This window comes from Alkalihalobacillus sp. R86527 (genome assembly GCF_042466185.1).
Classification (GTDB): Bacteria; Bacillota; Bacilli; order Bacillales; family Guptibacillaceae; genus Guptibacillus.
The window spans coordinates 1-56,094 of sequence record NZ_JAXHBW010000001.1; the positions used below are offsets into that span (position 1 = coordinate 1).

Sequence of the window (56,094 nt, forward strand, 5' to 3'; positions counted from 1 at the left end):
ATGGTGGAGGATGACGGGCTCGAACCGCCGACCCTCTGCTTGTAAGGCAGATGCTCTCCCAGCTGAGCTAATCCTCCACAGAGTAAAAATAAATTAAATTGATGTTGGTGACCCGTACGGAATTCCGACGCGATAGCTAGTCCCGCTGCTAATCTTCTTGAGATTGCATCTTGCGGGGGAACCCTTGGGTGAGAAGCCCGTAAGCTTCTTTGAAAAATGGTGACCCGTACGGGATTCGAACCCGTGTTACCGCCGTGAAAGGGCGGTGTCTTAACCGCTTGACCAACGGGCCTTATTGTCTGGAGCTTCCAACCGGATTCGAACCGATGACCCCTTCCTTACCATGGAAGTGCTCTACCTGCTGAGCTATGGAAGCAAATGGCTCCACAGGTAGGATTCGAACCTACGACCGATCGGTTAACAGCCGATTGCTCTACCACTGAGCTACTGTGGAATAATGACTAGCCTGGCGACGTCCTACTCTTGCAGGGGGAGATCCCCCAACTACCATCGGCGCTGAAGAGCTTAACTTCCGTGTTCGGCATGGGAACGGGTGTGACCTCTTCGCCTTCATCACCAGACTAATCAATGGTTGTTCCACCACAAAGTGTTTAACCAAGGACAAGATATATATTACTATATGCTTGAAATAAAATCAAGGACTTTTTTTCATTCCCTGAAAACTAGATAGCAATCAACAACGTATTCCAATGTTTTTAGGTTAAGCCCTCGATCGATTAGTATTCGTCAGCTCCACGTGTCGCCACGCTTCCACCCCGAACCTATCAACCTCATCATCTCTGAGGGATCTTACCAGCTTGACGCTGTGGGAAATCTCATCTCGAGGGGGGCTTCATGCTTAGATGCTTTCAGCACTTATCCCTTCCACACGTAGCTACCCAGCTATGCTCCTGGCGGAACAACTGGTACACCAGCGGTGTGTCCATCCCGGTCCTCTCGTACTAAGGACAGCTCCTCTCAAATTTCCTGCGCCCGCGACGGATAGGGACCGAACTGTCTCACGACGTTCTGAACCCAGCTCGCGTACCGCTTTAATGGGCGAACAGCCCAACCCTTGGGACCTACTTCAGCCCCAGGATGCGATGAGCCGACATCGAGGTGCCAAACCTCCCCGTCGATGTGGACTCTTGGGGGAGATAAGCCTGTTATCCCCAGGGTAGCTTTTATCCGTTGAGCGATGGCCCTTCCATGCGGAACCACCGGATCACTAAGCCCGACTTTCGTCCCTGCTCGACTTGTAGGTCTCGCAGTCAAGCTCCCTTGTGCCTTTACACTCTGCGAATGATTTCCAACCATTCTGAGGGAACCTTTGGGCGCCTCCGTTACTCTTTAGGAGGCGACCGCCCCAGTCAAACTGCCCACCTGACACTGTCTCCGCACCGGATCACGGTGCTGGGTTAGAATGTCAGTACAGCCAGGGTAGTATCCCACCGACGCCTCCACCGAACCTAGCGGTCCGGCTTCTATGGCTCCTACCTATCCTGTACAAGCTGTACCAAAATCCAATATCAGGCTACAGTAAAGCTCCATGGGGTCTTTCCGTCCTGTCGCGGGTAACCTGCATCTTCACAGGTACTATAATTTCACCGGGTCTCTCGTTGAGACAGTATCCAAGTCGTTGCACCTTTCGTGCGGGTCGGAACTTACCCGACAAGGAATTTCGCTACCTTAGGACCGTTATAGTTACGGCCGCCGTTTACTGGGGCTTCGATTCAGAGCTTCTCCCGTAAGGGATAACCCCTCCTCTTAACCTTCCAGCACCGGGCAGGTGTCAGCCCCTATACATCGCCTTGCGGCTTGGCAGAGACCTGTGTTTTTGCTAAACAGTCGCTTGGATCTTTTCACTGCGGCTCCCCTGGGCTATTCACCCGAGGAAGCACCCCTTCTCCCGAAGTTACGGGGTCATTTTGCCGAGTTCCTTAACGAGAGTTCTCCCGATCGTCTTAGGATTCTCTCCTCGCCTACCTGTGTCGGTTTGCGGTACGGGCACCTCTTTCCTCACTAGAGGCTTTTCTTGGCAGTGTAGAATCAGGGACTTCGGTACTTAATTCCCTCGCCATCACGACTCAGCCTTCGCGGTGAACGGATTTGCCTATTCACCAGCCTAATCGCTTGGACGCGCATTTCCAGCAGCGCGCTCTCCCTATCTTTCTGCGTCCCCCCGTCGTTCAAACGGAAAGGAGGTGGTACAGGAATATCAACCTGTTATCCATCGCCTACGCCTTTCGGCCTCGGCTTAGGTCCCGACTAACCCTGAGCGGACGAGCCTTCCTCAGGAAACCTTGGGCTTTCGACGGACAAGATTCTCACTTGTCTTTCGCTACTCATACCGGCATTCTCACTTCTAAGCGCTCCACCAGTCCTTTCGGTCTGACTTCGCAGCCCTTAGAACGCTCTCCTACCATTGTCGTAAGACAATCCACAGCTTCGGTGATACGTTTAGCCCCGGTACATTTTCGGCGCAGCGTCACTCGACCAGTGAGCTATTACGCACTCTTTAAATGATGGCTGCTTCTAAGCCAACATCCTGGTTGTCTAAGCAACGCCACATCCTTTTCCACTTAACGTATACTTTGGGACCTTAGCTGGTGGTCTGGGCTGTTTCCCTCTCGACTACGGATCTTATCACTCGCAGTCTGACTCCCGCGGATAAATCGTTGGCATTCGGAGTTTGACTGGATTCGGTAATCCGGTAGGGACCCCTAGTCCAATCAGTGCTCTACCTCCAAGATTCTTGCCGCGAGGCTAGCCCTAAAGCTATTTCGGAGAGAACCAGCTATCTCCGGGTTCGATTGGCATTTCACCGCTACCCACACCTCATCCCCGCATTTTTCAACATGCGTGGGTTCGGGCCTCCATTCAGTGTTACCTGAACTTCACCCTGGACATGGGTAGATCACCCGGTTTCGGGTCTACGACCACGTACTATTTCGCCCTATTCAGACTCGCTTTCGCTGCGGCTCCGCCTTCTCGGCTTAACCTTGCACGGGATCGTAACTCGCCGGTTCATTCTACAAAAGGCACGCTGTCACCCATTAACGGGCTCCAACTAGTTGTAGGCACACGGTTTCAGGTTCTCTTTCACTCCCCTTCCGGGGTGCTTTTCACCTTTCCCTCACGGTACTGGTTCACTATCGGTCACTAGAGAGTATTTAGCCTTGGGAGATGGTCCTCCCGGATTCCGACGGGGTTTCACGTGTCCCGCCGTACTCAGGATCCGTCTCGGAGGGCAGCGGATTTTGACTACAGGATTGTTACCTTCTCTGATGGACCTTTCCAGGTCGCTTCGTCTATCCGTGCCTTTGTAACTCCAATGAGACGTCCTACAACCCCAGAGGGCAAGCCCTCTGGTTTGGGCTGATTCCGTTTCGCTCGCCGCTACTCAGGAAATCGCGATTGCTTTCTCTTCCTCCGGGTACTGAGATGTTTCAGTTCCCCGGGTATGCCTTCTATCTCCTATGTATTCAGAAATAGATACCATCCCATTACGGATGGTGGGTTCCCCCATTCGGAAATCTCCGGATCAAAGCGTACTTACTGCTCCCCGAAGCATATCGGTGTTCGTCCCGTCCTTCATCGGCTTCTAGTGCCAAGGCATCCACCGTGCGCCCTTAGTAGCTTAACCTTATGACTTCGTTATTAGCGTCGAACTTCTTCGTTGGCTTCATTCCTCCGGTGCTCACGTATATAAATACGCTCCGCTCCTCCGGAATTTCGCCGCCTCGAATTTCTCGCTTCTAACTCGTCATTGATGTTGCACATCGTAAGATGTGACTAACTAAGAAATAACGCAAAAAATAATTCTTTATTGGATGTCGTTGTTTATGCTATCTAGTTTTCAAGGAACGTGGCTACTTCTTGAATCCGCTAATGCTTCATCAAATTAGCCTGTTTTGAAAGAATATAATCATTCTTTCAAAACTAAACGAAACGCTCATGCAAGTTTGGCAACCAATGTTGCCTCGTAATTCTCCATAGAAAGGAGGTGATCCAGCCGCACCTTCCGATACGGCTACCTTGTTACGACTTCACCCCAATCATTTGTCCCACCTTCGGCGGCTGGCTCCAAAAGGTTACCTCACCGACTTCGGGTGTTACAAACTCTCGTGGTGTGACGGGCGGTGTGTACAAGGCCCGGGAACGTATTCACCGCGGCATGCTGATCCGCGATTACTAGCAATTCCGGCTTCATGTAGGCGAGTTGCAGCCTACAATCCGAACTGAGAACGGCTTTATGGGATTCGCTTCACCTCGCGGTGTCGCAGCCCTTTGTACCGTCCATTGTAGCACGTGTGTAGCCCAGGTCATAAGGGGCATGATGATTTGACGTCGTCCCCACCTTCCTCCGGTTTGTCACCGGCAGTCACCTTAGAGTGCCCAACTGAATGCTGGCAACTAAGATCAAGGGTTGCGCTCGTTGCGGGACTTAACCCAACATCTCACGACACGAGCTGACGACAACCATGCACCACCTGTCACTCTGTCCCCCGAAGGGGAACGTCCTATCTCTAGGAGTGGCAGAGGATGTCAAGACCTGGTAAGGTTCTTCGCGTTGCTTCGAATTAAACCACATGCTCCACTGCTTGTGCGGGCCCCCGTCAATTCCTTTGAGTTTCAACCTTGCGGTCGTACTCCCCAGGCGGAGTGCTTAATGTGTTAACTTCAGCACTGAGGGTGGAACCCCCCAACACCTAGCACTCATCGTTTACGGCGTGGACTACCAGGGTATCTAATCCTGTTCGCTCCCCACGCTTTCGCGCCTCAGCGTCAGTTACAGACCAGAGAGCCGCCTTCGCCACTGGTGTTCCTCCACATATCTACGCATTTCACCGCTACACGTGGAATTCCACTCTCCTCTTCTGCACTCAAGTCCCCCAGTTTCCAATGGCCCTCCACGGTTGAGCCGTGGGCTTTCACATCAGACTTAAGAGACCGCCTGCGCGCGCTTTACGCCCAATAATTCCGGACAACGCTTGCCACCTACGTATTACCGCGGCTGCTGGCACGTAGTTAGCCGTGGCTTTCTGGTTAGGTACCGTCAAGGTACCGCCCTATTCGAACGGTACTTGTTCTTCCCTAACAACAGAGCTTTACGACCCGAAAGCCTTCGTCACTCACGCGGCGTTGCTCCGTCAGACTTTCGTCCATTGCGGAAGATTCCCTACTGCTGCCTCCCGTAGGAGTCTGGGCCGTGTCTCAGTCCCAGTGTGGCCGATCACCCTCTCAGGTCGGCTACGCATCGTTGCCTTGGTAAGCCATTACCTTACCAACTAGCTAATGCGCCGCGGGCCCATCCTACAGTGTTAGCCAAAGGCCAACTTTCAACGTTGCATCATGCGATGCTATGTATTACCCGGTATTAGCTCCGGTTTCCCGGAGTTATCCCAGTCTGTAGGGCAGGTTGCCCACGTGTTACTCACCCGTCCGCCGCTGAGAAATAGGAGCAAGCTCCCATTTCTCCGCTCGACTTGCATGTATTAGGCACGCCGCCAGCGTTCGTCCTGAGCCAGGATCAAACTCTCCGATAGAAAGTCTAATCTAGCTTTAAAACTTGTTGTTTCCGTAGAAACAATTTCTTGCATGGCGTTTCGTTCAGTTTTCAAAGATCGATTTGTTTCTTTCAATGTCGTTTTCAGCGACTTTATTAATGTAACACATTAACTCAATCGAAGTCAACAACTTTTTTGTTTTTTATTTCGTGTCGGCCGTTTGTTATCGGCGACTTTTATAACTATACAGGTTGAACTATTATTTTGCAATAGGTTTTTTAAATTTAATTTGTATCTTTTTTTAAGATCCTGATGTACTTCGCAACCTCACTAGTTGACGCTGTTCTTTTATACATTCCAAGTAGAAGCCGGTACCGCTCCTCCATCGCTCGTTTAACGATCCTCTCTATCCGATCATCATCAAGATTCAATAGCATCTCCTCCATCTCCCGCTTAAGAAGATATTCCATTTCCTTTACTTCTTTATCGCTAAGTAGAAAGCCCATCATGATATAACCTCCTTCCTCAAACCATTATGACCATACCATCGAACCTTTATGTGTTGAAGAAAGAGACTTTGTACATAGTTGCCTAGGACAGCGCATATGAATGGGACAAAGGAGGTGCGAGATGAAGTTTTTTTGGGTATGGCGAGGAAAAAGAATTAAACAAAGCATGGTTATTATAGCCGCTGCATTCTTTGCGGCACTCATTCTATTTGTGGAAGGAAGAGACCTTGCAGTCTTTACTTCGAACGGTACCCCTTTAGCGATTGATCAGGTGAAAAGTCAAGGTAAACAGTTGGCTTTAACATTTGATATAAGCTGGGGGGAGACAAAAGCAGTTCCCATACTAGAAGAATTAAACAAGAATAACATTTCGGCTTCATTCTTCCTTTCGGGGGCTTGGGCAGAACGCCACCCGGAGATCGTAGAACAAATTGTAAAAGCCGGACACGAAATAGGAAGTCTTGGATATCGTTACGAAAACTACACTTCGATGGAAGATTTAGAAATGCGAAAAGACATTATACGTGCTCAAGAAGCAATCAAAAAAGTATCAGGTGTACAAACAGAACTTATTAGACCTCCAAATGGTAACTTTAATAAAAGGGTTTTAGAAGTATCGAATAAACTGAATTATACTGTAGTCCATTGGAGTTTAGATTCTAACGACTGGAAAAACCCAGGTGCATCTGACATCGTGACGAATGTCGTAAAAGATGCGAATGCCGGAGACATCATTCTTCTCCATGCATCAGATTCGGCGAAACAAACAGATGCCGCTCTTCCAGAACTAATTTCACAACTGAAAAAGAAAGGTTATGACTTTGTCACTGTGAGTGAACTAATATCCAATGCTACTATTAATAGTAAAGAAGTAAAATAAAGCAGCTCTGCTATTCACGCAGAGCTGCTTTAACTATAGTTCATGTATTTACGAGTTCTTGGTTTCAGTAATTCGATGTAATGTGAGGACTTGCCACACGTTACTAACCAACAATGGGATTAAGATTAACCAGACCCATTTTTGATCATCACTTTGGAGTCCTGGTATCCACTCTAAAATGGTTACAACTACAATAAAGAATAAAGCTGGAATAAAGGCATGCTTGTTTGTTTCTCTCCTTTTGATATAAGCCGTTACAAGTCCGACCACTAATAGAAGTAGCGCAACACCAATATAGCCAATCAAACTATCTCCAGGTTCAGCAAATACTACATACCTGAAATAAACAAGATCGAATAGCGCTACCGCTATAAGAACGACCTGTATCGTGTTCCAAAGTTTAACTGATTTGAAAATCCCTAGACCAAAACGATGAATTGTTAAGTATGCAAAAAAACCCATCTGACTAATCAAACTAAAGATACTGGATACTCCAAGAAGCCAGAGCATAACGATCAAGAACGAAACAATTTCTCCATTCTTTAAATCATTCCAATACTGCGTCCACTCCATAGCTAGGCCTGTTACCATTCCTGCCGTTGATCCAATCAGAAGGGTTGAAAAGAATAAGTAAACAAGATTTCTTGTCTTCACAATCAAGCCCCCGATGTTAATAATGATACTTCTCTGTAGAATTGTACCAATGCCTTTTACAAAATGCCAGCCTTCCATCAATCTATGGGTATAATTTCGAAAAATCGCCTAATATTAAGGATAATAATATCTGAAAGGAGCATAAGCGATATGAGTCCACGATTCAATCTGCTTACTCTCGGATTAGCAATCCTTCTAATTACAGCCGGGTGCGCTTCTGGAGCTGCAGAGGGTTCTGAAGCCAATTACGAAGAAACAAAAAAAATGCTTGTTGACCTATTGAAAACAGATGATGGAAAAAAGGCAATCCAGGAAGTTATGTCGGATGAAAAAATGAAACAGCAGCTGATAATGGAACAACCTTTTGTAAAAGAAACCATTCAGAAAGTACTAACATCAGAAGAAGGTAAGAAATACTGGCAAGAGTTACTTAAGGATCCTAAGTTTGTTGAGAACTTCGCCAAAAATATTCAAAGTGAAAACGAGAAGCTTTTCAAATCACTTATGGATGATCCTGATTTTCAAGAAAAGATGATGGACCTGCTACAAGACCCTGAAATGGAGAAACAGTACCTTCAACTTCTAGAGAGTAAACAATCAAGAAAACAAATTAAAGAGCTCATCACCGAGACATTCGATAGTCCTCTGTTCCAAGCGAAACTTCAGCAGATGCTAACGAAAGCAAGCCCTGAACAAAACAAAGAATCTGAATCTAAAGACAGTGGCAAAGAGAACGAAGACCAGAAATCGAGTGAAGATAAAGCCGGTAGCGAAGATACAGGTGGTCAAGAATAAGTAAGAAGAAAGGACATGCTAGGGACAGCATGTCCTTTCTCATCTTATTCCGTTTTTGAAATGATTTCATTTGCGATTTCTAAATACTGCTTACCGATCGGGTGATCCGTTTGGTAAATAGAAGGCGCAAAGTCCTCTTCGTCATAATCAGGTTGCCCAAGAGGAAGTTTGCCCAATAGATCTGTGGAAAGTTCGGAAGCTAGCTTCTCTCCACCTCCCTGACCAAATACATATTCCTTCTCTCCTGTTACATTACTTTCAAAGTAAGCCATGTTTTCCACTACACCAAGAACTTCATGCTTTGTTTTCAAAGCCATAGCACCCGCCCTAGCAGCTACAAATGCTGCTGTTGCATGCGGAGTAGTAACAATAATCTCCTTTGAAGCGGGTAGCATCGTGTGAACATCGAGCGCCACATCCCCAGTACCTGGAGGAAGATCGAGAAGTAGATAGTCGAGTTCTCCCCACTCAACTTCACTAAAGAAGTTATTCAGCATTTTGCCGAGCATTGGTCCGCGCCAAATGACTGGTGCATTATCTTCAACGAAGAACGCCATCGACATGACCTTCACACCAAAACGCTCAACTGGGTAGATTTTCTCCTGCACAACCTTTGGACGAGTTTCAATGCCCATCATATCCGGAACACTAAATCCATAAATATCCGCGTCAATTATGCCAACTTTTTTACCTAATCTTGCAAGTGAAGTTGCAAGGTTTACGGTTACAGTGGATTTCCCAACACCGCCTTTACCACTTGCTACTGCAATAAACTGTGTTTTGCTTTCAGGCGATAACAAAGGTGGCAAATCAGGGTTAGCGGAAGCTCCTTCTGGAAGCTCATCGTCTGCTAACTGCTCAAACCGCAATCCTACTGACTCCGCACCAGCTTCTTTTAGTATATTCACTATTTCTTGCTGCACTTTCATTTGTTCAGCAGATTCTGTTTGAGCAAGTGCTACTTTGACACTTACATAGCCTTCCTTCGTTTTCACATCACGAATTGTAATACTTTTATGTAAGATAGGATCTTGCACCTTATTTAATAATTCAACGACCTGATCTTTCGTTAACATTGGGGCACCACCTTCTCTGAATTCGATTACATTGCTAGTATAACATATCATTCCAGCCATTTTGAGAGTCGCGCTTTCAAGTATATAATATAAAAAACCAGCGCCTATTCTTCAGGCACTGGTTCATTTGTTGCATATCTAACGATTCCTTGATAAATAGAAGCAGCGACTTTGTTTTGATACGTTTCAGTCTTCAGTAATTCACGCTCCGTTGGATTCGATAAAAACCCTACTTCTACAAGTGATCCCGTAATATCTGCTTCTCTCAGTACATAGACATTGTCTAAGTTTTTCGCAAGGCGGTTTGTATTCTCTAGGTTACGCTTGATTTCGGACTGAATAAATCGAGAAAGTGCTTTACTATCATCGTTTGCTGGATTATAAAAAGTTTGAGCGCCGCTCCACTTAGCTGATGGAATAGCGTTTAAATGTATGCTTATGAACATATCATTGCTAGAATCATTGATCATCTCAACACGCTTTCTAAGATCTTCTGCTTTACGGTTGCTAAGACCCTTAGTACCTTCGGATGCTAAGTCAGTATCTGTCTCCCGCGTCATGATTACGAGTGCGCCAGCTTCCTGGAGGTAATCACGCAACTTAAGAGAGATGTCTAAGGTAACATCCTTTTCCACAACGTTGTTTCCTACCGCGCCACCGTCAGGACCGCCATGTCCCGGATCGATCACGATAACTTGACCGGATAATGGCAAGTGCCAGGCATCCCATGAATGATCAATCGCAAATTTGTAGTTAATAATAAAAAGCAAAACAAGAACACCAGCTGCGACCCCTAGCCGTTTCCACCACTTCTTCATACTGTTCCAACACCGCCCTTCACTTTGTCCTACTTTATTTATATGGGACGAGTGAAGGAAATAGTATTGAATCGTATTAATGTTTAAGAAGTTAGTGAAGACGAAGACGCCGTCTCATTACACCCTTTTCATAGCCTTTTTTCCACCACCTAGAAACAAATACATCGCACGCGATTTGAAGGGAATCTTCATACCCATGACTTGACCGCCAAAAAGTCCAATACTCAAACAGCGCTTCAATCAATGCCTTCTCTAGTATAAAGCACCGCTCCTGCACCTTTCTCATCGGTTCACCCTGACATGAAAACTTACTATACTCCGCTCCAAGCAAGTACGCTTCAATAGCAATGTCGATGCACACGTTCTCTACATCTCCCTTATATAAAATAGCATTAGAAAAAAACGGCGAAAACATCTCTTTAATGTCTTCAGTTAGTTCAGACAGGGAAACCTCAGTCAAAATACGGCGCTCAAATTCAATGCGTTTATGGCGCTGTCGTTCTTTAAATACTGTAATAACGTTATCCAAGTCATCCACCCTCTCATAACTCTTTACCATTTAGTGTTCAACGAGAGAGAGAGAGTATTCGAAAATGATGTTGGTAATTCATTCAGTCTTTTTGGAATTATTTCCTTCGAAATGAAAAATCGTATAAATGAGCATAAAAAAACCTCCGGCTATTGTAAGCCAGAGGTTTTTGAATAAAGCTATTAACGCTTTGAGAATTGTGGTGCACGACGTGCTGCTTTAAGACCGTATTTCTTACGTTCTTTCATACGAGCATCACGAGTTAGGAATCCAGCGCGCTTAAGAGTGCCGCGGAATTCTGGGTCAGCTTCAAGTAGCGCACGAGCAATTCCGTGACGGATTGCGCCAGCTTGTCCAGTGAAGCCGCCACCTTTAACGTTTACGAAGATATCGTAAGTGCCTTCAGTGCCAGTTTCAACTAGTGGCTGCTTAGAAATTAGTTTAAGTGTTTCAAGGTCAAAATAATTGTCTAGTTCGCGACCGTTTACTACCATGCGTCCGTTACCAGGTAGTAGACGTACGCGAGCTACAGAGTTTTTACGTCGGCCAGTGCCGTTGTATTGTACTTGTGCCAAAATGGGTCCCTCCTTCTATTATCCTCTTAGTTCGTATTTTTCAGGCTGTTGTGCTTGATGGTTGTGCTCGCTTCCAGCGTATACGTGAAGCTTTTTAGCCATCTGGCGTCCAAGGCTATTCTTTGGAAGCATACCTTTGATCGCAAGTTCAAGCATTTGCTCAGAACGCTTAGTACGCATTTCAAGAGCAGTTCTTGATTTCAAACCACCTGGGTGTCCGCTGTGACGGTAGTACATCTTGTCAGTAAGCTTCTTACCTGTAAGTTCAATTTTCTCAGCGTTAAGGATGATCACGTGATCACCTGTGTCAACGTGAGGTGTAAATGTTGGTTTATTCTTTCCGCGTAGGATCGCTGCTACTTCACTTGAAAGACGGCCAAGTGTTTGACCTTCAGCATCAACGACATACCATTTGCGTTCTACTTCGTGGCCTTTTGCCATAAATGTCGTACGCATGAGTTTCCCTCCTAAAGTCATTCCATGTATTTTAAAAACTGCCTAAAATTGATTGTCGGTTGTCAGTTAGATTTCTAAATCCGGGGCTAGTGGATGTAGAAATACCAAAGAATATCTTATAACATACAGAGCCAAATGTCAAGGCTCTTTGAAGCTTTAACTTCTTACTTACTATAACACACTTTCCATAAATAGAGTCCTTGTGGAGGAGCCGTTTTTCCAGCAGCGTCGCGATCTCTCGCTTCTAAGACATTCACCACATCATGAATCCCCCGCTCGCCTCTTCCTATTTCTAATAGCGTACCAGTTAGAATCCGTACCATATTGTATAAAAAGCCATTGCCTTCAAACAGAAAAGTGATTTCATTGTTTTCGACCTCGATATCAATCTTGTACAACTCCCGAACTTTGTCTTTCACTTCGGATCTCGCAGAACAGAAGGATGTGAAATCATGCTCTCCTATCAACAGCGCTGCCGCTTCTTTCATATTTGAAATAGCAAGAGATCGCGGCTCATGTATAACGAAGTTCCTTCGAAAGACATCAGGAGTAGCATTGTTATCAACACGGTAGACATACGTTTTGCGTTTAACGCCATATCTAGCGTGAAACGTTGAAGGCACCTCATCAGCACGAAGGGTTCTTATGTCATTCGGAAGTAACGCGTTCAATGCTTTCGGCCATCGATCAAGAGGGATACATAAATCCGTATCGAAATGTACGACTTGCCCTGCTGCATGGACCCCAGCATCTGTCCTGCCTGAACCCGTTACATGTACTGCCTTTCCTTTATGAATCTTCTGTAGGGCATGCTGCAACTCTTCTTGCACTGTACGCCCATTAGGCTGGATCTGATAGCCGTTAAAAGCTGTACCATCATATGAAATCGTCAATTTAATCCTCATCGCACTCTCCCTTAGCTCCTAAGCAATATCAAGGCAAGACAGAGGATTAGGAGGAATACGAACAAAAGACTATCCTTTGCTTCCCATTTCAACAAACGGATGCTTGTTCTTCCTTCTCCACCTCGATACCCTCTTGCTTCCATAGCCATTGCAAGGTCCTCTGCACGCTTGAACGCACTAACAAACAAAGGAACGAGTAAAGGTACAATACTCTTTAGCCGCTCTTTAATCGGCCCACTAGAGAACTGCGCGCCTCGTGCAGCCTGTGCCTTCATAATCTTTTCAGTTTCTTCAAGAAGCGTTGGAATAAACCTCAGCGCAATCGACATCATTAGAGCAAACTCATGTACAGGAAGACCAAACCGCTTAAACGGCCCAAGAAGCGTTTCGAGTCCTACTGTAATATCGATAGGGGTAGTTGTCAGTGTCAAGAGTGAGGTGATCATAATGAGAAATAAAAGTCTCATGGAGATGAATACCCCTTGTTCAACTCCGCCCTGGTATACCTCAATAAATCCTAGGTTAAAGAGTAATGGTCCTTCTTTTGTTAAAAACACATGCAGAAAGAATGTGAGAATGATGATAAGAAGAATTGGTTTTAATCCATTATAAATAAAACGAATTGGAATACGAGACACCACAATTGCGCTCAACGTGAATGCACCAAGTAATGCATAGGTGATCCAGTTATTTGCAAGAAAAACAATAATGACAAATAAAAACGTTGTTAATAGTTTCGCTCTCGGATCCAAGTTATGCACATATGACTTACCAGGAACATATTGTCCGATAATAATGTTTTGCATCATGAGTGCTCCTCCTTTCTAAGAAGGGAGACAGCAGCTTCAACTGTACCATCTAACGTGAAAACGCTGTGTGGTAGTTTCGTGTTAAACCGTTCTTCAAGACGTTTAATAAACTGCACTGTTTCAGGGATGTCGAGGCTCAGTGCTTTAAGGGCATGTGCATCACTGAAAACTTCCATCGGTGTTCCTTGTAGTGCAACAGTGCCTTTTTCCATAATAACGATGCGATCAGAATACCGCGCTGCATCTTCCATACTGTGAGTAACGAGAATCGTTGTTAGACCCTCTTCTTGATGCAATCGATAAAACAACTCCATTATCTCTTTCCTACCACGAGGATCGAGTCCTGCAGTTGGCTCATCAAGTATAAGAATAGAGGGTTTCATCGCAAGAACGCCAGCTATCGCAACACGCCTCATTTGTCCTCCACTCAAGTCGAAGGGGGACCGTTCTAGAAATGAGTGGTCTAACCCAACAAGGTCAATCAATTGTGCAGCGCGTTTCTTAGCCTCATCTTCAGATACACCAAAATTCATTGGACCAAAAATAATATCCTTTTCGATTGTTTCTTCAAACAATTGGTGTTCGGGGTACTGGAAAACAACCCCTACATGTTTTCTCAACTCTTTTAGACGCTTTTCTTTCTCTCCAGATTTGATGTGAAAGTCACCAATTCGAATACTTCCCGCAGTGGGCTTCAATAGCCCATTCAAATGCTGAATGAGAGTGGACTTACCAGACCCTGTATGACCGATAATAGAAAGAAACGTCCCTTTTTTAATAGAAAGATCCACATCTTTCAGTGCAGTTCTCTCGAACGGAGTGCCTTTACTATATAAATGTTCTAATTCTTTGATTGTAATGTCCATATCGCGTCTACCAGATCCTCCTGTGATAGTGTTAGCGAATCAAGAGGATATCCTCTTTCTTTCAACGCTCGGTGCATCTGCAAAGGGAAAGGCAAATCAAGACCAATCTCCTCTAGCATTTCTCCCTTTTGAAAGATAGCTGATGGAAGTCCTTCATCGATTATCTGACCCTTATTCATCACGATCATTCGATCAGCTTTTGCTGCTTCCTCGAGATCATGAGTAATCGATATAACAGTCATTCCTTCTTCTTCTTTCAGCTCTCTCATCGTCTCTAATACTTCTTTTCTTCCAGCGGGGTCAAGCATTGAAGTTGCTTCATCCAAAATAACGATAGATGGTCTTAAAGCAACGATACCCGCTATTGCCACTCTCTGCTTTTGTCCACCTGATAGTCGATGAGGTTCTTGGTCAACATACTCCTCCATCTTAACCCTTTTGATACTTTCTCCTATGCGCTCTAGCATCTCTTCACGTGGAACACCATTATTCTCAAGGCCAAATGCTACATCATCTCTCACGGACGTACCAACAAACTGATTGTCAGGGTTTTGAAAAACAATACCGACTCTTCTTCTAATTTCCCAAATGCTTTCCTCGTCTCTACTATTGTATCCTTCGACAAGAATGTCACCCTTCTCTGGCTGTAACAATCCATTTAGGTGTCTAGCTAATGTAGATTTCCCTGAGCCATTATGACCCACAATCGCAAGCCACTCACCCTTCTCAACTGTTAACGATACATCATTAAGCACATAGGGGTGTTCTTTTTGATATCGAAATGACACATTTTGAACGGATATTAAATCGCTCATATTCGTTCCTCCTGACTCTCTGTCTCTACTAGTATACCCATCGTCCTATTCAAGTCATTGCTATATGCTGGTGCGAAAAAATGGCGGATGCTTTTATGTCCCCGCCACTTTTTCCTATCAGCATGGAATAAGGACACATAGACACCAGTCGTGAATATTCTCTCTCATAAAATAGCATATTTGGCTTTTTAGAAAGAATAAATCGTAGTAAAAAAAGCCCGGCATCTGCCAGGCTTTCGGTAATGGCAACCAGCATGCTACCACTCTTTTAAATCTTACTTATGCTAATAAAAAAAACGCACTAAAAAAGGGCATAGAATCAGTATCCATAGTCGAGATCCTGTCCCGCCCTTTTTATCGAGTGCGATTTAAACTAGCTCAATGATGACCATTTCAGCACCGTCACCGCGGCGTGGTCCAAGTTTACGGATACGAGTGTAACCGCCTTGGCGCTCCGCATAGCGAGTAGCGATATCGCTGAATAGTTTTTGAAGTGCATCTTGGCCAGATTCTTTATCCGCGATTTCGTTGCGAACGAAAGAAGCTGCTTGACGGCGAGCGTGAAGATCACCGCGCTTACCAAGTGTAATCATTTTGTCGATGAAAGAACGAAGCTCTTTTGCTTTCGATTCTGTCGTTTCAATACGTTCATTAATGATCAAATCTGTAACAAGGTCACGGAATAACGCTTTACGCGTATCACTTGTACGACCTAACTTTTGGTATGCCATGAAGTATTCCCTCCTTTGTTGTTTCTTAGATCAACAACTTTGTATATCTATCTATTCTTCGTTGCGTAGTCCAAGTCCAAGTTCTTCAAGCTTTTCTTGTACTTCTTCTAGTGATTTACGTCCTAGATTACGAACTTTCATCATGTCTTCTTCAGACTTATGAGTAAGTTCCTGGACAGTATTAATGCCAGCACGTTTCAGGCAGTTATATGAGCGAACTGAGAGATCAAGCTCTTCGATAGTCATCTCAAGCACTTTCTCTTTTTGGTCCTCTTCTTTTTCGACCATGATTTCAGCATTTTGAGCCTGATCTGTTAAGCCGACAAAAATATTTAAATGTTCATTTAAAATCTTTGCCCCTAACGATACCGCTTCTTCAGGTCGTATGCTTCCATCTGTCCAAACGTCGAGGGTTAGTTTGTCATAGTTAGTTACCTGGCCAACACGAGTGTTCTCAACTTGGTAGTTTACACGAGAAACAGGAGTAAAGATAGAGTCAACTGGAATTACACCAATTGGCTGCTCATCATTCTTGTTTCCTTCTGCTTGTACATAACCTCTTCCACGAATTGCAGTAATTCTCATATGGAAGCGAGCACTAGCAGAAAGGGTAGCAATATGAAGGTCAGGGTTTAAGATCTCCACGTCGCTGTCATGAGTAATATCTCCAGCTGTTACCGTTCCAGGGCCTTGCACATCAACTACTAATGTTTTCTCTTCTTCAGAGTAGACTTTCATTGCTAGCTTCTTAAGATTAAGAATAATAGTAGTTACATCTTCGTGTACACCTTCAATTGTAGAGAACTCATGGAGTACTCCTTCAATTTGTACGGATGTCACAGCGGCACCAGGAAGAGATGATAACAGGATACGACGTAGGGAATTCCCTAGTGTAGTTCCATAACCACGTTCTAATGGTTCTACAACAAACTTTCCGTATTTAGCATCCTCGTTGATAGCTACCGCTTCAATTTTTGGCTTTTCGATTTCGATCATCCAACAAACCCTCCTTCAAAACGTCGAACTTCGGTTAGACATTGTGTCTAACCGAATAATCCCTTTAGGCGGTTCCATTACCAACAACCTAATTATGATTCGTCAACCGTCAACAATTTATACAATATCATTATTGACATGTTCATCAATTGTATACCGATAGATTGAATCTTTCTATAAGAGATTTTTCAAAACCAGGTATTCACCCGAAGGGAACATCTACGTTTGAACTCTCTATTAATTATACTCTACGACGTTTTGGCGGACGGCAACCGTTGTGAGGTACTGGAGTTACGTCACGGATCGCAGTAACCTCTAGACCTACAGCTTGAAGCGCACGAATAGCAGCTTCACGACCAGCACCAGGGCCTTTAACGGAAACTTCGATTGACTTCATGCCATGCTCTTGAGCTGTTTTACCAGCTGTCTCAGCAGCCATTTGAGCTGCGAATGGAGTAGACTTACGAGAACCTCTGAAGCCCATGTTCCCAGAAGTTGCCCATGATACAGCATTTCCGTGAGTGTCAGTAATAGTTACAATTGTATTATTGAAAGTAGAACGAATGTGAGCTATTCCACTCTCAATATTCTTTTTGACACGCTTTTTACGTGTATTAGCTTTACGTTGTTTAGCCATTTGTTAGTTTACCTCCCTTACTTCTTCTTGTTTGCTACTGTACGGCGAGGGCCTTTACGAGTACGAGAGTTGTTCTTCGTATGTTGGCCTCGGACAGGAAGACCGCGACGGTGGCGAATACCACGATATGAACCGATCTCGATTAGACGCTTAATGTTAAGAGAAATCTCACGACGAAGATCACCTTCAACTTTAATTTTGTCTACCTTTTCACGGATTTTTCCGAGTTCTTCTTCAGTCAAGTCGCGAACGCGTGTATCTTCAGATACACCAGCATCAACTAGGACTTGTTTAGCAGTAGTTTTACCGATTCCATATACGTAAGTTAACGCGATTACTATGCGTTTTTCGCGTGGAACATCAATACCAGCAATACGTGCCATTTCGTTGCACCTCCTTATATATTAACCTTGTTTTTGCTTATGCTTAGGGTTATCGCAGATAACCATTACTTTACCTTTACGGCGAATAACTTTACATTTTTCACAAATTGGTTTTACTGATGGTCTTACCTTCATTGTTTTTACCCTCCTTGTATTCGGAGATTAACTTTTTTATTTATATCGATACGTGATTCGACCACGTGATAAGTCATATGGAGAAAGCTCAACAGTTACTTTGTCGCCTGGCAAAATACGAATGTAATGCATGCGTATCTTCCCGGATACGTGAGCAAGGATCTTATGACCGTTTTCGAGTTCTACTCTGAACATTGCATTCGGTAGAGGTTCGATAACTTTGCCTTCCATTTCAATAACGTCTTCCTTAGCCATCTACTTGCTCTCCCTCCTTTAAATCAATGACATATTCATTCATATACTTTGAGATCGCGAAACGCAGCTTGCCATTAGTGACTCGGCTCGTTTCCTCAAGACTTCGCTTTACCTCAGGGGATACATAATTCATTAGCTCCAGGTGTGCGAGGTTCTTTCGCTTTGGACGATCAAATTTTCGTTTGTCGCCATCTGCGATGAAAACATAACGATCATCTATTACTTCAACAATCACGCTATATTGTTCAGCGTCTCTTCCCCGTTTGTTCCGCACGATCCGACCGATCTCGGGCACGGTATCCGACTCTTTCAAGAACCATCACCTTCACTTAGGCCTTTGTTAAAATTTCATATCCTTCTTCTGTAACAGTAAAAGTATGCTCAAAATGAGCGCAATTTTTACCGTCAGTTGTTACTACAGTCCAGTTATCTGAAAGTGTTCGAACATAACGAGAGCCCATATTCACCATCGGCTCTACCGCAAGAACCATGCCTTGCTTGAGCCTCGGTCCTTTTCCTGGAGGACCATAATGAGGAATTTGAGGATCTTCATGAAGGTCCTGACCTACACCATGACCAACATATTCCCGTACGATCGAGAAACCTTCAGCTTCCGCATACGTTTGAATTGCATGAGAGATATCGGAAAGTCTTTTCCCGACCTTCGCCTCAGCCAATCCTTTATATAACGATTCCTCGGTAACTTTTAACAACCGTTCGTCTTTTTCTGAGATAGTGCCAACAGGATAGGTCCAGGCTGAATCGCCATGATAACCTTTATATTTAGCACCGATATCGATGCTGATAATATCTCCCTCCGCCAACACGCGATCTCCTGGAATACCATGTACCAGCTCTTCATTTACAGAAGCGCAGATACTTCCAGTAAATCCATTGTAACCCTTAAAGGAAGGAATTGCACCAAGCTGACGAATAAACCGATCGGCAATCGTATCCAGCTCTTTTGTCGTAACTCCAGGCTTAATGTGCTTCTGCAGTTCTTGATGCGTTAATGCGACAATTTTGCCTGCCTCTCGCATGATATCAAGTTCGCGAGGAGTCTTGCAAATAATCATTACGACAACCCTCCGAGGAGTTGGTCGATATCTTCAAACACCACATTGATGTCTCTGTTGCCGTCAATGGTTTTTAAATAGCCTTTGCCTTCATAAAAGGTCAACAACGGTTGCTGTTGCTGCTTGTTGACTTCGAGGCGTGTGCGAACAGTTTCTTCTTTATCGTCATCTCTTTGATAAAGTTCTCCCCCGCACTTATCACAGACCCCTTCTTCCTTTGGAGGATTGAAGATCGCATGATAGGTTGCTCCACAGTCCTTACAAACACGACGCCCAGTCAATCTCTTCATGAGTTGATCTTCTTCAACAGCGATATTAACAACGTAATCCAACTGTCTATCCAAATCGGAGAGAATCTTCTCAAGAGCTTCTGCTTGAGCTACTGTTCTTGGAAAACCATCAAGGAGAAAACCTTTTTCGCAATCATCTTTTCCTAAACGGTCTCGTACTATACCAATCGTAACTTCATCGGGTACGAGATTTCCGGAATCCATGTACTCTTTTGCTTTTATACCAAGAGGTGTTCCTTCTTTAATCGCTGCTCGGAACATATCTCCTGTTGAGATATGAGGGATGCCATACTTTTCGACAATCTTTTCTGCCTGGGTTCCTTTTCCGACACCCGGGAGCCCCATTAATACTAGATTCATCTAATCCCTCCATACGTCACCCAATCGAGGATGAAGGAGGGGAAGAAAGTTCTTCCCAGTTTATCCTCAAGATTTAATAAAGCCTTTATAATGACGTTTAATTAATTGACTTTCAATTTGCTTCATCGTATCAAGCGCTACCCCAACAACGATCAGCAAGCTTGTTCCGCCGATTTGCAGCGTTTGCGGCAGTCCTGCTACGGTTGTGAAAAACACCGGAATAATCGAAATAACAGCAAGGAATAGAGCTCCTACAAATGTTAAACGATAGAGAATTTTAGTAATGTACGTTTCAGTAGCATTACCTGGACGAATACCAGGAATATATCCACCCTGTTTCTTAAGATTCTCTGCCATCTTCTCCGGATTCACCTGGACAAACGTATAGAAATACGTAAAGCCAATGATGAGTAACGCATACACGACCATGCCAATAGGCTGTGTGTAATCAAAGATTCTGACGATCCAATCTGTTACCGAATTACTTCCAAACAATCTTGCGACTGTCGGAGGAGTAATGATAAGTGATATTGCAAAGATAACTGGAATAACACCTGCTGCATTTACCTTAATCGGTAAGTGAGTTGATTGTCCGCCAACTTGTCTGCGATTAACAGTACGTTTAGCGTATTGGATTGGAATTTTGCGAAGGCCTTGTTGAACGAAAATAACAGCTACAACGATCGCTAATGCTGCAAGAGCAATGATCGCCAGTGTAACGATGTTAATGAACAACTCATCCTGCGCTCCTTCAAACATCTGTGCATACAACTGGTTAAGACCAGGAGGAATTGCAGCTACAATTCCGGCAAAGATAATGATGGAGATTCCATTACCAACACCTTTAGCAGTAATCTGTTCACCTAACCACATCAAAAAAGCCGTTCCGGCTGTAAGAACAAGAGCAATATTAAGATACGTCAAGAAACCTGCATCTGTAATCAACTGTCCTCCAACCATATTGTTGAAACCGATAGATAACGCGACACCCTGGATCAGTCCAAGGCCGATCGTCCCATATCTAGTAACCTGCGTAAGCTTTTTACGTCCAGCTTCTCCCTGTTTTGACCATTCGGTAAACTTAGGAACAACATCCATCTGTAAAAGCTGCACTATGATTGAAGCAGTGATGTACGGCATGATTCCCATGGCAAAGATGGAGAAGTTTTGCAACGCTCCACCGCCAAAGGTGTTGAGTACTCCGAAGAGACTCATCTGATCTTGAAATTGTAATACTTCTCTGTTCACACCAGGAACCGGTATGAATGTTCCGATACGGAACACGACAAGCATGAGTAGGGTGAAAATGACTTTGTTTCTAATATCACCTACGCGCATAATGTTGGAGATTGCTTGGAACATTAGATCACCTCAGTATTTCCGCCTGCCGCTTCAATCGCTTCTTTTGCTGAAGCTGAAAACTTGTGGGCTTTCACGGTAAGCTTTTTATCTAGCTTACCATTACCTAGAATCTTAATTCCAGCTTTTTCTTTGCTGACAACGCCAGTTTCTAGAAGTAGTTCTGGGGAAACTTCAGTTCCATCTTCAAAACGGTTTAACGATTCAAGATTAACAATCGCGAACTCTTTGCGGTTCATGTTTGTAAATCCACGCTTCGGTAGACGTTTGAAAATTGGAAGCTGTCCTCCCTCGAAACCTGGGCGTACTCCGCCGCCAGAACGAGACTTTTGACCTTTTTGACCGCGACCAGATGTCTTACCGTTACCTGTTGCAATACCGCGACCAAGTCTGTTGCGTTCTTTACGAGAACCTTCAGATGGTTTTAGTTCGTGTAGTTTCAATGTGAGCACCTCCTCAATGTATAGATTTTTTATGCATCGATTTCGTTAACAGTTACAAGGTGAGATACCTTGTTAACCATACCGCGAATTGCAGGGTTGTCGCTATGAACAACCGTTTGATGCATCTTGTTCAGTCCAAGAGTTTTTACCGTCACGCGTTGGTCTTGAGGGCGACCAATCACACTACGTGAGAGGGTGATTTCTAATTTCTTAGCCATCTGTTATCCCTCCCTTAACCTAATAGCTCTTCTACAGATTTTCCACGAAGCTTTGCAACGTCTTCCGCACGCTTGAGGTTTTCAAGGCCGTTTAATGTTGCACGCACCATGTTAATCGGATTGTTAGATCCAAGAGACTTCGATAGAATGTCGCCTACACCAGCAAGTTCTAATACCGCACGGACAGGTCCACCAGCGATTACTCCAGTACCTTCAGAAGCTGGCTTCAATAGTACGTTACCTGCTCCAAAGTGACCTGTGATTTGGTGAGGAATTGTAGTTCCAACAACAGGAACTGTGATCAAGTTCTTCTTCGCGTCTTCGATAGCTTTGCGAATTGCTTCAGGAACTTCCTGCGCTTTACCAGTTCCGAAGCCTACGTGACCGTTTTTATCTCCGACTACTACGATTGCTGCAAAGCGGAAACGACGTCCACCTTTTACAACTTTCGCTACACGGTTAACGGTAACTACGCGTTCTTCAAGTTCTAGTTTGTTAGCATCAATGCTACGCATGGGTTAACCTCCTTTTTATTAAAATTTCAGTCCAGCTTCACGAGCTGCGTCTGCAAGAGCTTTAACACGTCCGTGGTATAAATACCCACCGCGGTCAAATACCACTTCTGTATGACCTGCTTCAACAGCACGCTTTGCAATTGCTTCTCCGACTTTGTTAGCAGCTTCTGTGTTACTTCCGTTGTTAACGTCCATTCCTTGTTCCATGCTAGATGCTGATACCAAAGTTACGCCTTTGACATCATCGATAAGCTGAGCATAGATGTTCTTGTTTGAACGGAAAACGTTAAGACGAGGACGTTCAGCTGTGCCGGTTACGTTACGACGAACGCGAGCGTGTCTCTTTTGACGCGCTTTGTTTTTATCGGCTTTAGTGATCATGAAATGTCACTCCTTTCCGCTAGGTTTTTACCTATTTACCAGTTTTACCTTCTTTACGACGAACATATTCGCCTTCATAACGGATACCTTTGCCTTTATAAGGCTCTGGAAGACGTACTGAACGGATGTTTGCTGCAACAGCTCCAACACGCTCTTTATCGATACCTTTTACAAGAACCTTCGTGTTAGAAGGAACTTCAACTTCAATGCCTTCTTCTGGTACGATCTCAACTGGGTGAGAGTAACCAACGTTAAGCACTAGTTTTTGACCAGACTTGCTAGCACGCCAACCAACTCCGATGATTTCAAGGCTCTTTTCGAAACCTTTAGTCACACCTTCAACCATGTTAGCGATCAGGCTGCGAGTTGTTCCGTGTAGAGCACGGTGCTCTTTATTTTCTGAAGGACGAGCAACAGTAAGCACGTTATCATCGATATTTACTTTAATATCGGAGTTGAACGTACGAGAAAGTTCACCTTTAGGTCCCTTTACTGTTACAACGTCTTCTTTAATATCAATCGTTACATCTCTTGGGATTTCGATCGGTTTAAGTCCGACACGTGACATAATTACACCTCCATTCCGCTTTTAAGAATTACCAAACGTAAGCTAGTACTTCGCCGCCTACTTGCTGTTGACGAGCTTCTTTGTCCGTCATAATTCCTTTAGAAGTAGAAACAAGAGCGATTCCTAGGCCGCCAAGTACGCGAGGTACTTCGTCAGCTTTAGCGTATACGCGAAGACCAGGTTTACTGATTCGCTTTAAGCCAGTGATAACGCGCTCGTTGTTAGAACCGTACTTAAGAAAGATACGGATGATGCCCTGCTTGTTGTCTTCAACGATTTCAACATCGCGTACGAAACCTTCACGCTTGAGGATTTCAGCAATGTTTCTCTTTGAATTAGATGCAGGTAATTCTAGTTTTTCGTGACGCACTGTGTTTGCGTTACGAATTCGTGTAAGCATATCTGCAATTGGATCAGTCATGACCATTAGTAATTACCTCCTTCCCTATCTCGGGTTTACCAGCTAGCCTTTTTAACGCCTGGGATTTGACCTTTGTATGCAAGTTCACGGAAACAAATACGGCAAAGTTTAAATTTGCGAATAACAGAGTGAGGACGTCCACAACGTTCACAACGTGTGTATTCCTGCACATTAAACTTTGCTTGGCGTTTTTGCTTCGCGATCATTGATTTTTTCGCCACAATTTTCCCTCCTTACTTACTTTTGAAATGGCATACCTAGTTGTGTCAACATTTCACGGCTCTCTTCGTCCGTTTTAGCTGTTGTTACGATAACGATGTCCATTCCGCGCACTTTGTTTACATTATCGTAATCAATTTCAGGGAAAATCAATTGTTCTTTGATGCCAAGTGTGTAGTTACCACGGCCATCGAATGCTTTCTTAGAAACACCTCTGAAGTCACGTACACGTGGTAGTGATACAGAAACTAGTTTATCTAAGAAATCATACATACGATTGCCACGAAGTGTAACCTTCGCACCGATCGGCATACCTTCACGAAGTTTGAAACCAGCGATTGATTTCTTCGCTTTCGTGATAACAGGCTTTTGACCTGCTAGTAATTGAAGCTCTTCTACAGCTGTATCAAGAGCTTTAGGGTTTTGTACTGCGTCACCCACACCCATGTTGATTACAATTTTCTCAACTTTTGGCACTTCCATAACGGAAGAGTAATTAAATTTCTCCATAAGAGAAGGTTTCGTTTCATTTTGATACTTTTCTTGAAGACGGTTCATCGGATAGACCTCCTTTCGCTACAAACTACTTATCGAGTACTTCACCGGATTTTTTTGCGATACGAACTTTTTTGCCGTTTTCCTCTTTATATCCAACTCGAGTTGGTTCACCAGATTTAGGATCTAGTGCCATTACGTTAGAAACATGGACAGCTGCTTCTTGTTCAACAATTCCACCCTGTGGGTTAGCCTGTGATGGTTTGGAATGTTTCTTAACAAGATTAACACCTTCCACGATAACTCTATCTTTTTTCGGGTAAGCTTCAAGGATCACACCTTGCTTTCCTTTGTCCTTACCTGAAATCACTTTAACTTTATCACCTTTTTTAACGTGCATAACGTCCTGCGCACCTCCTTACAAGGCATCTATTTTCAAACGATTAAAGAACTTCTGGAGCAAGAGATACGATTTTCATGTACTGGTTGTCACGAAGTTCACGAGCAACCGGTCCGAAAATACGAGTTCCGCGTGGTCCTTTGTCATCACGGATTAATACCGCAGCGTTTTCGTCGAATTTGATGTATGAACCATCTGGACGACGTACTCCGCTTTTACTGCGTACGATAACAGCTCTAACAACTTCACCCTTCTTAACAACGCCACCAGGTGTTGCCTGTTTCACCGAACACACAATTACGTCACCGATGTTAGCAGTCTTACGACCAGTACCACCGAGAACCTTAATGCATTGCAACACACGAGCACCAGAGTTGTCTGCAGATTTCAAACGAGATTCCTGTTGAATCATTTAGATAGACCTCCCTTCGGACATGAGTAAATGATCCGAGTTCATTTAGATAATTACTGCTTCTTCAACAACCTCAACAAGACGGAAACGCTTGTCTTTTGATAGTGGACGAGTTTCCATAATACGAACTACGTCGTTGATCTTTGCAGAGTTGTTTTCATCATGCGCTTTAAACTTCTTAGAGTATTTCACGCGTTTACCGTATAGTGGGTGCATTTTATAAGTCTCAACCATAACAGTGATTGTTTTGTCCATTTTGTCTGAGACAACACGACCAACATATACTTTGCGATTATTGCGTTCGCTCATTTCGCAAACCTCCCCTCATATTAACCGTTTGTGATTCCTAACTCTCTTTCACGCAACACTGTGTTAGCGCGAGCGATTGATTTACGGACTTCACGAATGCGGGCTGGGTTTTCCAGTTGACCTGTAGCGAGTTGAAAGCGAAGATTGAAAAGCTCTTCTTTGAAAGACTTCGCTTTCTGTTCGATTTCAGCAGTGGTCAAGTTACGAATTTCCTCAGCTTTCATTTGTGTCACCACCCACTTCTTCGCGTTTTACGAACTTAGTTTTAACAGGAAGTTTATGAGAAGCAAGACGAAGAGCTTCACGCGCTACTTCTTCAGAAACACCTGCGATTTCAAACATGATTTTCCCTGGCTTTACTACAGCTACCCAGCCTTCAGGAGCACCTTTACCGGAACCCATTCGAACTTCTAGAGGTTTAGCTGTATAAGGCTTAGATGGGAAAATTTTGATCCATACTTTACCGCCACGTTTCATGTAACGAGTCATAGCGATACGAGCAGATTCGATTTGACGGTTAGTGATCCAGCTAGCATCTTGTGCTTGTAGACCGTATTCGCCGAATGCAACTTCAGTGCCACCTTTAGCACGTCCGCGCATTTTTCCGCGATGTTCTCTGCGGTATTTAACACGTTTAGGTAACAACATGATTTATTTTCCCCCTTCCTCTTTTTGCGTTCCTTTCGTTGGAAGGACTTCACCACGATAGATCCAAATCTTCACACCAAGCTTACCATACGTAGTATCTGCTTCTGCAGTACCATAGTCGATGTCAGCACGAAGTGTGTGAAGAGGCACAGTACCTTCACTGTATGATTCAGAACGAGCAATATCTGCACCGTTTAGACGTCCAGATACTTCAGTTTTAATACCTTTTGCACCAGCTCTCATCGCACGTTGAATTGTTTGCTTCATAGCACGACGGAATGAGATGCGGTTTTCAAGTTGACGAGCGATGTTTTCAGCAACTAGAGTTGCGTCGATGTCAGCTTGTTTGATTTCGAAAATGTTAACGTGAACTCGCTTGCCTGTTAGTTCTGTAAGAGACTTACGAAGAGACTCAACTTCAGAACCACCTTTACCGATCACCATACCAGGCTTAGCAGTCTTAACTGTTACGTTTACTCGGTTTGCTGCACGCTCGATTTCAACAGCTGAAACAGATGCATCTTTCAAGCGCTTTTGAATATATTCACGAATTTTAATATCTTCGTGTAAAAGGTCAGCGTAATCTTTGTCTGCGTACCATTTAGACTCCCAATCACGGATAACGCCAATTCGAAGTCCTACTGGATTAACTTTTTGACCCACTCGTTATCCCTCCTTCTTTTCTGATACCACTACTGTGATATGGCTAGTGCGCTTGTTAATACGGCTAGCACGACCCATAGCACGTGGGCGGAAACGTTTCATTGTTACTCCTTCGTCTACAAACACTTGAGCAACCGTAAGATCGTTCGGCTCTAGTTCAAGATTGTGTTCTGCGTTAGCAATAGCAGAATTAAGCACTTTCTCGATTACTGGAGAAGCAGCTTTGTTTGTGTTGCGAAGAATGGCAATAGCTTCACCAACTTGCTTTCCCCGAATGAGATCTACGACTAAGCGTGCTTTACGAGGAGCAATACGCACATGTTTTGCAACAGCTTTAGCTTGCATTCGTTGTACCTCCCCTCAAATTAACGTCTAGTTTTTTTATCATCTGCAGCATGTCCGCGATAAGTGCGGGACGGAGCAAATTCACCAAGCTTGTGGCCGACCATGTCTTCAGATACATAAACCGGTACGTGCTTGCGTCCATCGTATACTGCGAAAGTGTGTCCAATAAATTCTGGGAATACTGTTGAACGACGAGACCAAGTTTTAATAACTTTTTTGTCGTTCTTTTCATTTAAGTCTTCGACCTTTTTCATTAAATGATCGTCGACAAAAGGTCCTTTTTTCAAACTACGACCCATTTGTGAACCTCCCTTTTGTGATTAAGCTACGGCCCCTTGGAACCGTAGGTTAATCGCATTATTTTTTCTTCTTTTTACGACGACGTACGATGTACTTGTCGGTTTCTTTGTTTTTCTTACGTGTTTTGAAACCAAGAGTTGGTTTGCCCCATGGTGACATTGGTGATTTACGTCCGATCGGCGCACGACCTTCACCACCACCGTGTGGGTGATCGACTGGGTTCATTACAGAACCACGAACTGTAGGGCGGATACCCATCCAACGAGAGCGTCCAGCTTTACCAACGTTGATTAGTTCATGTTCTAGGTTACCAACTTGACCAATTGTAGCACGGCAAGTGGAAAGAATCATACGAGTTTCTCCTGAACGAAGACGTACAAGAACGTACTTTCCTTCTTTACCTAGTAGCTGAGCTTCTGCGCCTGCAGAACGTACTAGTTGTCCACCGCGACCTGGTTTAAGTTCGATGTTATGAATTGTTGTACCAACTGGAATGTTGATAAGTGGAAGAGCGTTTCCTACTTTAATGTCAGCTTCAGCGCCAGACATAATTTCAGTTCCTACTTTAAATCCTTTTGGAGCAAGAATGTAACGCTTCTCTCCATCAGCATAGTTGATTAGAGCGATGTTAGCAGAACGGTTTGGATCGTATTCGATTGTAGCAACGCGTCCTGGTATTCCATCTTTGTCTCGTTTAAAGTCAATAACACGGTATTTACGTTTATGACCGCCACCTTGGTGACGAACAGTTAAACGACCTTGGCTGTTACGTCCGCCTTTCTTGTGAAGCGGCGTAAGCAACGATTTTTCCGGCTGGTCTGTAGTGATCTCAGCAAAGTCAGATACTGACATACCACGACGACCGTTAGTGGTCGGTTTATACTTTTTAATCGCCATTCTCATTTCCCTCCTTCACAATTGTTCTTAGCCTTCAAAGAAGTCCAATTCTTTGCTATCCGGTGTAAGCGTCACGATAGCTTTTTTACGACGTGGTGTGAATCCGCTATGGCGGCCAACACGTTTCTTTTTACCCATATAATTCTGAGTGTTTACTCCAGCAACTTTAACTCCGAAGATTTCTTCTAGAGAATTCTTGATTTGAGTTTTGTTAGCACGAGTATCAACTTCGAACGTATATTTTTTGTCTGCCATTACGTCTGTAGTAGCTTCAGTAATAACGGGGCGCTTAATGATGTCACGAGCGTTCATTACGCTAGCACCTCCTCTACTTTTTCCAAAGCGTCTTTTGTCATAACTAGTTTATCAGCTTTAAGGACATCAAGGATATTGATTCCAGCTGAAGTTACAACAGTAACACCAGGAATATTACGTGCAGATAATGCAACAGCTTCGTTATAGTCACCTGTAACGATTAGTGTTTTGCTATCTGCTGAAAGACTTGAAAGTACTGATACCATTTCTTTTGTTTTCGGAGCATCAAAAGAAAGGCTGTCCACAGCTACAAAGTTTTCTTCTTGTACTTTAGAAGACAATGCGGACTTGATCGCCAAACGACGAACTTTTTTAGGTAGCTTGTAAGAATAGCTTCTTGGTGTTGGACCAAATACTACTCCGCCGCCAACCCATTGTGGTGAACGGATTGAGCCCTGACGAGCACGACCTGTTCCTTTTTGGCGCCATGGTTTAGCTCCACCACCGCGTACTTCTGAACGGTTTTTCACGTCATGGTTACCTTGACGCAAAGATGCTTGTTGCATGATTACCGCATCATACATAACACTTTCGTTTGGTTCGATTCCGAAGATCGCTTCAGCGAGTTCTACATCGCCGACCTGTGCTCCGGATTGGTTGAACATTGTTACTTTAGGCACTTGGATATCCTCCCTTCTTACTTAGCTTCTTGTGCTTTATTAGCACTTTGGATAGTCACATAGCTCTTCTTAGCTCCAGGTACGTTCCCTTTTACTAGAAGTAGATTACGTTCAGTATCAACTTTAACAATTTCAAGGTTTTGAACTGTTACACGTTCGCCACCCATACGTCCAGGTAGAAGTTTACCTTTCATTACGCGCATTGGATCGATTGGACCCATAGCACCAGGACGACGGTGGTAACGAGAACCGTGAGTCATTGGTCCGCGAGATTGGTTATGGCGCTTGATTGCACCTTGGAAACCTTTCCCTTTAGACGTACCAGTTACATCAACTACGTCACCTTCGTTAAAGATATCAACTTTGACTTCCTGACCAATTTCGTAACTACCTTCAGCGTTACGAATTTCCTTCACGAAGCGCTTAGGTGTCGTGCTCGCTTTTGTAGCATGGCCTGCTTCTGGCTTGTTGTAACGAGACTTCTTCTTGTCAGCAAATCCGATTTGAATTGCTTCGTATCCGTCTGTGTCAACAACTTTCTTTTGAAGAACAACGTTAGGTTCTGCTTCAACCACAGTTACCGGAATAATATCACCGTTGTCAGCAAAGACTTGAGTCATGCCTACTTTTCTTCCTAAGATTCCTTTGGTCATTAGTCACACCTCCTAAATGTGTTTTGTATAAATTTTATATAGCGTTCTATTAAAGTTAAAGTTTAATTTCAATGTCAACGCCTGACGGTAGATCTAAACGCATTAGTGAATCAACCGTTTGTGGTGTTGGCTCAATGATGTCGATTAGACGCTTGTGCGTACGCATTTCGAATTGCTCACGAGCATCTTTGTACTTGTGAACCGCACGTAGAACTGTATAAACAGCTCTTTCCGTCGGCAACGGGATTGGTCCGGATACTTTTGCACCTGAACGTTTTGCTGTTTCTACGATTTTCTCAGCAGATTGATCTAGAATACGGTGATCATATGCTTTTAAACGAATACGAATCTTTTGTTTTGCCATTATTTCCCCTCCTTTTTCGCCCATATTTTAATAGACAGTTCTCCGTGAAAATAACCCCAACACACTCGCCATGGCAAAGGGGCCGGGTGTGTCAGCAACCTTCCACTTCATCGCTGTTTATGACCAACATTCTCATTATACTAAATCCGCACTAGTTATGCAAGGCTTTTGTCTAGTTAATTAATATGTCGATCGCACACTTTTAATATTATAACGGGCGACTTCGAAAATTGCAAGCTGCTTTGATATTTTCACAATATTTCATATAAAAAAGCACCCGGTGTTATCCGGGTGCTTTCAATTAATCGATACTACTCGATGATTGTTGCAACAACGCCTGCGCCTACAGTACGTCCACCTTCACGGATAGAGAACTTCGTTCCATCTTCGATTGCGATCGGAGCGATAAGTTCAACTGTCATTTCGATGTTGTCTCCAGGCATAACCATTTCAACGCCTTCTGGAAGTTGAATAGTACCAGTTACGTCAGTTGTACGGAAGTAGAACTGAGGACGGTAGTTAGCGAAGAATGGAGTATGACGTCCACCTTCTTCTTTAGAAAGAACGTAAACTTCAGCTTTGAACTTAGTGTGAGCCTTAACAGTACCAGGCTTAACTAGAACTTGACCACGCTGAATGTCATCACGAGATACACCACGAAGTAGTGCTCCAATGTTGTCGCCAGCTTCTGCATAGTCAAGAAGCTTACGGAACATTTCTACACCAGTAACAGTTGTTTTCTTGCTCTCTTCTTGAAGACCAAGAATTTCAATTTCGTCACCGACTTTAACTTGTCCACGCTCAACACGACCTGTAGCAACTGTACCACGACCAGTGATTGAGAATACGTCCTCAACCGGCATCATGAATGGCTTGTCAGTGTCACGCTCAGGAGTTGGAATGTACTCATCTACAGCGTCCATAAGTTCGAAGATTTTCGCTTCGTACTCTTCGTCGCCTTCAAGAGCTTTAAGTGCAGAACCTTTGATTACTGGAACTTCGTCGCCATCGAAGTCGTACTCTGTAAGAAGATCACGAACTTCCATTTCAACTAGTTCTAGTAGCTCTTCGTCGTCAACCATGTCACACTTGTTCAAGAATACAACAAGCATAGGTACACCAACTTGACGAGAAAGAAGGATGTGCTCACGAGTTTGAGGCATTGGGCCGTCAGCAGCAGATACTACTAGGATTCCGCCGTCCATTTGTGCAGCACCAGTGATCATGTTTTTAACATAGTCAGCGTGACCTGGGCAGTCAACGTGTGCATAGTGACGGTTTTCAGTTTCGTACTCAACGTGTGCAGTTGAGATTGTGATTCCACGCTCGCGCTCTTCTGGAGCACCATCGATTTGGTCGTAAGCCATAGCAGTACCATTACCTGAACGCTTATGAAGCACTGAAGTGATCGCAGCTGTTAGAGTAGTTTTACCATGGTCAACGTGTCCAACTGTACCAATGTTAACATGGGGTTTCGAACGGTCGAATTTTTCTTTTGACATTAGTGTTTCCTCCTTTAATTACCAAAGAATTATCTATGCCAAGATAGGCGTATGAATCGTTTAATTCTCGCCTATCTTAGATTACAACAAAACTTGATTTGCTACAATTATTCGCCTGTAGCTTTTTTGATGATTTCTGCAGAAATTGATTTAGGTACTTCTTCGTAGTGATCGAAAGACATCGTGTAAGTACCGCGTCCTTGAGTACGAGAACGAAGAGTAGTTGCATAACCAAACATTTCTGATAGTGGTACGAACGCGTTGATAACCTGTGCGTTTCCGCGAGCAGCCATACCTTCTACGCGTCCACGACGGCTAGTTACGTCGCCCATGATATCGCCCATGTATTCCTCTGGTACTACAACTTCAACCTTCATCATTGGTTCAAGTAGAGCTGGGTTACAATGGTCTTTAGCTTTCTTAAGAGCCATAGATGCAGCTACTTTAAATGCCATCTCGTTAGAGTCGACATCGTGGTAAGAGCCATCAACCAGACGTGCTTTAACGTCGATTAGTGGGTAACCTGCAAGTAGACCGTTGTCCATTGAATCACGAAGTCCAGCTTCAACTGCCGGTACATATTCACGTGGAACTACACCACCGACAATCTTGTTTTCAAATTCAAAACCAGCGCCTTCTTCGTTAGGTTCAAATTCAACCCATACGTGTCCGTATTGTCCACGACCACCAGACTGACGTACGAATTTACCTTCAACCTTAGCAGCCTTTTTAATAGACTCACGATAAGCAACCTGAGGAGCACCAACCGTTGCATCAACTTTGAACTCACGACGAAGACGGTCAACGATGATATCAAGGTGAAGTTCACCCATACCAGAAATAATTGTCTGGCCAGTCTCTTCGTTTGTTTCAGTTTTGAAAGTTGGATCTTCTTCAGCAAGCTTAGCAAGTGCTACTGCCATCTTATCTTGGTCACTCTTCGTTTTTGGTTCGATAGCAACCGAGATAACTGGATCTGGGAAGTCCATTGACTCAAGGATAACTGTATCCTTTTCGTCACATAGAGTGTCACCAGTAGAAGTATCTTTCAAGCCAACTGCTGCTGCGATATCTCCTGCGTATACAGTAGAGATTTCTTCACGAGAGTTAGCGTGCATCTGAAGAATACGTCCTACACGTTCACGCTTGTCTTTTGTAGAGTTCTTAACGTAAGAACCTGCAGAAAGCGTTCCTGAGTAAACACGGAAGAATGTTAGTTTACCAACGTAAGGGTCAGTCATTACTTTAAATGCAAGTGCAGAGAAAGGACCATTATCGTCAGCAGAACGAAGTACTTCTTCTTCAGAATCTTTTAGATGACCTTTGATTGCAGGAACATCTAGTGGTGAAGGAAGATAATCAAGAACAGCATCAAGAACTAGCTGAACACCTTTGTTCTTAAATGCAGATCCGCATAGTACAGGGTAGAATTCAACGTTACAAGTTCCTTTACGGATTGCAGCTTTGATTTCATCCTCTGTTAGCTCTTCACCTTCAAGGTATTTCATCATTAGATCTTCTTCAAGCTCTGCTACAGCTTCGATCAACTTCGTACGGTACTCTTCCGCTTGTTCCTTGTATTCAGCAGGAATTTCGCGAGCTTCAGTACGAGAACCAAGTTCATCAAGGTAGTAGAATGCCTGCATTGAAATAAGGTCGATAATACCTTCGAACTCGTCTTCAGCACCGATTGGTAGCTGAACAGGATGAGCGTTAGCTTGCAGACGGTCATTAAGTGTACCTGTGGAATATAGGAAGTCCGCACCTAGTTTATCCATCTTGTTGATGAATACGATACGTGGAACTCCGTAGTTTGTAGCTTGACGCCAAACAGTTTCTGTTTGCGGTTCAACACCTGATTGAGCATCAAGTACCGCAACTGCTCCATCTAATACACGTAAAGAACGTTCAACTTCTACCGTGAAGTCTACGTGACCAGGCGTGTCAATGATGTTAACACGGTGATCTTTCCACTGGGCAGTGGTAGCAGCAGAAGTGATCGTGATTCCACGCTCCTGCTCCTGCTCCATCCAGTCCATCTGAGAGCCACCTTCGTGAGTCTCACCGATTTTGTGGATACGCCCTGAATAGAAAAGAATACGCTCGGTTGTTGTTGTTTTACCAGCATCGATGTGTGCCATGATACCGATATTACGTGTATCTTTTAAGGAGAATTCTCTTGCCATTAGTATTTCTCCTTCCTTTTATAAAGAGAGTAGTTTGATTTATCTGGTGATTACCAGCGGTAGTGAGCAAACGCTTTGTTTGCTTCTGCCATTTTGTGCATTTCTTCACGCTTCTTAACAGAAGCACCAGTGTTATTAGCTGCATCCATAATTTCGTATGCTAGTCTTTCTACCATTGTCTTTTCACCGCGAAGACGGGAATAGTTAACAAGGTAACGAAGTCCTAGAGTTGTACGACGGTCTGGACGTACCTCAACCGGTACCTGGTAGTTAGCACCACCAACACGACGAGCGCGTACTTCAAGTACTGGCATAACGTTTTTCAACGCTTGATCAAACACTTCCATTGCTTCCGTGTTTGTACGCTCCTGGATAAGATCAAATGCTTTGTAAAGAACTTGTTGTGCTTTACCTTTTTGGCCGTCTACCATAAGACGGTTGATTAGGCGAGTTACAAGCTTGGATTTGTAAATTGGATCTGGTAATACGTCGCGACGTTCTACTGGACCTTTACGTGGCATGGGAAAACCCCCTTTCTAATTTGTTGTTAAAGAATTTATTACTTCTTAGCTGCTTTCGGTCTCTTAGTACCGTATTTAGAACGACCTTGCATACGGTCGTTAACACCTGCAGTGTCAAGTGCACCACGTACGATGTGATAACGTACACCCGGTAAATCTTTAACACGTCCTCCACGGATAAGCACTACACTGTGCTCTTGAAGGTTGTGACCGATACCAGGGATATAAGCAGTAACTTCGATTCCGTTAGTAAGACGAACACGAGCGTATTTACGCAATGCGGAGTTCGGCTTCTTTGGAGTCATTGTACCCACACGAGTACATACACCACGTTTTTGTGGAGATGAAAGATCTGTATGAGTCTTTTTGAAGCTATTATATCCTTTGTTCAATGCAGGAGAGTCAGATTTCTTTGACTTAGAAACACGTCCCTTGCGAACAAGTTGGTTAATAGTTGGCATTTTGTTTTCCTCCCTTCTTAAGTGATTAGCAAGCCCACACATCCAGGTGGTTCATGTATAGATAAAAGGAAAGTTTTTGCCGGATAGTTAAAAACTGAACCAGACAAAAACGGTTATGCTTTTATCGTAACTGTTGCCGCCCCTACTTCGATGCCGCATGCCTTGCCAAGTTTTTTCATTGAATCAACCCGGTGTATAGGAATGCTCTTCTCTTTAGCGAGAGCAACAACCTTAGAAGTAACCCTGCGGTCAGCGTCGTCAGCAACAAATACTTCCTTCGCTTCCCCAATCTGGAGGGCCTTTAGAGTTTGTTTCGTCCCGATTATTAATTCCTCTGCCTGTGATACTTTTTCATAAGACACAAATATATCCTCCAAAGCAACAGGATTATCGGGAGCACCTTGGATATAATATCACCCTGTACTCCCGATGTCAACACTTCCCTGTTTATTCTTGATTCACTAAAGCACTTTCATCTTGCTCTAGATGTTCTGTTGCTTCTTGTGCTTCACCAGCAACATTGATCCTACGGTAACGTTGCATACCAGTACCTGCCGGAACAAGTTTACCGATAATAACATTTTCCTTTAGACCAAGAAGTTCGTCACGTTTACCTTTTATCGCAGCATCAGTTAGGACACGAGTTGTTTCCTGGAATGATGCAGCTGATAGGAAGGATTCAGTTTCAAGAGATGCTTTCGTGATTCCGAGAAGAACCGGACGTCCAGTAGCAGGCAATCCGCCCTTAACAAGAACTCTTCTATTAACATCTTTGAATTGGTGGATGTCAACGAGTGATCCAGGAAGTACTTCAGTATCCCCTGCATCAATAACACGAATCTTACGCATCATTTGACGAACCATTACTTCAACGTGCTTATCACCGATTTCAACACCCTGCATACGATATACCTTTTGCACTTCTGCTAGAAGGTACTCTTGTACGCCGTCAATACCGCTGATCGTTAGAAGTTGCTTAGGATCAATTGAACCTTCAGTTAGAGCTTGGCCAGCCTGAACCACATCGCCTACTCCTATTTTTAGTCGTGCACCATAAGGGACTGGGTAATTACGTGTCTCGGTTTCACCCTGAACAACGATTTCTTTCTTTTCCTTAACGTCAGCCATATCGATAACTGTTCCGTCAAGTTCAGAAATAACAGCTTGACCTTTTGGATTACGAGCTTCAAATAGTTCTTGGATACGTGGTAGACCTTGAGTGATATCATCTCCGGCAACCCCACCTGTGTGGAATGTACGCATCGTCAACTGAGTACCTGGCTCACCGATTGATTGAGCAGCGATAATTCCAACTGCTTCCCCAACCTCTACGCGAGTACCGGTTGCAAGGTTGCGACCGTAACATTTCTTACATACGCCGTGGCGTGTGCTACATGTGAAGGCAGAACGGATATAAACATCCTCGATACCAGCTTCAACAATTGCTGCAGCAATATCTTCAGTAATAAGAGAATTCTTCTCTACTAGAACGTCATTTGTTTCAGGGTGTTTCACTTTCTTGAACGCTACACGTCCAACAAGACGATCAAACAGCCCTTCAATCAATTCATTTCCGTTCTTTATCGCACTAACTTCAAGTCCACGATCTGTTCCACAGTCATCTTCGCGAACGATAACGTCCTGTGCAACATCGACAAGTCGACGTGTTAGGTAACCAGAGTCAGCCGTCTTAAGTGCTGTATCAGCAAGACCTTTACGAGCTCCGTGAGTGGAGATAAAGTATTCTAGTACCGTTAGACCTTCTCTGAAGCTGGATTTGATCGGAAGTTCGATGATTTGTCCAGATGGATTAGCCATCAAACCACGCATACCTGCTAACTGCGTAAAGTTAGACGCGTTACCACGAGCTCCTGAATCACTCATCATAAAGATTGGGTTATCAGTTTCAAGAGTTTTCATTAGCTTCTCCTGGATGCGGTCTTTTGCTGCACTCCAGATTGAGATAACACGGTCATAACGTTCATCATCAGTGATTAGTCCACGACGGAACTGCTTGAGTACTTTTTCTACTTTTTCCTCAGCTTCAGCTACGATTTCTTGCTTTTCAGCAAGTACTACTACGTCAGATACACCAACTGTAATACCAGCTTTAGTTGAATATTTAAATCCAAGGTCCTTCATACGGTCTAGCATGCGAGATGTTTCCGTCACTTTGAAACGCTTGAATACTTCGGCAATAATCTTACCAAGTATGCCTTTCTTAAACGGAGAAATCATGTCACGCTTCGCGATTTCCTCTTTCACATTTACACCATGTGGAAGGAAGTACCTTTCAGGGGTTGCTACTTCAAGGTTTGTAGTCGTCGGTTCGTTAATATACGGGAACGACTCAGGCAAGATCTCATTGAAGATCAGCTTACCAACCGTTGTAACAAGCAACTGTTTATTCTGCTCTTCAGTAAAAGCAGATTTATTAAGAGAAGAAGCAGGAATTGCAACACGAGAATGAAGGTGTACAAACCCATTCTGGTATGCGATTAGCGCTTCGTTTGTATCTTTAAATACAGAACCCTCTCCAATTGCGCCTTCACGTTCCATAGTTAGGTAGTAGTTACCAAGAACCATATCCTGTGACGGTGTAACAACTGGTTTACCATCTTTCGGGTTAAGAATGTTCTGTGCTGCAAGCATTAAGATACGTGCTTCAGCTTGAGCTTCTGCAGATAGTGGAACGTGAACTGCCATTTGGTCACCATCAAAGTCAGCGTTATATGCTGTACAAACGAGTGGGTGAAGACGAATCGCACGACCTTCTACAAGAATAGGTTCAAACGCCTGGATACCAAGACGGTGAAGAGTTGGTGCTCGGTTAAGAAGAACTGGATGTTCTTTAATAACGTTTTCGAGTACATCCCAAACTTCAGGGTGAACCTTTTCAACTTTACGCTTAGCACTCTTAATATTGTGAGCAAGACCTTTCGATACAAGCTCTTTCATCACGAATGGCTTGAATAGTTCAAGAGCCATTTCTTTTGGCAGACCACACTGGTACATCTTAAGTGAAGGTCCTACTACGATAACGGAACGACCTGAATAGTCAACACGCTTACCAAGAAGGTTTTGACGGAAACGTCCCTGCTTACCTTTTAGCATGTGAGAAAGAGACTTCAATGGACGGTTACCAGGACCAGTAACTGGTCGGCCACGACGACCATTGTCAATAAGAGCATCTACTGCTTCTTGCAACATACGTTTTTCGTTTTGAACAATGATACTTGGTGCGCCAAGATCTAGTAGACGCTTCAAGCGATTGTTACGGTTAATCACACGACGATAAAGATCGTTAAGATCTGATGTCGCAAAACGTCCACCATCGAGCTGTACCATCGGGCGAAGTTCTGGAGGAATAACCGGTAGAACATCTAGGATCATCCATGCCGGGTTATTACCTGATCCACGGAACGCTTCAAGTACTTCAAGACGCTTGATAGCTCGCGTTCTACGCTGTCCTTGTGCTGTTTTAAGCTCTTCTTTCAAAACATCTACTTCTTTATCGAGGTCGATGTCAAACAGCAATTTGCGGATTGCTTCCGCACCCATTTCTGCTGAGAAAGTCTTTCCGTACTTCTCGCGATACGCACGGTATTCTTTCTCTGATAGAAGTTGCTTTTTCTCTAGAGGAGTGTCCCCTGCTTCTGTTACAACGTAAGAAGCAAAGTAAATGACCTCTTCAAGTGCGCGTGGAGACATGTCAAGAACAAGTCCCATACGACTTGGAATCCCTTTAAAGTACCAGATGTGGGAGACAGGGGCAGCAAGCTCAATGTGCCCCATTCTCTCACGACGGACTTTTGCACGTGTTACTTCAACACCGCAGCGGTCACAAACGACTCCTTTATAACGGATTCGTTTGTATTTCCCACAGTGACATTCCCAATCCTTTGTAGGACCGAAAATACGCTCACAGAAAAGTCCATCTTTCTCTGGCTTTAAGGTACGGTAGTTAATGGTTTCTGGCTTCTTCACTTCTCCTTTTGACCAGGAGCGAATTTTATTCGGTGACGCCAGACCGATTTTCATATACTCAAATTTATTGACATCTATCAAGGGGCCTACCTCCCTTTAGAATTCAGGTTTAACCCTTACTCACTCGCCTGATTTGACCCAACATTCAAGTTTAATTTCTCACTAGATTGTTCTTCTTCATCGTCTAACTCTTTCATTTCGATCTCTTGCTCATCACTAGCTAGCATTTTTACGTCCATACCTAGTGATTGCAATTCTTTGATTAGAACTTTAAACGACTCTGGAATACCAGGCTCAGGAACATTTTCACCTTTTACGATTGCTTCGTAAGTTTTAACACGTCCAACAACATCATCCGACTTGACTGTCAGGATTTCTTGTAGGGTATATGCAGCACCGTATGCTTCAAGTGCCCATACCTCCATCTCACCGAAACGCTGTCCACCGAATTGTGCTTTACCACCAAGCGGTTGCTGAGTAACAAGTGAATATGGCCCTGTAGAACGTGCGTGAAGTTTGTCATCAACCATGTGAGCAAGTTTGATCATATACATCACACCGACAGAGATACGGTTGTCGAATGGTTCACCTGTACGACCATCGTAAAGAACAGTTTTACCATCACGTGGCATGCCTGCTTCTTCAAGTGTTTCCCACACATCTTCTTCACGAGCACCGTCAAATACTGGAGTTGCAACATGAATGCCAAGCGCTCGCGCAGCCATTCCGATATGCATCTCTAATACCTGTCCAATGTTCATACGGGAAGGAACACCAAGCGGGTTCAACATGATATCGATTGGCGTACCATCAGGTAAATACGGCATGTCTTCTTCAGGAAGAATCCTTGAAATAACACCCTTGTTACCATGACGACCTGCCATCTTATCTCCTTCATGAATCTTACGCTTCTGTACGATATACACACGAACTAGCTGATTAACTCCCGGAGGAAGCTCATCGCCATCTTCTCGGTTAAAGATTTTCACATCTAGGACTATGCCATCTCCGCCGTGAGGAACACGTAGTGAAGTATCACGTACTTCACGAGCTTTTTCTCCGAAGATTGCATGAAGTAGACGTTCTTCAGCTGTTAGCTCCGTAACACCCTTTGGTGTAACTTTACCAACGAGGATATCGCCGTCCTTTACTTCAGCACCCATGCGAATAATTCCACGCTCATCAAGGTTACGCAGTGCGTCTTCCCCAACGTTTGGAATGTCACGAGTAATTTCTTCAGGTCCAAGCTTCGTATCACGAGCTTCGGATTCATACTCTTCAATATGAATTGACGTATAAACGTCATCTTTTACGAGGCGTTCGCTCATAATAATAGCATCCTCATAGTTGTAACCTTCCCATGTCATGAATCCGACAAGGACGTTACGACCGAGTGCCATTTCACCTTTTTCCATAGAAGGACCGTCACCAAGAATTTCACCTTTTACAACTCGGTCACCTTCATCAACGATCGGCTTCTGGTTATAACAAGTTCCTTGGTTGGAACGAATGAACTTCAGTAGTCTATAGCGATCGAGGTCGCCTTTAACTTCCTGACCATCTACAACGGAGATACGACGAACATGAATCTCTGCAGCAGATGCAAACTCAACGATACCGTCATGTTTACAAATTACAGCAGCACCGGAATCCTTACCGTTAACATGCTCCATACCTGTTCCGACAATCGGTGATTCAGGAACCATCAAAGGTACAGCCTGACGCTGCATGTTCGCTCCCATTAGCGCACGGTTGGAGTCATCGTTCTCTAGGAACGGGATACAAGCCGTTGCAGCCGATACAACCTGTTTCGGGGATACGTCCATGTAATCGATCTTGTCACGGTTAATGATGATGTTCTCATCACGGAAACGCGCAACAATATCTTCTTCTTTAAATGATCCATCATCGTTGAGCTTTGCGTTAGCCTGTGCCACAACATAGTTATCCTGTTCATCAGCAGTAAGGTAATCGATAAACTCAGTTACCTTGCCTGTTTCAGGATCTACTCTGCGGTAAGGCGTTTCGATAAACCCAAACTTATTTACTCGTGCATAAGAAGATAGAGAGTTAATAAGTCCGATGTTTGGACCTTCTGGTGTTTCGATCGGACACATTCTTCCGTAGTGGGAATAGTGAACGTCACGAACTTCAAATCCTGCACGCTCACGAGTTAAACCACCCGGTCCAAGTGCAGATAAACGACGCTTGTGAGTAAGCTCAGCTAGCGGGTTTGTCTGGTCCATGAACTGAGATAGCTGTGAGCTACCAAAGAACTCTTTGATCGATGCAATCACTGGACGGATGTTTATTAGCGCCTGTGGCGTAATCACGTTTGTGTCCTGGATTGACATACGCTCTCTTACTACACGTTCCATTCTGGACAAACCAATACGGAATTGGTTTTGTAGTAGTTCACCTACAGAACGAAGACGGCGGTTACCAAGATGATCAATATCATCTGTGTTACCTACCTGGTGAAGAAGGTTAAAGAAGTAATTGATAGAAGAAATGATATCCCCAGGCGTGATGTTCTTCACTCCGGAGTCAATTCCTCCATTACCCATAACATTAATCACACGTTCACCTTCTGGGTCGTCAGGTGCATATATCTTAATAGATTGTAGTCCTATAGAGTCGTCTTCAATTACCCCACCATGAGGTTCAACGTTTTTGAATCCAACGTTTGTTTCGATAGCAGGTAGAATCTTATCTAGTAGGCGGCGGTCAAGGATCGCGCCTTCTTCTGCAACCACTTCGCCTGTTTCAGGATCAACGAGCGTTTCCGCCAAACGCTGATTGAACAGACGGTTCTTGATATGAAGCTTTTTATTAATCTTGTAGCGTCCTACGTTTGCTAAATCATAACGCTTCGGATCAAAAAAGCGGGAATCAAGTAAGCTTTTTGCGTTATCAACAGTTGGTGGCTCACCAGGACGTAAGCGTTCATAGATTTCTAGAAGCGCTTTTTCTGTTCCGTCCGTGTTGTCCTTTTCCAGGGTATTGCGAAGATATTCATCTTCACCTAGGAGATCTATGATTTCTTGATCAGACCCAAACCCTAACGCTCTGAGCAATACCGTAATCGGTAGCTTTCTAGTACGGTCAATACGTACATAGACAATATCCTTGGCATCAGTTTCAAATTCCAGCCATGCTCCTCGGTTTGGAATGACAGTAGCTGTATATCCCTTTTTGCCGTTCTTATCAATCTTTTTGCTATAGTAGACACTTGGAGAACGCACAAGCTGAGATACGATGACTCGTTCTGCCCCATTAATAATAAAAGTACCTGTTTCAGTCATCAACGGGAAGTCACCCATGAATACTTCTTGTTCTTTAACTTCACCCGTCTCTTTATTGATTAGGCGCACTTTTACTCGTAAAGGTGCAGAGTATGTCACATCTCGCTCTTTGGTTTCTTCCACGGGATACTTTGGTTCACCTAGGCTATAGTCAACAAACTCTAGCACAAGATTACCAGTGAAATCTTCAATCGGAGAAATATCCTGGAACATTTCTCGTAAACCCTCATCAAGAAACCATTGATAAGAAGCCGTTTGAATCTCAATTAGATTTGGTAAATCTAATACTTCTTTGATTCGCGCGTAGCTTCTTCTTTGGCGGTGGCGTCCATACTGAACTAGTTGGCCTGTCAAATGATTCACCCCTCAAATCCAGCGTATTTATTTTTTTTGCCTTACGATTTCCACTATAAAAGTGAATCTATCGTTGGACAAAAAAGAAAAAGGGCATAAATTAGTTTTTCCCCTTATCTATAAGCGATTATATTAGTTTTCCCAGACTCAAGTATAATATACTTCATGTCTTTTAGACACGAAAAAGGCCTGGAAAATCCATCATTGGCATTATAATATATTAGCACAGCCTGTCTATGAAGTCAAAGGATAATATGATATTTTACTTGACTGCTTTAATAATATAGTATCCTTTCTTTTTAGAGACAGTTTCTACCTTTTGAAACATTTCTTCGAGCTTTGCAATAGCGGATGGCGCCCCTTGTTTTTTCTGAATAACGATCCAAAGGGTTCCGTTCTCTTTCAAAACTTCATGAGCTTCTTCAAAGATTCCATGAACCACTTGCTTACCAGCACGAATTGGTGGGTTTGTAATAACGCACGCAAATGTTCGGTCATTCACTGCACTAAGTTGATCACTTGTTCTCACGGTAAGGTTAGACACGTTGTTACGAGTCGCGTTCGACATCGCTAAATCTACTGCACGCTCATTAATATCCAACATGTAAAACCGACGTTCAGGAAATTGAGATGCGAGCGATATTCCAATCGGGCCGTACCCACAACCAACATCAACGATGTCTCCATCAACGTCCGGATCCACAAATGACTCAATTAGAAGCTTACTACCAAAATCAACTTCTTTTCTTGCAAAAACTCCGGAATCCGTAGTGAACTGAAACTTCTTCCCTCGCAACCTTTCAGTTATGCGGTTAGGTTGACTCTTCACTTCAGGTTTCCTTGTATAGTAATGCTCTCCCATCGCAATCCCTCATTTCATTGCCATCATCTACAAGCATATCCAGCTTTAATCTAATCATAACTGATAATTACTTTTAAACTACAAAAAGCTCGCTTTTAAAAGCGAGCTTTTTGTTTCAAACCAATTACTTAACTTCGATTGCAGCGCCAACTTCTTCAAGCTTAGATTGCATTTCTTCAGCTTCTTCTTTTGATACGCCTTCTTTAATCGGGCTTGGAGCACCATCAACTAGTTCTTTAGCTTCTTTCAAGCCAAGACCAGTGATTTCGCGAACGACTTTGATGACTTTGATTTTGCTGCTTCCAGCACTTTCAAGTACTACATCAAATTCAGTTTGCTCTTCTGCAGCACCTTCAGCTGCACCGCCTGCTGCTGCTACTGGAGCAGCTGCAGTTACACCAAATTCTTCTTCGATAGCTTTAACTAGGTCGTTAAGCTCAAGAACTGTCATTTCTTTGATTGCTTCAATGATTTGCTCGTTACTCATGAGTAAATCCTCCTTAATAATTGTTTTTTATTAACCGAATTGATAGGCGGTAAACTTACGCGCCTTGATCTTCTTTTTGATCGGCAACAGCTTTTGTAGCCAATGCCATGTTGCGCATAGGTGCTTGTAGCACAGATAGCAACATAGATAGTAGTCCGTCGCGGTTCGGTAGATCCGCAAGTTCCTTTATCTTCTCGTATGAAACAACGCTACCTTCGATTACACCAGTCTTGATTTCAAGAGCTTGATGATCTTTAGCAAAGTTGTTCAAGATTTTTGCAGGAGCTACAACATCTTCATTACTGAACGCGACTGCCGTAGGTCCGACAAGATGTTCATTTAAATCAGTAAGTTCAAGCTCTTCTGCTGCGCGACGAGTCATAGTGTTTTTGTAAACACGGAATTCAACATTTGCATCGCGCAATTGCTTACGAAGTTCAGTAACTTCACTTACATCAAGTCCACGGTAGTCAACAAAAATTGTTGATTGGCTATCGCGAAGTTTGTCTGCAATTTCCGTAACTAACTTCTTTTTTTGTTCAACTGCACTGCTCATTGTTCCACCTCCTATAGAAATGTGTCTATACCGTTCCGGAGTATGAGGTCATATAAAAAGCCTTCACATCCGAAGACATGAAGGCATTAACGATCACTTTGTATCGAAACACTTCACACCTCGGCAGGATATTAAGTGCTTAGCACTCCTGCTGTCTACGGTACAGAAAGTATTAACTTATCAAACAACATTTTAAAGTATATAAAATATAAACGCTAAAGTCAATAGCTAATTTTTATTAGCGGTAGTTAGAAGCGTTAACTTTTACACCAGGTCCCATTGTAGATGCTACAGAAACGTTCTTAACGTAAGTTCCTTTAGCAGCTGCAGGCTTAACCTTAACAAGAGTTTCAACTAGAGTGTTCAAGTTTTCAACTAGCTTGTCAGCTTCGAAAGATACTTTACCGATTGGTGCGTGAACATTTCCAGCACGATCTACACGGTACTCTACTTTACCAGCTTTGATTTCGTTGACAGCTTTCTCAACATCAAATGTTACTGTTCCAGTTTTCGGGTTTGGCATTAAGCCTTTTGGTCCAAGAACACGACCAAGCTTACCAACTTCGCCCATCATGTCTGGAGTAGCTACGATTACATCAAACTCGAACCAACCTTGGTTGATTTGGTTGATGAACTCAGAATCTCCAACATAGTCAGCGCCTGCTGCTTCAGCTTCTTTAGCTTTTTCGCCTTTTGCGAATACAAGAACACGTTGAGTTTTACCAGTTCCGTTAGGAAGTACAACCGCGCCACGAACCTGTTGGTCGTTTTTCTTCGGGTCTACTCCTAGACGAATCGCTGCTTCAACTGTTCCATCAAAGTTTCCAATAGAAGTCTTTTGAACAAGTTCTACTGCTTCTTGAGGCTCATAGAAAGTTGTACGTTCAACTAGCTTTGCAGCCTCTTGGTATCTTTTACCTCTTTTTGCCATTTTGTGTTCCTCCTTGAATGTGGTTTAGCGGATTAACCTCCCACTATTTATGATATCGAAACTTAGCCGATACCATAATAAAAGTTGCGAACCTGTAAGCTACAGGCAGGAATCCCTTTTAATCGCAACGGCTTGTGTAGCATTAGTCTTCGATCGTAATTCCCATGCTGCGTGCAGTTCCTTCAACCATACGCATTGCAGAATCAACATTCGCTGCGTTAAGATCTGGCATTTTTGTTTCAGCGATCTCACGCACTTTATCACGCTTTACAGTCGCAACTTTGTTGCGGTTAGGTTCACCAGAACCTGACTCGATTCCTGCTGCTTTCTTTAGAAGAACTGCAGCTGGCGGAGTTTTTGTGATAAATGTAAATGAACGGTCTTCAAAAACCGTGATTTCTACTGGAATAATCATGCCAGCCTGGTCAGAAGTACGAGCATTGAACTCTTTACAGAATCCCATAATGTTCACTCCAGCTTGACCTAGTGCAGGTCCAACTGGCGGTGCAGGATTCGCCTTCCCAGCCGGGATTTGCAATTTAACAACTTTAATTACCTTTTTAGCCACGCGACACACCTCCTTAAGTCCGTGATGTGGTATTTGGGTGTTTACACCCTCCCACCTTTTATATCAAATAATGTCTCGATTGGTATGAGACTCATGAAACATTAAAATTCTATCATTAATAAAAATGTTTTTCAAGAGCTTTTCTTCTAGATCTTTTCAACTTGTCCAAAATCAAGCTCTACTGGAGTCTCACGACCAAACATATTAACGTGAACTTTCACCTTGCCTTTGTCTGTATCTATCCCTTCGATAGAACCAACAAAGTCAGCGAAAGGACCTTCTTTAACCTTAACTTTTTCCTGCATTTCGAAATCAACGTCAGCCTTAGGTTGTTCCATCCCCATCTGCTTCAGAAGGTTTTCTACTTCTTCAGGAAGAAGCGCTGTTGGTTTTGAACCAGCACCAGATGATCCGACGAAGCCAGTTACACCAGGAGTGTTACGGACTACGTACCAAGAATCGTCAGTCATAACCATTTCGGTTATTACATAACCTGGAAAAACTTTCTTCAAAACAGTTTTCTTTTTACCGTTTTTAATTTCAGTTTCTTCCTCAACAGGTACAAGCACACGGAAAATCTTATCCGTCATGCCCATCGACTCAACTCTTTTTTCAAGGTTTGTCTTTACTTTGTTTTCATACCCAGAATACGTATGAACAACATACCATCTTTTTTCCATATATACAGGACTAGTCGTCCTTCCCTCCCCAACTCATTTACTCTATCATTCTAACCTGATAGTGAAAGATTTATAACGAATTAACCTAAAATGAGGCGGATAAGTGAAGAAATACCCTGGTCAACCAAAGCAAAAAATACCGCTACGAAAATAACCGTTGAAACAGTAACGATTGTATAGCGTGTTAGATCCTTGCGCGTAGGCCAACTCACTCGCTTCATTTCTCTTGTCACTTCACGTAAGAACTTACCAGAACGATGAACAATACTTGCCATTACATGCTACCCCCAATTGTCTGGTGGAAATAAACTCCCCCGAGAATCTTTATAATCGTTCATCCGAAAATGAACGCCCCTTACTTTGTTTCACGATGCACAGTATGCGCATCACAGTATTTACAATACTTATTCACTTCGATGCGGGCCGGGTTTGCCTGAGAGTTTTTCATTGTTGTGTAGTTACGGCTATTGCATTGGACACATGCTAGTGCTACTTTTTTACGCATAATGACACCTTCCTAAGCCACGCAGTTTGAAGTTTGAATATTAGCTAACCAAATCCAACTACACGATGTGGCGATAGCTTCACCTTTTATTTTATATAAACACATACATTTATACAGCATAAAAAAAGACAAAAATAAAAAAACGTTCAGTGACGCTGTGACGTTCGTTGAAAAATCTAGCAAAAAGTACACATTAGTACATGTATCAATTTATCATAGCATGATTAAGAGTGTCAATAAAGCCTAGAAGGACCTATCCAAAGAAAAAACAGGGGAAAGAATTCCCCTGCTTGAGGCTCGTCCATATTAAAGGCTTACTTCGCGGAGCTCTAAGTAACGCTCAAGCTTACGCTTCACGCGTTGCAATGCGTTATCAATGGACTTCACATGACGATTCAAATCCACGGAGATCTCCTGATAGGAACGACCATCAAGATAGAGCATCAAGACTTTTCTTTCTAAATCGCTCAAAATTTCTGACATTTTAAGTTCGATGTCGTCGAATTCTTCTTGATTAATGATAAGTTCCTCTGGATCTGTGACCTTCGTGCCGCAAATAACATCCAGCAATGTCCGATCAGATTCTTCATCGTAGATTGGTTTATCTAGCGATACGTAAGAATTCAGCGGAATATGCTTTTGTCTCGTTGCAGTCTTGATTGCAGTAATCATCTGCCGGGTGATGCACAGTTCGGCAAACGCTTTAAAAGATGAGAACTTGTCTCCTCGAAAATCACGAATAGCTTTGTAGAGACCGATCATTCCTTCTTGAATAATGTCTTCGCGGTCTGCTCCAATAAGAAAATATGACCTCGCTTTAGCGCGTACGAAATTTTTATACTTCGTAATCAGATGTTCCAACGCTCGACTATGACCCTCATGAACCATTACTACTAACAGTTCATCATCAAATTGATCGAACGCTACTTCTTCCAGGTGTCTTTGGCCTGCTGTCAGCTGCTCATTATCTACCGTGCTTTCTTTGAGGTCTACTGTGCTCAATATGCGTTCCCCCCGACCAGTACGCTATATAGAAATATTATACAGGACATGTCGAAAAATCGTCAACCTACTATTTACCGCCTCTTCGCCATTTTTCAAATATTTCGCTAACTTCTTCAGATAAAAACAATCCTGATGAGCGATTTTCTCTATTAACCTTATCAACTCTTTTTTCAATCCCTTTTTCGATTCGCTGCATTTCATTGTATAGCTCCCGAGCCGACTTTCTTAATGCGCCTTGGCCAAAGATTGCCCATTGCTCAGTGTAATCAGATGTAGCTACATGAACTTGAGTGCGGATATCTTTAAGTTCTCTCGCAAGCTTTTCAATCCGTTCGTCAGCTGTTTCATTTTCTCTCGTATAGATGATTTCTACTCCATACAAACTATTTTTCTTTTCTACACCACGGGCCAGGTGAGCGTCAAAAACGACGATCACCCTATACCCTGTGTATGCTTGATACTCAGCCATGTATTCAATTAATAGCTCACGGGCTTTACTAAAATCATTGTCCTTTAATGTCCTAAGTTCAGTCCAGGCGCCGATAATATTATAGCCATCAACAAGCAGCACATCCATCATTATTCCCCCAGGGGATGACGTTGTCGGTAAATTTCATACATCATTAATCCAGCCGCTACTGATGCATTCAGTGATGTAACTTTACCGGCCATTGGAAGGCTTACGAGAAAGTCACATTTATCTTTAATAAGGCGACCAATTCCTTTACCTTCACTACCAATAACAAGTCCAATCCCCATGTCGTATGACGCTTCTCGGTAATCCTGACCACCTGTAGCGTCCGTTCCTACAAACCAGATTCCTCTATCCTTCAGTTCATCCATCGTGCGGGCAAGATTCGTCACTCTCGCTACTGGCACATATTCGAGCGCCCCAGTAGATGACTTCGCAACTGTCGATGTGAGTCCAACAGCTCTCCGCTTAGGTATAATCACACCATGTGCACCAACTGAATCAGCCGTTCTCAAAATGGAACCAAGGTTATGAGGATCTTCGATTTCATCGAGGATTAGGAACAAAGGCTGCTCACCAGATTCCTCCGCTTTTTGAAAAAGGTCTTCAAGATCCGCATATTCATATGCAGCGATCGAAGCAACGACTCCTTGATGGTTTGATTCTCCTGAAAGTTGCTCTAACTTCTTCTTTGGCACAAATTGAACAAGTACATTTTGCCCCTTTGCTTTTTGTACAATAGGTTGAAGCGGTCCTTTCTGAGACCCTTCATTAATCCAAATCTTATTTATTTCATGACCTGATTTTAACGCTTCTAATACAGCATTACGGCCTACGATAAACTCTTTACCCATCAGACTTCACTTCTTTCTTCGGTTGTTCCACAAATTTGTATAATGCTTCTAGTAATTCATTCTGTCTCTCTGTATTTCCCTGTAAGTATAAGTATCCAAACAACGCTTCAAGAGCTGTGGAGTATTTGTACGTGCTCACTGACGTGTTCTTAGGAACTGTTCCTGATTTCGCGTTTCTCCCTCGTCGGACAACTCCCTTTTCTTCCTCTGTGATAGCTTCCTTGTCCAAAAGATCGTGAAGAAAAGCCGCTTGAGCTTTCGCCGATACATACTTCGTAGCTGTTCGATGTAGCTGGTTTGGTCGTATATGACCCAGTGATAGAAGCCGCTCTCTAACGTGGATTTCAATCACTGAGTCACCCATATAAGCAAGAGCTAATGAATTTAGCTGTTTGACATCCAATTCCTTCATTACTCGCTCCTCTTCCAGCGAACGCCCTGTGGTGTATCTTCCAAAAGAATTCCCTGTTCCTTTAATTCATCACGAATCTCATCCGCTCTAGCGAAATCCCGTTGCTTTCTTGCTTCATTTCTTTCTGCGATTAGTTGATCGATATCCTCATCGAGGAGACCTTGTTCTTGTTCGAACGATAGACCAAGTACGGCTCCGAAGTCCTTAAAGCGTTCTAAGAAGAGATCTATGACCTCTTTTGATGAATTCGACTCTTGAAGATAAAGGTTCGCTTCTTTCGAAAGTTCAAATAAAATCGAGATCGCGTTTGCTGTGTTAAAGTCATCGTCCATTTCAGAAACAAACCGGTCATGGTATGTTTGGATCTTTTGTTTCCAATCATCAACATCCTTACCAAGGTCAGCACTATTTTCAAATCGATGCGTTAAATTCTCAACCGTGTCCTTGATTCGCGTTAATCCCGCCTTAGCACTTTGAAGCAATTCATGATTGAAGTTAATTGGGTTTCGATAATGTACTGATAACATAAAGAATCGAATAGCTTCTGGATCATGTTGTTTGATTAAATCATGTACAAGCACGAAGTTACCTAGTGATTTAGACATCTTTTCGTTGTTTATATTTATATACCCGTTATGGAGCCAATAATTCGCAAAAGCCTTTCCAGTTAATGCTTCAGTTTGGGCTACTTCGTTCTCATGGTGTGGAAAAGCAAGGTCCTTACCACCTGCATGAATATCAATTGTGTCTCCAAGATATTTCTGAGCCATAGCTGAGCACTCAATATGCCATCCAGGGCGACCTGCCCCCCAAGGACTTTCCCATGAAATTTCACCCTCTTTAGCTTGCTTCCATAGCGTAAAGTCTAATGGATCTTCTTTTTTCTCGCCTACCACAATACGTGAACCAAGTTTCAGTTCATCGATCGATTGATGAGAGAGCTTTCCATACCCTTCAAATTCTCTCGTTCGAAAATACACATCACCTTCAGATTCATAAGCGAATCCTTTATCAATTAAAGCTGAAATGAAATGAATGATCTCATCCATGTTTTCTGTTACCCTTGGGTGCTCATCCGCTTTCAGTACTCCTAATGCCCCAACATCCTCATGGTAAGCATCAATAAAGCGCTCAGCAACTTCTGGGACTTCTGTTCCTAGCTCATTCGCAGCACGAATCAACTTATCATCTACATCCGTGAAATTGGAAACATAGCGCACATCGTATCCTCGGTATTCAAGATAGCGACGAACAACATCGAATACGATCGCCGGGCGTGCATTTCCTATATGAATATAATTGTATACGGTAGGACCACATACATACATTCTTACCTTACCTTCTTCAATTGGCTGAAAGGATTCTTTCTTCTGTGTAACCGTGTTATATAGTCTAATCGCCATCTTTTTCACTCCTCTTTCTTAGCTTCTCTAATTCTTCATGTAACGCACGCATTTCTGTTTCCATCTGTTTAAATTTATCAGCAACTGGGTCAGGCATATTATGATGTTCAAGATCATGAGGCACCTTTACGCCATTTTGGATGACGACTTTCCCAGGTATACCGACAACTGTCGAGTTTGACGGGACATTCTGCAAAACAACTGATCCCGCTCCAACTTTGGAATTTTCTCCAATGGTAATGGAACCGAGAACTTTTGCTCCTGTCGCGACAAGCGTATTATCCTCTAACGTAGGGTGACGCTTTCCTTTTTCTTTCCCCGTTCCTCCTAGGGTGACCCCCTGGAACAAGGTAACATTATTGCCTATTTCACACGTTTCTCCTATAACCACGCCCATACCGTGATCAATAAAGCAGCGTTCACCAATCGTCGCTCCAGGATGAATTTCAATTCCTGTGAAAAACCGACTAACCTGAGAAACGAATCGTGCCAAAAAGAAAAACTTCTTCTTCCAAAACCAATGAGCAAACCTATGTGACCAGATGGCATGAAGTCCTGCATAGGTTAAAATCACCTCAAAGTAACTTCTAGCAGCAGGATCTTGATCAAATACAACATCTATATCCTGTTTCATTGTCTTCCACACTGGATTCATCCCTCCCCTTTTTATTAACTTCAGCTTATTAAAAAAAGCGTCTCTGTGTGATTGGATCAATCACACAGAGACGCTTATCGCGTGGTTCCACTCTGTTTTATATTTCCTAATAGGAAATACCTTTCCCCATTAACGGCGGTTACCGCTCCTACATACTATCCTAGACAGGAGGTTCTGTAGAAGACTCAGAGGTGCATTTCAGTGAAGACATCCTTAAGCCGCTTTCAGCCACGTCGGCTCTCTCTAAAAAGAATGCAAATCACTTACTTCTCCTCATCATCGTTTAGTATTTAGTTATCGCTTAGGATTGACTTAATGCAATAACCTGATTCAATCGAGCCTTAACTGTTTCTCTGCCTAACAAAGAAATAGCATTTGGTAGCTCTGGACCATGCGTTTCGCCAGTCGTTGCTACTCGGATTGGCATAAATAGCTTCTTCCCTTTATGGCCAGTAGCTTTTTGTGTCGCTTTAATAGCTGCTTTAATTTCACCTGGTTTAAAATCAGCAACCTCTTCAAGCTGATGAAGGAAGCCTTCCATTACTTCAGGAACTTGTTCTTCATTCAATACAACCAATGCTTCTTCATTATAATTAATTTCTTGCTTAAAGAACAACTCTGTAAGCTCGACGATTTCTTTTCCATACTGAAGTTGCTCTTGATAAAGAGAAATAAGCTCTTTCGCCCACTGATGTTGCTCAGCTGTCATCTCTTTTGGTAGACGACCAGCCTCAATCAGATGTGGAAGGGCAAGGTCTACTACCCGCTCAATGCTAGCAGCTTTTATATACTGGTTATTCATCCAGTAAAGCTTTTGTGAATCGAAAACTGCTGGTGACGTTGATAAACGTTCAGCATCAAATATTTCGATTAATGCTTCCTTCGTAAACACTTCATCTTCACCCTTTGGAGACCAACCAAGTAACGTAATAAAGTTAAATAACGCTTCAGGAAGGAAGCCCAGGTCATGATATTGCTCAATGTATTGAACGATTGACTTATCACGCTTACTTAACTTCTTCTTCTGATCATTAACAATGAGCGTCATATGACCGAATTTAGGCGGCTCAAAGCCGAATGCTTCGTAAATCATTAGCTGCTTAGGTGTGTTAGAAATATGATCGTCTCCACGTAGGACGTGAGAGATTTTCATGTAATGATCGTCTAATGCAACCGCATAATTATATGTTGGAATTCCATTCTTTTTGACAATAACGAAATCACCGATACCATTTGATTCAAATGATACACGATCCTTCACAATATCATCAAATGAGAATTCTTTATCACGAGGTACGGCAAAACGAATGCTAGGCTCACGTCCTTCAGCATCTAGTTCCTCGCGTTTTTCTTCTGTTAGATGGCGACATTTCCCAGAATAACGAGGCATTTCTCCACGTGCACGTTGCGCTTCTCGCTCTGCTTCTAGCTCATCTTCTGTACAGTAACACTTGTATGCTAGGTCTTTCTCAAGGAGTTCAGTCGTGTGCTTCGTATAGATATCAAGACGCTCCATCTGACGATAAGGGCCATATTCCCCCTCTTTGTCGATGCTTTCGTCCCAATCCATACCTAGCCATTTTAAATAATCAAGTTGATTCTGCTCCCCACCCTCTACGTTTCGAGTTTGGTCAGTATCCTCGATTCTAATAATGAATTTACCGTTTTGGCTTCTAGCGAACAGATAGTTAAACAATGCAGTACGAGCATTACCTATATGTAAATACCCTGTTGGACTCGGTGCATAACGCACCCTAACTTCGTTTCCCATTTTATACACCACCATTAATTTTATCTTTAACTGTCTTATTATTTTACCATTGTAGTCAAATTATCGGTCAACTAGATTGTAGTAATACGACTACTTCTGTTGCGATGCCCTCTCCTCTACCTGTGAACCCTAGCTTCTCTGAAGTAGTTGCTTTCACATTCACTTGATCAACATCCGCTTCCAGGAGGTCCGCAATAACTTCCCGCATCGCAGAAATATGTGGGGCCATTTTCGGCATCTGTGCAATAATCGTGCAGTCTACGTTTCCGAGGACATATCCTTTTTCTTTTACAATCTGAAAAACGTGACGAAGGAGTTCCTTCGAATCAGCATCTTTAAAGGACTCATCCGTATCAGGAAAATGTTTGCCGATATCCCCTTCTCCAATAGCACCTAGACAAGCATCTGCTACAGAATGAAGCAAAACATCTGCATCCGAATGACCTAGAAGACCTTTTTCAAAGGGAATTGTGATACCTCCAATAATACATGGACGCCCTTCAACAAGCTGGTGCACATCAAACCCATGCCCAATCCTCATTACGATTCACTCTCCTTTTTCTCTCTTAAAATAGCTCTAGCGAAAATTAAATCTTCAGGAGTTGTTAGTTTCACATTCCAATAGTCACCAGGAATGATCTTAACAGTCCTCCCGTTCATTTCCACAAGACTCGCATCATCTGTACCAATAATATTATTTTCTTCAGCCCATCTGTGAATGTCTTTTATAATAGAAAGACGAAAAGCCTGCGGAGTTTGAACAGCCCACAGGCTTGATCGATCAATCGTTTTATCAACCTTTAAATCACTGACCTGCTTTACAGTATCCTTAACTGGCACAGCCACTACCGCGCCGTCATATGTAGATGCAGCTTCCGCTAAATTAAAAGCCACTTCAAGAGTAAAAAAAGGTCGCGCGCCATCATGGATCAGGACAATCTTATCCCCATCTAGTGCTTTTAGACCTTCATATACACTTTGCTGCCGTTCTTTTCCACCTGTAACGACCTTAGTCACCTTTGTGAGACCATACTCTCCAATCAATAACTTAAACTCTTCATGTTCCCGTTCATTCACTGCTAAGACAATTTCTTCACAGTGTAAATCACTCTGAAAAACCGATATCGTATGTACGATAATCGGCTTTTCATCAAGCATGATAAATTGTTTATTTTTCCCTGCATTCATACGCTTCCCCTGGCCTGCTGCAGGTATAACAACAGAATACTTCAATCCTAGAACCCCCGTTACCTATCCCCCTAGAGCGCTTTTTCAAGCAATTTGGGCTTGGCAAAGATCATACGCCCGGCAGATGTTTGCAATACGCTCGTTACAAGAACATCAATTGTTTTACCAATGTAGTCTCTTCCATCTTCCACTACGATCATCGTACCATCATCCAGGTAAGCAACTCCCTGGTTATACTCTTTACCGTCCTTGATTACCTGAACATTAAGCTCTTCTCCAGGAAGGACAACTGGCTTAACCGCATTTGCAAGATCATTGATATTTAGAACTTGAACCTTTTGTAGTTCACACACTTTGTTAAGGTTAAAGTCATTAGTAACAACCATTCCATTTACAAGTTTAGCGAGCTTTACAAGCTTACTGTCTACTTCTTGAATTTCGTCAAAGTCACCTTCGTATATTTCAACATTAACAGCAAGTTCTTTCTGTATCTTGTTTAAGATATCTAGACCTCGACGCCCTCTATTCCTTTTCAGTACATCAGAAGAATCTGCTATATGTTGAAGTTCTTCTAGTACGAATTGAGGAATTACTAGCGTTCCTTCAAGGAAACCAGTTTGACAGATATCAGCAATTCGTCCATCGATAATGACGCTAGTATCAAGAATCTTTAGCTTTGATGATCCAGAATCGATGTCAGGGTCATCAGAATCTTTCTTCTTCTCTCTACCTTTGTTGTTATTGAATAGGTTAATAAGTTCATCTCGTTTCTTAAACCCAACCTGGAATCCAAAATAACCAAAAAGTACACTAATAAAGATAGG

At 43.3% G+C, this 56,094-nt stretch carries 69 protein-coding genes, 4 tRNA genes, 3 rRNA genes and 2 other annotated features (1 of these 78 only partly in view); of the genes, 2 read left to right on the forward strand and 74 right to left on the reverse strand.

Features of this window, described 5'->3' with window-relative positions; genetic code table 11:
* Position 1 precedes the first annotated feature (1 nt).
* The 8 genes from SJY16_RS00005 to SJY16_RS00040 all read right to left on the reverse strand — a co-directional run bounded on the left by SJY16_RS00005 (position 2) and on the right by SJY16_RS00040 (position 6,019).
* Positions 2-77: transfer RNA gene (locus SJY16_RS00005), tRNA-Val, on the reverse strand.
* A 140-nt stretch (positions 78-217) separates the two neighbouring features.
* A tRNA-Glu gene (locus SJY16_RS00010) sits at positions 218-292 on the reverse strand.
* Positions 293-300: 8 nt separating this feature from the next.
* A tRNA-Thr gene (locus SJY16_RS00015) sits at positions 301-376 on the reverse strand.
* A gap of 3 nt (positions 377-379) precedes the next feature.
* A tRNA-Asn gene (locus tag SJY16_RS00020) sits at positions 380-454 on the reverse strand.
* A 10-nt stretch (positions 455-464) separates the two neighbouring features.
* A 5S ribosomal RNA gene (gene rrf / locus SJY16_RS00025) occupies positions 465-581 on the reverse strand.
* A 136-nt stretch (positions 582-717) separates the two neighbouring features.
* Positions 718-3,646 (reverse strand): 23S ribosomal RNA (locus tag SJY16_RS00030).
* 353 nt (positions 3,647-3,999) lie between these two features.
* A 16S ribosomal RNA gene (locus SJY16_RS00035) occupies positions 4,000-5,549 on the reverse strand.
* The 16S, 23S and 5S rRNA genes sit together here with 4 tRNA genes alongside, the layout of an rRNA operon.
* A 245-nt stretch (positions 5,550-5,794) precedes the next feature.
* On the reverse strand, positions 5,795-6,019 hold the full coding sequence (locus SJY16_RS00040; protein WP_377887064.1) for a hypothetical protein: 225 nt from the start codon (positions 6,017-6,019) through the stop codon (positions 5,795-5,797).
* A 121-nt stretch (positions 6,020-6,140) separates the two neighbouring features.
* Between SJY16_RS00040 and pdaB the strand changes: the two genes are divergently transcribed.
* Positions 6,141-6,899 (forward strand): polysaccharide deacetylase family sporulation protein PdaB, encoded by a 759-nt coding sequence (gene pdaB / locus SJY16_RS00045; protein ID WP_377887065.1) that lies wholly within the window; start codon positions 6,141-6,143, stop codon positions 6,897-6,899.
* 48 nt (positions 6,900-6,947) lie between these two features.
* Here pdaB and SJY16_RS00050 read toward each other — a convergent pair whose 3' ends face one another.
* Positions 6,948-7,553 carry a KinB-signaling pathway activation protein gene (locus SJY16_RS00050; protein WP_377887066.1) on the reverse strand — a complete coding sequence of 202 codons (606 nt, stop codon included), beginning with the start codon at positions 7,551-7,553 and terminating at the stop codon, positions 6,948-6,950.
* A 150-nt stretch (positions 7,554-7,703) separates the two neighbouring features.
* Here SJY16_RS00050 and gerD point away from each other — a divergent pair, with 150 nt between their 5' ends.
* Positions 7,704-8,348 (forward strand): spore germination lipoprotein GerD, encoded by a 645-nt coding sequence (gerD, locus tag SJY16_RS00055; RefSeq protein ID WP_377887067.1) that lies wholly within the window; start codon positions 7,704-7,706, stop codon positions 8,346-8,348.
* 44 nt (positions 8,349-8,392) lie between these two features.
* On the opposite strand, the gene SJY16_RS00060 is transcribed toward gerD, so the two are convergent.
* From SJY16_RS00060 to SJY16_RS00380, 65 genes are all read right to left on the reverse strand, one after another.
* Positions 8,393-9,424 carry an Mrp/NBP35 family ATP-binding protein gene (locus SJY16_RS00060; protein WP_377887068.1) on the reverse strand — a complete coding sequence of 344 codons (1,032 nt, stop codon included), beginning with the start codon at positions 9,422-9,424 and terminating at the stop codon, positions 8,393-8,395.
* Positions 9,425-9,528: 104 nt separating this feature from the next.
* Positions 9,529-10,242: an N-acetylmuramoyl-L-alanine amidase CwlD gene (cwlD, locus tag SJY16_RS00065; RefSeq protein ID WP_377887069.1), complete on the reverse strand. Its 714-nt coding sequence runs from the start codon at positions 10,240-10,242 to the stop codon at positions 9,529-9,531.
* Positions 10,243-10,333: 91 nt separating this feature from the next.
* Complete coding sequence (locus SJY16_RS00070; RefSeq protein ID WP_377887071.1) at positions 10,334-10,771, reverse strand: DUF2521 family protein; 438 nt, start codon at positions 10,769-10,771, stop codon at positions 10,334-10,336.
* Positions 10,772-10,953: 182 nt separating this feature from the next.
* Positions 10,954-11,346, reverse strand: coding sequence for a 30S ribosomal protein S9 (rpsI, locus tag SJY16_RS00075; protein ID WP_377887072.1), 393 nt, complete (start codon positions 11,344-11,346; stop codon positions 10,954-10,956).
* Positions 11,347-11,364: 18 nt separating this feature from the next.
* Complete coding sequence (gene rplM, locus SJY16_RS00080) at positions 11,365-11,802, reverse strand: 50S ribosomal protein L13 (RefSeq protein ID WP_377887073.1); 438 nt, start codon at positions 11,800-11,802, stop codon at positions 11,365-11,367.
* A 164-nt stretch (positions 11,803-11,966) separates the two neighbouring features.
* A complete protein-coding gene (truA, locus tag SJY16_RS00085) occupies positions 11,967-12,707 on the reverse strand; it encodes a tRNA pseudouridine(38-40) synthase TruA (protein ID WP_377887075.1) in 741 nt (246 codons plus the stop codon).
* An 11-nt stretch (positions 12,708-12,718) separates the two neighbouring features.
* Positions 12,719-13,516 (reverse strand): energy-coupling factor transporter transmembrane component T family protein, encoded by a 798-nt coding sequence (locus SJY16_RS00090; protein WP_377887076.1) that lies wholly within the window; start codon positions 13,514-13,516, stop codon positions 12,719-12,721.
* Positions 13,513-14,382: an energy-coupling factor ABC transporter ATP-binding protein gene (locus SJY16_RS00095; protein ID WP_377887077.1), complete on the reverse strand. Its 870-nt coding sequence runs from the start codon at positions 14,380-14,382 to the stop codon at positions 13,513-13,515. The genes SJY16_RS00090 and SJY16_RS00095 overlap by 4 nt, the downstream gene beginning before the upstream one ends.
* Positions 14,358-15,197: an energy-coupling factor ABC transporter ATP-binding protein gene (locus SJY16_RS00100; protein ID WP_377887078.1), complete on the reverse strand. Its 840-nt coding sequence runs from the start codon at positions 15,195-15,197 to the stop codon at positions 14,358-14,360. Before SJY16_RS00100 ends, SJY16_RS00095 begins: the two co-directional genes overlap by 25 nt.
* A 368-nt stretch (positions 15,198-15,565) precedes the next feature.
* Positions 15,566-15,928: a 50S ribosomal protein L17 gene (gene rplQ / locus SJY16_RS00105; protein ID WP_224885180.1), complete on the reverse strand. Its 363-nt coding sequence runs from the start codon at positions 15,926-15,928 to the stop codon at positions 15,566-15,568.
* A gap of 51 nt (positions 15,929-15,979) precedes the next feature.
* Positions 15,980-16,924 (reverse strand): DNA-directed RNA polymerase subunit alpha, encoded by a 945-nt coding sequence (locus SJY16_RS00110; protein WP_377887079.1) that lies wholly within the window; start codon positions 16,922-16,924, stop codon positions 15,980-15,982.
* Between the two features lie 241 nt (positions 16,925-17,165).
* Complete coding sequence (gene rpsK / locus SJY16_RS00115) at positions 17,166-17,561, reverse strand: 30S ribosomal protein S11 (RefSeq protein ID WP_377887080.1); 396 nt, start codon at positions 17,559-17,561, stop codon at positions 17,166-17,168.
* Between the two features lie 17 nt (positions 17,562-17,578).
* The gene (gene rpsM, locus SJY16_RS00120) at positions 17,579-17,944 is read right to left on the reverse strand and encodes a 30S ribosomal protein S13 (RefSeq protein WP_377887081.1); all 366 of its coding nucleotides are present in this window, start codon (positions 17,942-17,944) and stop codon (positions 17,579-17,581) included.
* 21 nt (positions 17,945-17,965) lie between these two features.
* A complete protein-coding gene (gene rpmJ, locus SJY16_RS00125; protein ID WP_036787716.1) occupies positions 17,966-18,079 on the reverse strand; it encodes a 50S ribosomal protein L36 in 114 nt (37 codons plus the stop codon).
* A gap of 36 nt (positions 18,080-18,115) precedes the next feature.
* Entirely contained in the window at positions 18,116-18,334 is a 219-nt protein-coding gene (infA, locus tag SJY16_RS00130) for a translation initiation factor IF-1 (protein WP_377887082.1), read from the reverse strand.
* On the reverse strand, positions 18,327-18,647 hold the full coding sequence (locus SJY16_RS00135; protein ID WP_377887083.1) for an RNA-binding protein: 321 nt from the start codon (positions 18,645-18,647) through the stop codon (positions 18,327-18,329). The genes infA and SJY16_RS00135 overlap by 8 nt, the downstream gene beginning before the upstream one ends.
* Before the next feature lie 16 nt (positions 18,648-18,663).
* Positions 18,664-19,410 carry a type I methionyl aminopeptidase gene (map, locus tag SJY16_RS00140; RefSeq protein ID WP_224885190.1) on the reverse strand — a complete coding sequence of 249 codons (747 nt, stop codon included), beginning with the start codon at positions 19,408-19,410 and terminating at the stop codon, positions 18,664-18,666.
* Entirely contained in the window at positions 19,410-20,060 is a 651-nt protein-coding gene (locus tag SJY16_RS00145; RefSeq protein WP_377887084.1) for an adenylate kinase, read from the reverse strand. Before SJY16_RS00145 ends, map begins: the two co-directional genes overlap by 1 nt.
* A 66-nt stretch (positions 20,061-20,126) precedes the next feature.
* On the reverse strand, positions 20,127-21,422 hold the full coding sequence (gene secY / locus SJY16_RS00150) for a preprotein translocase subunit SecY (RefSeq protein WP_377887085.1): 1,296 nt from the start codon (positions 21,420-21,422) through the stop codon (positions 20,127-20,129).
* Positions 21,422-21,862 carry a 50S ribosomal protein L15 gene (gene rplO, locus SJY16_RS00155; RefSeq protein WP_224885197.1) on the reverse strand — a complete coding sequence of 147 codons (441 nt, stop codon included), beginning with the start codon at positions 21,860-21,862 and terminating at the stop codon, positions 21,422-21,424. The genes secY and rplO overlap by 1 nt, the downstream gene beginning before the upstream one ends.
* 29 nt (positions 21,863-21,891) lie before the next feature.
* Entirely contained in the window at positions 21,892-22,080 is a 189-nt protein-coding gene (gene rpmD, locus SJY16_RS00160) for a 50S ribosomal protein L30 (RefSeq protein WP_377887086.1), read from the reverse strand.
* 14 nt (positions 22,081-22,094) lie between these two features.
* A complete protein-coding gene (gene rpsE / locus SJY16_RS00165) occupies positions 22,095-22,595 on the reverse strand; it encodes a 30S ribosomal protein S5 (RefSeq protein WP_048313339.1) in 501 nt (166 codons plus the stop codon).
* Positions 22,596-22,613: 18 nt separating this feature from the next.
* Entirely contained in the window at positions 22,614-22,976 is a 363-nt protein-coding gene (rplR, locus tag SJY16_RS00170) for a 50S ribosomal protein L18 (protein WP_377887087.1), read from the reverse strand.
* A gap of 31 nt (positions 22,977-23,007) precedes the next feature.
* Positions 23,008-23,544: a 50S ribosomal protein L6 gene (gene rplF, locus SJY16_RS00175; protein WP_377887088.1), complete on the reverse strand. Its 537-nt coding sequence runs from the start codon at positions 23,542-23,544 to the stop codon at positions 23,008-23,010.
* A gap of 28 nt (positions 23,545-23,572) precedes the next feature.
* The gene (gene rpsH / locus SJY16_RS00180) at positions 23,573-23,971 is read right to left on the reverse strand and encodes a 30S ribosomal protein S8 (RefSeq protein WP_224885205.1); all 399 of its coding nucleotides are present in this window, start codon (positions 23,969-23,971) and stop codon (positions 23,573-23,575) included.
* A gap of 29 nt (positions 23,972-24,000) precedes the next feature.
* The gene (locus tag SJY16_RS00185) at positions 24,001-24,186 is read right to left on the reverse strand and encodes a type Z 30S ribosomal protein S14 (protein ID WP_224885207.1); all 186 of its coding nucleotides are present in this window, start codon (positions 24,184-24,186) and stop codon (positions 24,001-24,003) included.
* Positions 24,187-24,202: 16 nt separating this feature from the next.
* Complete coding sequence (gene rplE / locus SJY16_RS00190; RefSeq protein WP_377887090.1) at positions 24,203-24,742, reverse strand: 50S ribosomal protein L5; 540 nt, start codon at positions 24,740-24,742, stop codon at positions 24,203-24,205.
* A gap of 25 nt (positions 24,743-24,767) precedes the next feature.
* Positions 24,768-25,079, reverse strand: coding sequence for a 50S ribosomal protein L24 (gene rplX / locus SJY16_RS00195; RefSeq protein WP_224885211.1), 312 nt, complete (start codon positions 25,077-25,079; stop codon positions 24,768-24,770).
* Between the two features lie 43 nt (positions 25,080-25,122).
* Positions 25,123-25,491: a 50S ribosomal protein L14 gene (gene rplN, locus SJY16_RS00200; RefSeq protein ID WP_377887091.1), complete on the reverse strand. Its 369-nt coding sequence runs from the start codon at positions 25,489-25,491 to the stop codon at positions 25,123-25,125.
* 45 nt (positions 25,492-25,536) lie between these two features.
* A complete protein-coding gene (rpsQ, locus tag SJY16_RS00205; protein WP_224885215.1) occupies positions 25,537-25,800 on the reverse strand; it encodes a 30S ribosomal protein S17 in 264 nt (87 codons plus the stop codon).
* A 20-nt stretch (positions 25,801-25,820) separates the two neighbouring features.
* A complete protein-coding gene (rpmC, locus tag SJY16_RS00210) occupies positions 25,821-26,024 on the reverse strand; it encodes a 50S ribosomal protein L29 (RefSeq protein ID WP_048313330.1) in 204 nt (67 codons plus the stop codon).
* Positions 26,014-26,448, reverse strand: coding sequence for a 50S ribosomal protein L16 (gene rplP, locus SJY16_RS00215; protein ID WP_224885217.1), 435 nt, complete (start codon positions 26,446-26,448; stop codon positions 26,014-26,016). Before rplP ends, rpmC begins: the two co-directional genes overlap by 11 nt.
* 3 nt (positions 26,449-26,451) lie before the next feature.
* Positions 26,452-27,111, reverse strand: coding sequence for a 30S ribosomal protein S3 (gene rpsC / locus SJY16_RS00220; RefSeq protein WP_224885219.1), 660 nt, complete (start codon positions 27,109-27,111; stop codon positions 26,452-26,454).
* Positions 27,112-27,114: 3 nt separating this feature from the next.
* A complete protein-coding gene (gene rplV, locus SJY16_RS00225; RefSeq protein ID WP_377887092.1) occupies positions 27,115-27,456 on the reverse strand; it encodes a 50S ribosomal protein L22 in 342 nt (113 codons plus the stop codon).
* Between the two features lie 20 nt (positions 27,457-27,476).
* The gene (rpsS, locus tag SJY16_RS00230) at positions 27,477-27,755 is read right to left on the reverse strand and encodes a 30S ribosomal protein S19 (RefSeq protein ID WP_377887093.1); all 279 of its coding nucleotides are present in this window, start codon (positions 27,753-27,755) and stop codon (positions 27,477-27,479) included.
* Between the two features lie 58 nt (positions 27,756-27,813).
* The gene (gene rplB / locus SJY16_RS00235; RefSeq protein ID WP_377887094.1) at positions 27,814-28,653 is read right to left on the reverse strand and encodes a 50S ribosomal protein L2; all 840 of its coding nucleotides are present in this window, start codon (positions 28,651-28,653) and stop codon (positions 27,814-27,816) included.
* A gap of 27 nt (positions 28,654-28,680) precedes the next feature.
* Positions 28,681-28,965: a 50S ribosomal protein L23 gene (gene rplW, locus SJY16_RS00240; RefSeq protein ID WP_377887095.1), complete on the reverse strand. Its 285-nt coding sequence runs from the start codon at positions 28,963-28,965 to the stop codon at positions 28,681-28,683.
* The gene (gene rplD / locus SJY16_RS00245; protein WP_377887096.1) at positions 28,965-29,588 is read right to left on the reverse strand and encodes a 50S ribosomal protein L4; all 624 of its coding nucleotides are present in this window, start codon (positions 29,586-29,588) and stop codon (positions 28,965-28,967) included. The genes rplW and rplD overlap by 1 nt, the downstream gene beginning before the upstream one ends.
* A gap of 17 nt (positions 29,589-29,605) precedes the next feature.
* The gene (gene rplC, locus SJY16_RS00250) at positions 29,606-30,241 is read right to left on the reverse strand and encodes a 50S ribosomal protein L3 (protein WP_377887097.1); all 636 of its coding nucleotides are present in this window, start codon (positions 30,239-30,241) and stop codon (positions 29,606-29,608) included.
* Between the two features lie 55 nt (positions 30,242-30,296).
* Complete coding sequence (gene rpsJ, locus SJY16_RS00255) at positions 30,297-30,605, reverse strand: 30S ribosomal protein S10 (RefSeq protein WP_224885234.1); 309 nt, start codon at positions 30,603-30,605, stop codon at positions 30,297-30,299.
* Between the two features lie 311 nt (positions 30,606-30,916).
* On the reverse strand, positions 30,917-32,107 hold the full coding sequence (gene tuf / locus SJY16_RS00260) for an elongation factor Tu (protein ID WP_377887098.1): 1,191 nt from the start codon (positions 32,105-32,107) through the stop codon (positions 30,917-30,919).
* A gap of 107 nt (positions 32,108-32,214) precedes the next feature.
* Complete coding sequence (gene fusA / locus SJY16_RS00265) at positions 32,215-34,293, reverse strand: elongation factor G (protein ID WP_377887099.1); 2,079 nt, start codon at positions 34,291-34,293, stop codon at positions 32,215-32,217.
* Between the two features lie 50 nt (positions 34,294-34,343).
* A complete protein-coding gene (gene rpsG / locus SJY16_RS00270; RefSeq protein WP_270182785.1) occupies positions 34,344-34,814 on the reverse strand; it encodes a 30S ribosomal protein S7 in 471 nt (156 codons plus the stop codon).
* Positions 34,815-34,852: 38 nt separating this feature from the next.
* The gene (gene rpsL / locus SJY16_RS00275; RefSeq protein WP_224885242.1) at positions 34,853-35,275 is read right to left on the reverse strand and encodes a 30S ribosomal protein S12; all 423 of its coding nucleotides are present in this window, start codon (positions 35,273-35,275) and stop codon (positions 34,853-34,855) included.
* 113 nt (positions 35,276-35,388) lie between these two features.
* On the reverse strand, positions 35,389-35,637 hold the full coding sequence (locus SJY16_RS00280; protein WP_224885244.1) for a 50S ribosomal protein L7ae-like protein: 249 nt from the start codon (positions 35,635-35,637) through the stop codon (positions 35,389-35,391).
* Between the two features lie 85 nt (positions 35,638-35,722).
* Entirely contained in the window at positions 35,723-39,343 is a 3,621-nt protein-coding gene (gene rpoC / locus SJY16_RS00285; protein WP_377887100.1) for a DNA-directed RNA polymerase subunit beta', read from the reverse strand.
* 35 nt (positions 39,344-39,378) lie between these two features.
* Positions 39,379-42,921, reverse strand: coding sequence for a DNA-directed RNA polymerase subunit beta (rpoB, locus tag SJY16_RS00290; RefSeq protein WP_377887101.1), 3,543 nt, complete (start codon positions 42,919-42,921; stop codon positions 39,379-39,381).
* Between the two features lie 262 nt (positions 42,922-43,183).
* A complete protein-coding gene (locus SJY16_RS00295) occupies positions 43,184-43,783 on the reverse strand; it encodes a class I SAM-dependent methyltransferase (RefSeq protein ID WP_377887102.1) in 600 nt (199 codons plus the stop codon).
* A gap of 124 nt (positions 43,784-43,907) precedes the next feature.
* The gene (gene rplL / locus SJY16_RS00300; RefSeq protein ID WP_377887103.1) at positions 43,908-44,270 is read right to left on the reverse strand and encodes a 50S ribosomal protein L7/L12; all 363 of its coding nucleotides are present in this window, start codon (positions 44,268-44,270) and stop codon (positions 43,908-43,910) included.
* Between the two features lie 55 nt (positions 44,271-44,325).
* On the reverse strand, positions 44,326-44,826 hold the full coding sequence (rplJ, locus tag SJY16_RS00305; RefSeq protein ID WP_377887104.1) for a 50S ribosomal protein L10: 501 nt from the start codon (positions 44,824-44,826) through the stop codon (positions 44,326-44,328).
* A gap of 44 nt (positions 44,827-44,870) precedes the next feature.
* Positions 44,871-45,005, reverse strand: a sequence feature (ribosomal protein L10 leader region).
* Between the two features lie 59 nt (positions 45,006-45,064).
* The gene (gene rplA, locus SJY16_RS00310) at positions 45,065-45,757 is read right to left on the reverse strand and encodes a 50S ribosomal protein L1 (protein ID WP_377887105.1); all 693 of its coding nucleotides are present in this window, start codon (positions 45,755-45,757) and stop codon (positions 45,065-45,067) included.
* 142 nt (positions 45,758-45,899) lie between these two features.
* Positions 45,900-46,325 (reverse strand): 50S ribosomal protein L11, encoded by a 426-nt coding sequence (gene rplK / locus SJY16_RS00315; protein ID WP_048313309.1) that lies wholly within the window; start codon positions 46,323-46,325, stop codon positions 45,900-45,902.
* Positions 46,326-46,471: 146 nt separating this feature from the next.
* Positions 46,472-47,005 (reverse strand): transcription termination/antitermination protein NusG, encoded by a 534-nt coding sequence (gene nusG / locus SJY16_RS00320; RefSeq protein ID WP_377887106.1) that lies wholly within the window; start codon positions 47,003-47,005, stop codon positions 46,472-46,474.
* An 80-nt stretch (positions 47,006-47,085) separates the two neighbouring features.
* Entirely contained in the window at positions 47,086-47,280 is a 195-nt protein-coding gene (secE, locus tag SJY16_RS00325; protein WP_377887107.1) for a preprotein translocase subunit SecE, read from the reverse strand.
* Positions 47,281-47,360: 80 nt separating this feature from the next.
* Positions 47,361-47,510, reverse strand: a complete 150-nt coding sequence (gene rpmG, locus SJY16_RS00330) for a 50S ribosomal protein L33 (protein ID WP_224885261.1) — start codon at positions 47,508-47,510, stop codon at positions 47,361-47,363.
* 306 nt (positions 47,511-47,816) lie between these two features.
* The gene (gene sigH, locus SJY16_RS00335; protein ID WP_377891991.1) at positions 47,817-48,467 is read right to left on the reverse strand and encodes an RNA polymerase sporulation sigma factor SigH; all 651 of its coding nucleotides are present in this window, start codon (positions 48,465-48,467) and stop codon (positions 47,817-47,819) included.
* Positions 48,468-48,582: 115 nt separating this feature from the next.
* Positions 48,583-49,092: an NYN domain-containing protein gene (locus SJY16_RS00340; RefSeq protein WP_377891993.1), complete on the reverse strand. Its 510-nt coding sequence runs from the start codon at positions 49,090-49,092 to the stop codon at positions 48,583-48,585.
* 2 nt (positions 49,093-49,094) lie between these two features.
* Positions 49,095-49,841: a 23S rRNA (guanosine(2251)-2'-O)-methyltransferase RlmB gene (gene rlmB, locus SJY16_RS00345; RefSeq protein ID WP_377887108.1), complete on the reverse strand. Its 747-nt coding sequence runs from the start codon at positions 49,839-49,841 to the stop codon at positions 49,095-49,097.
* A complete protein-coding gene (locus tag SJY16_RS00350; protein WP_377887109.1) occupies positions 49,834-50,253 on the reverse strand; it encodes a Mini-ribonuclease 3 in 420 nt (139 codons plus the stop codon). The genes rlmB and SJY16_RS00350 overlap by 8 nt, the downstream gene beginning before the upstream one ends.
* The gene (gene cysS, locus SJY16_RS00355) at positions 50,253-51,656 is read right to left on the reverse strand and encodes a cysteine--tRNA ligase (protein WP_377887110.1); all 1,404 of its coding nucleotides are present in this window, start codon (positions 51,654-51,656) and stop codon (positions 50,253-50,255) included. The genes SJY16_RS00350 and cysS overlap by 1 nt, the downstream gene beginning before the upstream one ends.
* On the reverse strand, positions 51,646-52,311 hold the full coding sequence (cysE, locus tag SJY16_RS00360; RefSeq protein ID WP_377887111.1) for a serine O-acetyltransferase: 666 nt from the start codon (positions 52,309-52,311) through the stop codon (positions 51,646-51,648). Before cysE ends, cysS begins: the two co-directional genes overlap by 11 nt.
* A gap of 63 nt (positions 52,312-52,374) precedes the next feature.
* Positions 52,375-52,600: a binding site (T-box leader), on the reverse strand.
* A gap of 12 nt (positions 52,601-52,612) precedes the next feature.
* The gene (gltX, locus tag SJY16_RS00365) at positions 52,613-54,082 is read right to left on the reverse strand and encodes a glutamate--tRNA ligase (protein ID WP_377887112.1); all 1,470 of its coding nucleotides are present in this window, start codon (positions 54,080-54,082) and stop codon (positions 52,613-52,615) included.
* A gap of 67 nt (positions 54,083-54,149) precedes the next feature.
* Complete coding sequence (gene ispF, locus SJY16_RS00370) at positions 54,150-54,623, reverse strand: 2-C-methyl-D-erythritol 2,4-cyclodiphosphate synthase (protein WP_377887114.1); 474 nt, start codon at positions 54,621-54,623, stop codon at positions 54,150-54,152.
* A complete protein-coding gene (gene ispD / locus SJY16_RS00375) occupies positions 54,623-55,315 on the reverse strand; it encodes a 2-C-methyl-D-erythritol 4-phosphate cytidylyltransferase (protein WP_377887115.1) in 693 nt (230 codons plus the stop codon). The genes ispF and ispD overlap by 1 nt, the downstream gene beginning before the upstream one ends.
* 26 nt (positions 55,316-55,341) lie before the next feature.
* Positions 55,342-56,094 carry the 3' portion of a PIN/TRAM domain-containing protein gene (locus SJY16_RS00380; RefSeq protein WP_377887116.1) on the reverse strand. The gene runs 345 nt beyond the window's last position, so 753 of the gene's 1,098 nt are visible here — the last part of the coding sequence; its start codon lies beyond the right edge, outside the window; it ends in the stop codon at positions 55,342-55,344.

Excerpts from the sequence above, each read along its gene's own strand:
- pdaB (WP_377887065.1), top strand. The coding sequence starts at position 6,141 with ATGAAGTTTTTTTGGGTATGGCGAGGAAAAAGAATTAAACAAAGCATG.
- SJY16_RS00100 (WP_377887078.1), bottom strand. The coding sequence starts at position 15,197 with ATGAGCGATTTAATATCCGTTCAAAATGTGTCATTTCGATATCAAAAA.
- cwlD (WP_377887069.1), bottom strand. The coding sequence starts at position 10,242 with ATGAAGAAGTGGTGGAAACGGCTAGGGGTCGCAGCTGGTGTTCTTGTT.
- rpmG (WP_224885261.1), bottom strand. The coding sequence starts at position 47,510 with ATGCGTAAAAAAGTAGCACTAGCATGTGTCCAATGCAATAGCCGTAAC.
- rplN (WP_377887091.1), bottom strand. The coding sequence starts at position 25,491 with ATGATTCAACAGGAATCTCGTTTGAAATCTGCAGACAACTCTGGTGCT.
- rpsK (WP_377887080.1), bottom strand. The coding sequence starts at position 17,561 with ATGGCTAAACAACGTAAAGCTAATACACGTAAAAAGCGTGTCAAAAAG.
- gltX (WP_377887112.1), bottom strand. The coding sequence starts at position 54,082 with ATGGGAAACGAAGTTAGGGTGCGTTATGCACCGAGTCCAACAGGGTAT.
- rplV (WP_377887092.1), bottom strand. The coding sequence starts at position 27,456 with ATGCAAGCTAAAGCTGTTGCAAAACATGTGCGTATTGCTCCTCGTAAA.
- infA (WP_377887082.1), bottom strand. The coding sequence starts at position 18,334 with ATGGCTAAGGAAGACGTTATTGAAATGGAAGGCAAAGTTATCGAACCT.
- rplC (WP_377887097.1), bottom strand. The coding sequence starts at position 30,241 with ATGACCAAAGGAATCTTAGGAAGAAAAGTAGGCATGACTCAAGTCTTT.
- rplL (WP_377887103.1), bottom strand. The coding sequence starts at position 44,270 with ATGAGTAACGAGCAAATCATTGAAGCAATCAAAGAAATGACAGTTCTT.
- SJY16_RS00060 (WP_377887068.1), bottom strand. The coding sequence starts at position 9,424 with ATGTTAACGAAAGATCAGGTCGTTGAATTATTAAATAAGGTGCAAGAT.
- secE (WP_377887107.1), bottom strand. The coding sequence starts at position 47,280 with ATGGCAAGTATTGTTCATCGTTCTGGTAAGTTCTTACGTGAAGTGACA.
- rpsH (WP_224885205.1), bottom strand. The coding sequence starts at position 23,971 with ATGGTCATGACTGATCCAATTGCAGATATGCTTACACGAATTCGTAAC.
- tuf (WP_377887098.1), bottom strand. The coding sequence starts at position 32,107 with ATGTCAAAAGAAAAATTCGACCGTTCGAAACCCCATGTTAACATTGGT.
- rpmC (WP_048313330.1), bottom strand. The coding sequence starts at position 26,024 with ATGAAAGCTGAGGAAATTCGTAACTTGACCACTGCTGAAATCGAACAG.
- fusA (WP_377887099.1), bottom strand. The coding sequence starts at position 34,293 with ATGGCAAGAGAATTCTCCTTAAAAGATACACGTAATATCGGTATCATG.
- rplM (WP_377887073.1), bottom strand. The coding sequence starts at position 11,802 with ATGCGTACGACATTTATGGCAAAAGGCCACGAAGTAGAACGCAAATGG.
- SJY16_RS00350 (WP_377887109.1), bottom strand. The coding sequence starts at position 50,253 with ATGAAGGAATTGGATGTCAAACAGCTAAATTCATTAGCTCTTGCTTAT.
- rpsQ (WP_224885215.1), bottom strand. The coding sequence starts at position 25,800 with ATGAGCGAACGCAATAATCGCAAAGTATATGTTGGTCGTGTTGTCTCA.
- ispF (WP_377887114.1), bottom strand. The coding sequence starts at position 54,623 with ATGAGGATTGGGCATGGGTTTGATGTGCACCAGCTTGTTGAAGGGCGT.
- cysS (WP_377887110.1), bottom strand. The coding sequence starts at position 51,656 with ATGGCGATTAGACTATATAACACGGTTACACAGAAGAAAGAATCCTTT.
- SJY16_RS00145 (WP_377887084.1), bottom strand. The coding sequence starts at position 20,060 with ATGAATCTAGTATTAATGGGGCTCCCGGGTGTCGGAAAAGGAACCCAG.
- cysE (WP_377887111.1), bottom strand. The coding sequence starts at position 52,311 with ATGAATCCAGTGTGGAAGACAATGAAACAGGATATAGATGTTGTATTT.
- nusG (WP_377887106.1), bottom strand. The coding sequence starts at position 47,005 with ATGGAAAAAAGATGGTATGTTGTTCATACGTATTCTGGGTATGAAAAC.
- SJY16_RS00090 (WP_377887076.1), bottom strand. The coding sequence starts at position 13,516 with ATGATGCAAAACATTATTATCGGACAATATGTTCCTGGTAAGTCATAT.
- map (WP_224885190.1), bottom strand. The coding sequence starts at position 19,410 with ATGATTATTTGCAAGACTCCTCGCGAACTTGATATCATGCGAGAGGCA.
- rpmJ (WP_036787716.1), bottom strand. The coding sequence starts at position 18,079 with ATGAAGGTAAGACCATCAGTAAAACCAATTTGTGAAAAATGTAAAGTT.
- rplE (WP_377887090.1), bottom strand. The coding sequence starts at position 24,742 with ATGAACCGTCTTCAAGAAAAGTATCAAAATGAAACGAAACCTTCTCTT.
- SJY16_RS00040 (WP_377887064.1), bottom strand. The coding sequence starts at position 6,019 with ATGATGGGCTTTCTACTTAGCGATAAAGAAGTAAAGGAAATGGAATAT.
- rpsL (WP_224885242.1), bottom strand. The coding sequence starts at position 35,275 with ATGCCAACTATTAACCAACTTGTTCGCAAGGGACGTGTTTCTAAGTCA.
- rplF (WP_377887088.1), bottom strand. The coding sequence starts at position 23,544 with ATGTCACGTGTCGGACTTAAACCGATCGAAATCCCAAGAGATGTAACG.
- rpsE (WP_048313339.1), bottom strand. The coding sequence starts at position 22,595 with ATGCGTAGCATTGATGCTAACAAACTAGAACTTGAAGAACGCGTAGTT.
- truA (WP_377887075.1), bottom strand. The coding sequence starts at position 12,707 with ATGAGGATTAAATTGACGATTTCATATGATGGTACAGCTTTTAACGGC.
- rplR (WP_377887087.1), bottom strand. The coding sequence starts at position 22,976 with ATGATCACTAAAGCCGATAAAAACAAAGCGCGTCAAAAGAGACACGCT.
- rplJ (WP_377887104.1), bottom strand. The coding sequence starts at position 44,826 with ATGAGCAGTGCAGTTGAACAAAAAAAGAAGTTAGTTACGGAAATTGCA.
- rplQ (WP_224885180.1), bottom strand. The coding sequence starts at position 15,928 with ATGGCATACCAAAAGTTAGGTCGTACAAGTGATACGCGTAAAGCGTTA.
- secY (WP_377887085.1), bottom strand. The coding sequence starts at position 21,422 with ATGTTCCAAGCAATCTCCAACATTATGCGCGTAGGTGATATTAGAAAC.
- rplA (WP_377887105.1), bottom strand. The coding sequence starts at position 45,757 with ATGGCAAAAAGAGGTAAAAGATACCAAGAGGCTGCAAAGCTAGTTGAA.
- rplW (WP_377887095.1), bottom strand. The coding sequence starts at position 28,965 with ATGAACGCTCGTGACATCATTAAGCGCCCCGTTATTACTGAAGCTACT.
- rplP (WP_224885217.1), bottom strand. The coding sequence starts at position 26,448 with ATGTTGTTACCTAAACGTGTTAAATACCGCAGAGAACATCGCGGAAAA.
- SJY16_RS00095 (WP_377887077.1), bottom strand. The coding sequence starts at position 14,382 with ATGGACATTACAATCAAAGAATTAGAACATTTATATAGTAAAGGCACT.
- gerD (WP_377887067.1), top strand. The coding sequence starts at position 7,704 with ATGAGTCCACGATTCAATCTGCTTACTCTCGGATTAGCAATCCTTCTA.
- rplB (WP_377887094.1), bottom strand. The coding sequence starts at position 28,653 with ATGGCGATTAAAAAGTATAAACCGACCACTAACGGTCGTCGTGGTATG.
- rlmB (WP_377887108.1), bottom strand. The coding sequence starts at position 49,841 with ATGGGTAAAGAGTTTATCGTAGGCCGTAATGCTGTATTAGAAGCGTTA.
- rpmD (WP_377887086.1), bottom strand. The coding sequence starts at position 22,080 with ATGGCTAAGAAATTAGAAATCACCCTCTCACGTAGTGTGATTGGTCGC.
- rpsS (WP_377887093.1), bottom strand. The coding sequence starts at position 27,755 with ATGGGTCGTAGTTTGAAAAAAGGACCTTTTGTCGACGATCATTTAATG.
- rpsG (WP_270182785.1), bottom strand. The coding sequence starts at position 34,814 with ATGCCACGTAAAGGTCCAGTAGAACGTCGCGACGTATTACCAGATCCA.
- SJY16_RS00295 (WP_377887102.1), bottom strand. The coding sequence starts at position 43,783 with ATGGGAGAGCATTACTATACAAGGAAACCTGAAGTGAAGAGTCAACCT.
- rpsM (WP_377887081.1), bottom strand. The coding sequence starts at position 17,944 with ATGGCACGTATTGCTGGTATTGATGTTCCACGCGAAAAACGCATAGTA.
- SJY16_RS00340 (WP_377891993.1), bottom strand. The coding sequence starts at position 49,092 with ATGGATGTGCTGCTTGTTGATGGCTATAATATTATCGGCGCCTGGACT.
- SJY16_RS00110 (WP_377887079.1), bottom strand. The coding sequence starts at position 16,924 with ATGATCGAAATCGAAAAGCCAAAAATTGAAGCGGTAGCTATCAACGAG.
- rplX (WP_224885211.1), bottom strand. The coding sequence starts at position 25,079 with ATGCACGTTAAAAAAGGTGATAAAGTTAAAGTGATTTCAGGTAAGGAC.
- rpsJ (WP_224885234.1), bottom strand. The coding sequence starts at position 30,605 with ATGGCAAAACAAAAGATTCGTATTCGTTTAAAAGCATATGATCACCGT.